The organism is Oleiagrimonas sp. MCCC 1A03011 (assembly GCF_003267965.1).
GTDB lineage: Bacteria > Pseudomonadota > Gammaproteobacteria > Xanthomonadales > Rhodanobacteraceae > Oleiagrimonas > Oleiagrimonas citrea.
Genome location: NZ_MSPY01000001.1, coordinates 394208 through 450869, shown reverse-complemented (window position 1 = coordinate 450869; position 56662 = coordinate 394208). Strand labels below are relative to the sequence as shown.

At 63.9% G+C, this 56662-nt stretch carries 55 protein-coding genes and 1 tRNA gene (2 of these 56 cut by a window edge); 37 read left to right on the top strand and 19 right to left on the bottom strand.

Translation table 11 applies throughout. The features are described from left to right. The 11 genes from ybgC to BTJ49_RS02050 form a co-directional block, all read left to right on the top strand. Nucleotides 1-180: the end of a tol-pal system-associated acyl-CoA thioesterase gene (ybgC, locus tag BTJ49_RS02100; protein WP_113063689.1), read on the top strand. The gene continues 240 nt to the left of window position 1, outside the view; only the last 180 of its 420 coding nucleotides appear in the window; its start codon lies off the left edge, out of view; it ends in the stop codon at nt 178-180. A 3-nt stretch (nt 181-183) separates the two neighbouring features. Next, nucleotides 184-870: a protein TolQ gene (gene tolQ / locus BTJ49_RS02095; RefSeq protein ID WP_113063688.1), complete on the top strand. Its 687-nt coding sequence runs from the start codon at nt 184-186 to the stop codon at nt 868-870. Between the two features lie 4 nt (nt 871-874). Beyond that, nucleotides 875-1330 (top strand): protein TolR, encoded by a 456-nt coding sequence (tolR, locus tag BTJ49_RS02090; RefSeq protein WP_113063687.1) that lies wholly within the window; start codon nt 875-877, stop codon nt 1328-1330. Next, complete coding sequence (locus tag BTJ49_RS02085; RefSeq protein ID WP_113063686.1) at nt 1317-2258, top strand: cell envelope integrity protein TolA; 942 nt, start codon at nt 1317-1319, stop codon at nt 2256-2258. Before tolR ends, BTJ49_RS02085 begins: the two co-directional genes overlap by 14 nt. Then, on the top strand, nt 2258-3580 hold the full coding sequence (gene tolB / locus BTJ49_RS02080; protein ID WP_113064009.1) for a Tol-Pal system beta propeller repeat protein TolB: 1323 nt from the start codon (nt 2258-2260) through the stop codon (nt 3578-3580). Before BTJ49_RS02085 ends, tolB begins: the two co-directional genes overlap by 1 nt. Nucleotides 3581-3654: 74 nt before the next feature. After that, complete coding sequence (gene pal / locus BTJ49_RS02075) at nt 3655-4167, top strand: peptidoglycan-associated lipoprotein Pal (RefSeq protein WP_113063685.1); 513 nt, start codon at nt 3655-3657, stop codon at nt 4165-4167. Next, nucleotides 4167-5057, top strand: a complete 891-nt coding sequence (ybgF, locus tag BTJ49_RS02070) for a tol-pal system protein YbgF (RefSeq protein ID WP_193568473.1) — start codon at nt 4167-4169, stop codon at nt 5055-5057. The genes pal and ybgF overlap by 1 nt, the downstream gene beginning before the upstream one ends. 6 nt (nt 5058-5063) lie before the next feature. Further along, nucleotides 5064-5750 carry a 7-carboxy-7-deazaguanine synthase QueE gene (queE, locus tag BTJ49_RS02065; RefSeq protein WP_113063684.1) on the top strand — a complete coding sequence of 229 codons (687 nt, stop codon included), beginning with the start codon at nt 5064-5066 and terminating at the stop codon, nt 5748-5750. 87 nt (nt 5751-5837) lie between these two features. Beyond that, the gene (gene queC, locus BTJ49_RS02060) at nt 5838-6524 is read left to right on the top strand and encodes a 7-cyano-7-deazaguanine synthase QueC (RefSeq protein ID WP_113064007.1); all 687 of its coding nucleotides are present in this window, start codon (nt 5838-5840) and stop codon (nt 6522-6524) included. A gap of 74 nt (nt 6525-6598) precedes the next feature. After that, nucleotides 6599-6674, top strand: a tRNA-Lys gene (locus BTJ49_RS02055). A gap of 145 nt (nt 6675-6819) precedes the next feature. Then, nucleotides 6820-7092, top strand: coding sequence for a DUF2845 domain-containing protein (locus BTJ49_RS02050; RefSeq protein ID WP_240601691.1), 273 nt, complete (start codon nt 6820-6822; stop codon nt 7090-7092). A gap of 27 nt (nt 7093-7119) precedes the next feature. Here the strand turns inward: BTJ49_RS02050 and BTJ49_RS15385 are convergent, their stop codons facing one another. Continuing rightward, nucleotides 7120-7377, bottom strand: coding sequence for a hypothetical protein (locus BTJ49_RS15385; protein ID WP_146742236.1), 258 nt, complete (start codon nt 7375-7377; stop codon nt 7120-7122). 376 nt (nt 7378-7753) lie between these two features. On the opposite strand from BTJ49_RS15385, the gene BTJ49_RS02045 reads away from it, so the two are divergent. The 13 genes from BTJ49_RS02045 to BTJ49_RS01995 all read left to right on the top strand — a co-directional run bounded on the left by BTJ49_RS02045 (nt 7754) and on the right by BTJ49_RS01995 (nt 21578). Further along, complete coding sequence (locus BTJ49_RS02045) at nt 7754-9070, top strand: ABC transporter permease (RefSeq protein ID WP_113064005.1); 1317 nt, start codon at nt 7754-7756, stop codon at nt 9068-9070. 9 nt (nt 9071-9079) lie between these two features. Then, on the top strand, nt 9080-10339 hold the full coding sequence (locus BTJ49_RS02040) for an FtsX-like permease family protein (protein ID WP_113063683.1): 1260 nt from the start codon (nt 9080-9082) through the stop codon (nt 10337-10339). A 97-nt stretch (nt 10340-10436) separates the two neighbouring features. Then, nucleotides 10437-11969 (top strand): radical SAM protein, encoded by a 1533-nt coding sequence (locus tag BTJ49_RS02035; RefSeq protein WP_113063682.1) that lies wholly within the window; start codon nt 10437-10439, stop codon nt 11967-11969. After that, nucleotides 11966-13261, top strand: a complete 1296-nt coding sequence (locus BTJ49_RS02030) for a hypothetical protein (protein WP_146742235.1) — start codon at nt 11966-11968, stop codon at nt 13259-13261. The genes BTJ49_RS02035 and BTJ49_RS02030 overlap by 4 nt, the downstream gene beginning before the upstream one ends. Nucleotides 13262-13385: 124 nt before the next feature. After that, complete coding sequence (locus BTJ49_RS16030) at nt 13386-13517, top strand: hypothetical protein (protein ID WP_255420359.1); 132 nt, start codon at nt 13386-13388, stop codon at nt 13515-13517. A gap of 88 nt (nt 13518-13605) precedes the next feature. Then, nucleotides 13606-13755 (top strand): hypothetical protein, encoded by a 150-nt coding sequence (locus tag BTJ49_RS15690; RefSeq protein ID WP_168184633.1) that lies wholly within the window; start codon nt 13606-13608, stop codon nt 13753-13755. A gap of 59 nt (nt 13756-13814) precedes the next feature. Next, nucleotides 13815-15170, top strand: a complete 1356-nt coding sequence (locus BTJ49_RS02025; RefSeq protein ID WP_146742234.1) for a hypothetical protein — start codon at nt 13815-13817, stop codon at nt 15168-15170. Continuing rightward, on the top strand, nt 15171-16379 hold the full coding sequence (locus BTJ49_RS02020; protein ID WP_113063679.1) for an arginase family protein: 1209 nt from the start codon (nt 15171-15173) through the stop codon (nt 16377-16379). It begins immediately after the preceding gene. Continuing rightward, nucleotides 16376-17224 (top strand): arginase family protein, encoded by an 849-nt coding sequence (locus BTJ49_RS02015; protein ID WP_113063678.1) that lies wholly within the window; start codon nt 16376-16378, stop codon nt 17222-17224. Before BTJ49_RS02020 ends, BTJ49_RS02015 begins: the two co-directional genes overlap by 4 nt. 58 nt (nt 17225-17282) lie before the next feature. Beyond that, on the top strand, nt 17283-18356 hold the full coding sequence (locus BTJ49_RS02010; protein ID WP_168184632.1) for a cupin-like domain-containing protein: 1074 nt from the start codon (nt 17283-17285) through the stop codon (nt 18354-18356). Beyond that, nucleotides 18353-19606, top strand: coding sequence for an arginase family protein (locus BTJ49_RS02005; protein ID WP_113063676.1), 1254 nt, complete (start codon nt 18353-18355; stop codon nt 19604-19606). Before BTJ49_RS02010 ends, BTJ49_RS02005 begins: the two co-directional genes overlap by 4 nt. Then, entirely contained in the window at nt 19522-20517 is a 996-nt protein-coding gene (locus tag BTJ49_RS02000) for an arginase family protein (protein ID WP_168184631.1), read from the top strand. The genes BTJ49_RS02005 and BTJ49_RS02000 overlap by 85 nt, the downstream gene beginning before the upstream one ends. Beyond that, on the top strand, nt 20514-21578 hold the full coding sequence (locus tag BTJ49_RS01995) for a cupin-like domain-containing protein (protein WP_113063674.1): 1065 nt from the start codon (nt 20514-20516) through the stop codon (nt 21576-21578). The genes BTJ49_RS02000 and BTJ49_RS01995 overlap by 4 nt, the downstream gene beginning before the upstream one ends. A gap of 159 nt (nt 21579-21737) precedes the next feature. Here BTJ49_RS01995 and BTJ49_RS01990 read toward each other — a convergent pair whose 3' ends face one another. From BTJ49_RS01990 to BTJ49_RS01970, 5 genes are all read right to left on the bottom strand, one after another. Continuing rightward, nucleotides 21738-22400, bottom strand: coding sequence for a response regulator transcription factor (locus BTJ49_RS01990; RefSeq protein WP_113063673.1), 663 nt, complete (start codon nt 22398-22400; stop codon nt 21738-21740). 96 nt (nt 22401-22496) lie between these two features. Further along, nucleotides 22497-24392, bottom strand: a complete 1896-nt coding sequence (locus BTJ49_RS01985) for a hybrid sensor histidine kinase/response regulator (protein ID WP_240601690.1) — start codon at nt 24390-24392, stop codon at nt 22497-22499. A 117-nt stretch (nt 24393-24509) separates the two neighbouring features. Continuing rightward, on the bottom strand, nt 24510-25226 hold the full coding sequence (locus tag BTJ49_RS01980; RefSeq protein ID WP_113063671.1) for a VTT domain-containing protein: 717 nt from the start codon (nt 25224-25226) through the stop codon (nt 24510-24512). A 108-nt stretch (nt 25227-25334) separates the two neighbouring features. Then, a complete protein-coding gene (gene rlmM / locus BTJ49_RS01975) occupies nt 25335-26396 on the bottom strand; it encodes a 23S rRNA (cytidine(2498)-2'-O)-methyltransferase RlmM (RefSeq protein WP_113063670.1) in 1062 nt (353 codons plus the stop codon). After that, nucleotides 26393-28120, bottom strand: a complete 1728-nt coding sequence (locus BTJ49_RS01970) for a glutamine--tRNA ligase/YqeY domain fusion protein (RefSeq protein ID WP_113063669.1) — start codon at nt 28118-28120, stop codon at nt 26393-26395. The genes rlmM and BTJ49_RS01970 overlap by 4 nt, the downstream gene beginning before the upstream one ends. A gap of 124 nt (nt 28121-28244) precedes the next feature. Here BTJ49_RS01970 and BTJ49_RS01965 point away from each other — a divergent pair, with 124 nt between their 5' ends. Together BTJ49_RS01965 and BTJ49_RS01960 are read left to right on the top strand one after the other, a co-directional pair. Further along, nucleotides 28245-28523, top strand: coding sequence for a DUF2007 domain-containing protein (locus tag BTJ49_RS01965; RefSeq protein ID WP_113063668.1), 279 nt, complete (start codon nt 28245-28247; stop codon nt 28521-28523). A 52-nt stretch (nt 28524-28575) separates the two neighbouring features. Continuing rightward, a complete protein-coding gene (locus BTJ49_RS01960) occupies nt 28576-29097 on the top strand; it encodes an adenine phosphoribosyltransferase (RefSeq protein WP_113063667.1) in 522 nt (173 codons plus the stop codon). 23 nt (nt 29098-29120) lie between these two features. Here the strand turns inward: BTJ49_RS01960 and BTJ49_RS01955 are convergent, their stop codons facing one another. The 5 genes from BTJ49_RS01955 to oxyR all read right to left on the bottom strand — a co-directional run bounded on the left by BTJ49_RS01955 (nt 29121) and on the right by oxyR (nt 33216). Next, complete coding sequence (locus BTJ49_RS01955) at nt 29121-29702, bottom strand: DUF3501 family protein (RefSeq protein ID WP_113063666.1); 582 nt, start codon at nt 29700-29702, stop codon at nt 29121-29123. Between the two features lie 34 nt (nt 29703-29736). Next, nucleotides 29737-31062 (bottom strand): heterodisulfide reductase-related iron-sulfur binding cluster, encoded by a 1326-nt coding sequence (locus BTJ49_RS01950; protein ID WP_240601689.1) that lies wholly within the window; start codon nt 31060-31062, stop codon nt 29737-29739. 119 nt (nt 31063-31181) lie between these two features. Further along, the gene (locus BTJ49_RS01945; protein ID WP_043102137.1) at nt 31182-31601 is read right to left on the bottom strand and encodes a rubrerythrin family protein; all 420 of its coding nucleotides are present in this window, start codon (nt 31599-31601) and stop codon (nt 31182-31184) included. 134 nt (nt 31602-31735) lie between these two features. Beyond that, nucleotides 31736-32269 (bottom strand): hypothetical protein, encoded by a 534-nt coding sequence (locus tag BTJ49_RS01940; protein WP_113063664.1) that lies wholly within the window; start codon nt 32267-32269, stop codon nt 31736-31738. Continuing rightward, nucleotides 32266-33216 carry a DNA-binding transcriptional regulator OxyR gene (gene oxyR, locus BTJ49_RS01935; protein WP_113063663.1) on the bottom strand — a complete coding sequence of 317 codons (951 nt, stop codon included), beginning with the start codon at nt 33214-33216 and terminating at the stop codon, nt 32266-32268. Before oxyR ends, BTJ49_RS01940 begins: the two co-directional genes overlap by 4 nt. 155 nt (nt 33217-33371) lie before the next feature. Here oxyR and BTJ49_RS01930 point away from each other — a divergent pair, with 155 nt between their 5' ends. The 3 genes from BTJ49_RS01930 to BTJ49_RS01920 all read left to right on the top strand — a co-directional run bounded on the left by BTJ49_RS01930 (nt 33372) and on the right by BTJ49_RS01920 (nt 37434). Then, the gene (locus BTJ49_RS01930) at nt 33372-33911 is read left to right on the top strand and encodes a peroxiredoxin (RefSeq protein ID WP_113064004.1); all 540 of its coding nucleotides are present in this window, start codon (nt 33372-33374) and stop codon (nt 33909-33911) included. 130 nt (nt 33912-34041) lie between these two features. Further along, nucleotides 34042-34605: a carboxymuconolactone decarboxylase family protein gene (locus BTJ49_RS01925; protein ID WP_113063662.1), complete on the top strand. Its 564-nt coding sequence runs from the start codon at nt 34042-34044 to the stop codon at nt 34603-34605. Between the two features lie 150 nt (nt 34606-34755). Then, entirely contained in the window at nt 34756-37434 is a 2679-nt protein-coding gene (locus BTJ49_RS01920) for a M1 family metallopeptidase (protein WP_113063661.1), read from the top strand. A 99-nt stretch (nt 37435-37533) separates the two neighbouring features. On the opposite strand, the gene BTJ49_RS01915 is transcribed toward BTJ49_RS01920, so the two are convergent. Continuing rightward, nucleotides 37534-38466, bottom strand: coding sequence for an alpha/beta hydrolase (locus BTJ49_RS01915; protein ID WP_113063660.1), 933 nt, complete (start codon nt 38464-38466; stop codon nt 37534-37536). A 105-nt stretch (nt 38467-38571) separates the two neighbouring features. Here BTJ49_RS01915 and prmC point away from each other — a divergent pair, with 105 nt between their 5' ends. From prmC to BTJ49_RS16080, 5 genes are all read left to right on the top strand, one after another. Next, entirely contained in the window at nt 38572-39414 is an 843-nt protein-coding gene (prmC, locus tag BTJ49_RS01910; protein ID WP_113063659.1) for a peptide chain release factor N(5)-glutamine methyltransferase, read from the top strand. A 159-nt stretch (nt 39415-39573) separates the two neighbouring features. Further along, the gene (locus BTJ49_RS01905; protein WP_113063658.1) at nt 39574-40338 is read left to right on the top strand and encodes a hypothetical protein; all 765 of its coding nucleotides are present in this window, start codon (nt 39574-39576) and stop codon (nt 40336-40338) included. A 95-nt stretch (nt 40339-40433) separates the two neighbouring features. Continuing rightward, the gene (locus BTJ49_RS16085; RefSeq protein WP_113063657.1) at nt 40434-44099 is read left to right on the top strand and encodes an ESPR-type extended signal peptide-containing protein; all 3666 of its coding nucleotides are present in this window, start codon (nt 40434-40436) and stop codon (nt 44097-44099) included. 285 nt (nt 44100-44384) lie between these two features. After that, nucleotides 44385-45194 carry a sulfotransferase gene (locus tag BTJ49_RS01895; protein ID WP_113063656.1) on the top strand — a complete coding sequence of 270 codons (810 nt, stop codon included), beginning with the start codon at nt 44385-44387 and terminating at the stop codon, nt 45192-45194. An 84-nt stretch (nt 45195-45278) separates the two neighbouring features. Continuing rightward, nucleotides 45279-48026: an autotransporter domain-containing protein gene (locus BTJ49_RS16080; RefSeq protein ID WP_113063655.1), complete on the top strand. Its 2748-nt coding sequence runs from the start codon at nt 45279-45281 to the stop codon at nt 48024-48026. Nucleotides 48027-48099: 73 nt separating this feature from the next. On the opposite strand, the gene dxs is transcribed toward BTJ49_RS16080, so the two are convergent. Continuing rightward, nucleotides 48100-49986, bottom strand: a complete 1887-nt coding sequence (gene dxs, locus BTJ49_RS01885) for a 1-deoxy-D-xylulose-5-phosphate synthase (protein WP_113063654.1) — start codon at nt 49984-49986, stop codon at nt 48100-48102. A gap of 132 nt (nt 49987-50118) precedes the next feature. Beyond that, nucleotides 50119-50691: an HNH endonuclease gene (locus BTJ49_RS01880; RefSeq protein ID WP_240151735.1), complete on the bottom strand. Its 573-nt coding sequence runs from the start codon at nt 50689-50691 to the stop codon at nt 50119-50121. Between the two features lie 306 nt (nt 50692-50997). On the opposite strand from BTJ49_RS01880, the gene BTJ49_RS01875 reads away from it, so the two are divergent. After that, a complete protein-coding gene (locus BTJ49_RS01875; protein ID WP_113063652.1) occupies nt 50998-51813 on the top strand; it encodes a SapC family protein in 816 nt (271 codons plus the stop codon). Between the two features lie 82 nt (nt 51814-51895). On the opposite strand, the gene BTJ49_RS01870 is transcribed toward BTJ49_RS01875, so the two are convergent. The 3 genes from BTJ49_RS01870 to BTJ49_RS01860 all read right to left on the bottom strand — a co-directional run bounded on the left by BTJ49_RS01870 (nt 51896) and on the right by BTJ49_RS01860 (nt 54763). Further along, entirely contained in the window at nt 51896-52375 is a 480-nt protein-coding gene (locus tag BTJ49_RS01870) for a GNAT family N-acetyltransferase (protein WP_113063651.1), read from the bottom strand. A 114-nt stretch (nt 52376-52489) separates the two neighbouring features. Then, a complete protein-coding gene (locus BTJ49_RS01865) occupies nt 52490-54265 on the bottom strand; it encodes an acyl-CoA dehydrogenase C-terminal domain-containing protein (protein ID WP_113063650.1) in 1776 nt (591 codons plus the stop codon). 27 nt (nt 54266-54292) lie between these two features. Next, nucleotides 54293-54763 (bottom strand): hypothetical protein, encoded by a 471-nt coding sequence (locus BTJ49_RS01860; RefSeq protein WP_113063649.1) that lies wholly within the window; start codon nt 54761-54763, stop codon nt 54293-54295. A 133-nt stretch (nt 54764-54896) separates the two neighbouring features. Between BTJ49_RS01860 and BTJ49_RS01855 the strand changes: the two genes are divergently transcribed. Further along, entirely contained in the window at nt 54897-55364 is a 468-nt protein-coding gene (locus BTJ49_RS01855; RefSeq protein ID WP_113063648.1) for an SET domain-containing protein-lysine N-methyltransferase, read from the top strand. A gap of 45 nt (nt 55365-55409) precedes the next feature. Continuing rightward, nucleotides 55410-55907, top strand: coding sequence for a GreA/GreB family elongation factor (locus BTJ49_RS01850; protein ID WP_113063647.1), 498 nt, complete (start codon nt 55410-55412; stop codon nt 55905-55907). Nucleotides 55908-55982: 75 nt separating this feature from the next. Here BTJ49_RS01850 and BTJ49_RS01845 read toward each other — a convergent pair whose 3' ends face one another. Together BTJ49_RS01845 and fusA are read right to left on the bottom strand one after the other, a co-directional pair. Next, on the bottom strand, nt 55983-56396 hold the full coding sequence (locus tag BTJ49_RS01845; protein WP_113063646.1) for a hypothetical protein: 414 nt from the start codon (nt 56394-56396) through the stop codon (nt 55983-55985). Nucleotides 56397-56591: 195 nt separating this feature from the next. Further along, nucleotides 56592-56662, bottom strand: the final stretch of a protein-coding gene (gene fusA, locus BTJ49_RS01840; protein WP_113063645.1) for an elongation factor G. The gene runs 1981 nt beyond the window's last position; the window shows 71 of its 2052 coding nt (coding positions 1982-2052); the start codon falls outside the window, past its right edge; its stop codon occupies nt 56592-56594.

Below are 56662 nucleotides of genomic sequence, written 5' to 3'. Positions count from 1 at the left end.
GAACTAAGCGCGTCGGTGGAGATCGAACGTTTGCGCCCGGCCAGCATGGCCTTCGCGCAGGCGATTCACCGCCAGGACGGCAAACTGCTGGTGCGCGCCACGGTGCGCGCGGCCTGCGTGAACCTGGGCGACATGCGTCCGTGCCCCATTCCCGAAGACCTCTTGGCAAGGATTTCCTGACCGATGAACGGCGATCTCAACATCCTCGACCTGGTTCTGCACGCCAGCCTGCCGGTGAAGCTGGTGCTGGGCGTGCTGCTGGTGTTCTCGTTCCTGTCCTGGGTCATCATCGTGCGCAAGTACACGCTGATGAATCAGGCCGTCAGCAACGCGGATGCGTTCGAGGAGCGCTTCTGGTCCGGCGTCGATCTGGCCGCGCTGTACCGTGAGGTCGGTGCCGAGGACGAACCCGGTCGCGGCCTGGTCAACGTGTTCGGCGCGGGCTTCCGCGAATTCGCGCGCCAGCGGCAGCGCAAGGGGCGCGATCCGCGCACCACGCTGGAGGCGTCCGAGCGCGCCATGCGCGTGGCCGGTACGCGCGAGATCGAGCGGCTGGAGCAGAACCTGGAATTCCTCGCCAACGTCGGCTCCATCAGCCCGTACGTCGGCTTGTTCGGCACGGTATGGGGCATCATGGTCGCGTTCCAGGGCCTGGCCAACGTGAAGGAGGCGACCATCGCCATGGTCGCGCCGGGCATCTCCGAGGCGCTGGTCGCCACCGCCATGGGCCTGTTCGCGGCCATTCCGGCGGTGTGGGCCTACAACCGCTACGCCAACCGGGTCGAGCGTATCGCCACGCGCTACGAGACATTCCAGGAGGAATTCTCCTCGATCCTGCAGCGCCAGACCCTGTCCGACGAGAGCGTCTGATCCCATGCGCCCCTCGATGCGACGCCACAAGCGCCACAAGCTCAAGGCCGAAATCAACGTCGTGCCCTACATCGACGTGATGCTGGTGCTGCTGATCATCTTCATGGTCACCGCACCGCTGCTGCATCTGGGCGTGGACATCAAGCTGCCGCAGGCCGCCGCCAAGTCGCTGCAGGACGAGAAGCAGCCGGTGCTGGTCAGCCTGGACAAGGACGGCAACATGTACCTGACCCTGGGTGCGGAGAAGCGTGAGCCGGTCGACGCGCAGACGCTGGTGACCAAGGTCAGCGCCTTCGTGCGCAACAATCCGAACGTTTCGGTCATGTTCGGCGGCGACGAACGGGTCGACTACGGCAAGATCATGCAGGCCATGGTGTTGCTGCAGCAGGCCGGCGTGCCCAACATCGGCCTGATGACGCAGCCGCCCGCTGCGCCGGATGCCCCGCATGGACGTCGCTGATCGACAGGCCACGGTCTGGGGCGTCGTTTTCGCGGCCCTGCTGCATCTGGGCATCGTGGCGTTCCTGCTGCTGGCGACGATTTCCTGCAACACCTGGGAACAGGCGATCAATAGCCTGGGTCTGCCCAAGTCGTGGAATCCGGTGACCTGCAGCCGGCCGATCCAGCTGGCCGGCCCGGTGATCCAGGCCACGTTGCTGGGGCCGACCGGCGCGCCGCTGCCGGCGCCGTCCAAGGCCAAGGCGCCCAAGCCGAAGATCACGCCGCCGAAGGCGGAGAAGCCGAAGGTCGACACGGACAAACCCAAGCCGGCCCGGGTCAAGACGCTGCCGCCGCCGCCGAAGAATCCGGATACCCGCGATCAGCAGAAGGTTGTGGCCAAGTCGACGGAGAAGGCCGAGCACGCTCAGCGCGCGCAGCGCGAGCGCGAGAAGCAGCGCATGTCCGAACTGGAGGCGCAGCAGCAGGCCGAGATCGACAAGCTGTTCAAGCAGATGGACGCCGCCGGCAAGCAGAGCCAGCAGGCTGATCGCCAGGCGCAGCGCATGGCCCAGCGCGACGATCTGAAGAAGCAGAAAGATACGTCCGATGCGCCGGCCAATACCCCGCAGGCCGACCAAGCGCAGTCCGGCACGGCGGGCCAGGACAGCGGCTTGCTCGGTCAGTACCAGGCCGCCATTCAGAATGCCGTCACACAGGCGTGGCTGCGACCCGATAACATCCCTGCGGGTACGACCTGCAAGATCGATATCGTGCAAATCATCGGCGGGCAGGTGATCAGCGCCAACGTCGAGCCGAGCTGTCCGTTCGACGCCACGGCCCGACGCTCGGTCGAAAATGCAGTGATGCGGGCTTCGCCTCTGCCGTATCACGGGTTCGAGAAAGTGTTCGCACGCCGACTCACGCTTCACTTCATGGTCAACGAATGATGCTCAAATTCCGTGTCACGCTCGCTCTTGCGTTCGCCCTGCTCGGCGCGCTGGTGTTCTCGCCGGCGCAGGCCCAGAGTCAGGGACTGAACATCAACATCGTCAACGGCACCAAGTCGGCGATTCCGATCACCGTAGTGCCGTTCGGCAACGAGACGGTCGGACCGCCGCCGACCACCAAGGTCAGTGATGTGGTGCAGATGGATCTGGCTCGCTCGGGCAAGTTCCGCACCCTGGACAAGAGCGATGTGGTGGAATTTCCCACACGCGGCAATGAGATCAAATTTCCGACCTGGAGCCTGCTGAAGCAGGACTACATCGTCGTCGGCCACGTCAAGAATGCCGACAACGGTCAGTACCGGATCGGCTTCGAGCTGTGGAATGTCAACACCAAGAAACAGATGCTGCAGTCGACCTACACGGCGCCGGCCAGCAAGCTGCGCGACATCGCGCATCAGATCGCCGACCAGATCTACCAGAAGATCACCGGCGTGCGCGGCGCCTTCTACACCCGCATTGCCTATGTCACCGCGGTCGGCACCGGCAAGAACATCCGGTACTCGCTGATCGTCGCTGACTCGGACGGTTACAACCCGCAGGTCGTGGTGCGTTCGCGCGAATCGCTGCTGTCGCCGACCTGGTCGCCGGATGGCAACGAACTGGCCTACGTCTCGTTCGAGAGCGGCAATTCGGCCATCTACATCCAGAATCTGTCCACGGGCGCGCGGCGCCTGGTTTCGGCGCGCAAGGGCATCAACGGCGCGCCGGCCTTCTCGCCGGACGGGACCAAGCTGGCGGTCTCGCTGTCCTACGTCGGAAACCCCGAGATCTTCATCATCGATCTGGCCACCGGCAAAGCCAAGCGTCTGACCCACAACTACGGCATCGACACCGAGCCGGTCTGGGTGCCCAACAGCAACAACATCATCTTTACCTCCGATCGCTCGGGTAAACCGCAGCTATACGAGGTGAACGCGAACGGGGGAACCCCCACTCGCGTGACCTTCCAGGGCGATTACAATGCCGACGCTTCCGTGAGCTATGACGGCAAACAGATCGCCATGGTGCAGGGCAAAGGGAACGTGTATCGTATTGCGGTGATGGACCGCAGCCTCGGCGGACAGGAGCATTTCGTCTCTCCTGGGAATTTCGACGAGTCGCCGAGTTTCGCTCCCAACGGAAGTATGCTGCTGTATGCCGCGACCGAAGGACTACGCGGCGTGTTGTACTCGGTATCCGCTGACGGCAAGGTCAGGCAGCGGCTCGTGCTTTCCGATGGCGATGTGCGCGAGCCTTCCTGGGGGCCGTATCGGAAACCGTGAACACTCCAACAAGCCGGATCAACGGCGTGTAGTACAAAGACTGTCGGAAACCCAAGAGTAGAAAGGAAAAAGCCATGAACAAGAGCGTTCGCACTACCCTCGTCACGCTGTTGTGCGTTGTTGGCATGGCGGCGTGCAGCAAGAAGCAGGAGGTCAAGCCGACTCCGCCGCCGCCGCCGCCGCCGGAACAGCCGGCTCCGCCGCCGAAGCCGACCGGCTTCACCCCGGCCGATCTGGACACCAATGCCTGCCTGCGTCAGCGCGTGGTGTACTTCGATTTCGACAAGAGCGAAATTAAGCCGGAGTTCCAGGAGATCATGGCGTGCCACGCCAAGTATCTGCAGGATCGTCCGCAGGCGCACGTGCGTCTGGCCGGCAACACCGACGAGCGTGGTACCCGCGAGTACAACCTCGGCCTCGGCGAGCGTCGTGGCAACGCGGTGGCTGCCGCGCTGGAAGCCAACGGTGCTTCGGCGGATCAGATCACCGTGGTCAGCTACGGCGAAGAGCGTCCGACCTGCCGCGAGCACAACGAGGCGTGCTGGTCGAAGAACCGTCGTGTCGAGATCGAATACACGGCCAAGTGATGAAAGACCGATCGACACGTAACACACCTGTCGGTCACGGCAAGGCGGCTGCATCTGCAGCCGCCTTGCTGCTGCTGGCCGCCGGCATGCTTCCGGTACAGGCCCAGCGGCTGAGTCTGTCCGAGCGCGTCACGCGTCTGGAGCAGGCCCAGCAGAAACAGGACTCCGGGCAGGGGGGCGGCACCGTGCTGGTCAATCAGGTCCAGGCGCTGCAGTCCCAGGTCCAGCAACTGCAGGGACAGGTCGAAGAGCTTCAGCACGAGATCCAGCAGCTGAAGCAGTCCGGCAAGGACCAGTACGTCGACCTCGATTCCCGGCTGCGCAAGCTCGAGGGCGGCGCTCCCGCGCAAGGTGCTTCCGCGTCGTCTCCGGCTTCTACCGCGAGTACCGCCGCGAAGGCTGGTGGCGTCCCCGCGACATCGGCCTCGACCACGGCTGCAGCGCAGGCGCGCGGTCCGGCTCCGGCCGGCAGTGCCAGTGCTCCGGCGAGTGCCGATCCACAAGCGGCGCAGGATGCCTACAACCAGGCGTTCACCGCCTTGCGTAACGGTCAGTTCGTGCAGTCCTCGCGCCAGTTCCGCCAGTTCATCCAGCAGTATCCGAACAGCGCACTCGCGCCCAACGCCTTCTACTGGCTGGGTGAGTCCTACTACACCGTGCAGAACTACGACATCGCGCTGCAGACCTTCCAGACGCTGCTGAAGCAGTATCCGGACAGCGAAAAGGCGCCCGGCGCGCTGTTGAAGATCGGCTACTGCCAGGATGCGCTGAAGCAGGAAGATGCCGCGCAGAAGACCCTGCAGGCGGTGATCCAGAAATACCCCGGCAGCTCCGTGGCCAATCTGGCGCAGCAGCGCCTGCATGATATTCAGCTGCAGCAAGCGAACTGACGTCCCATGAACAAGCAGGCGACCGGCACGACCGGGGTTTCCGCCAGCGGCGCCGAACGGCTGCGCGTGTGCGAGATCTTCCATTCCATCCAGGGCGAGGCCGACGCGGTCGGTTGGCCTACGGTGTTCGTGCGCTTGACCGGCTGTCCGCTGCGCTGCGTGTGGTGCGACACCGAGTATTCGTTCCAGGGCGGTGAGTGGCGCGACATCGATGATCTGGTTGCCGACGTCGGCGCTTTTGACACGCGCCACGTGTGTGTGACCGGCGGTGAACCGCTAGCGCAGAAGCGCTGCCTGTTGCTGTTGCAGCGTTTGTGTGGAGCCGGCCATGAAGTGTCGCTGGAAACCTCTGGCGCGCTGGACGTGTCCGGTGTCGATCCCCGCGTGCGCAAGGTGATGGACCTGAAGGCGCCGGGCTCCGGCGAAGCGGCGCGCAATCTGTGGTCGAATCTCGATCACCTGCAGGCGCACGATCAGATCAAGATCGTGATCGCCGATCGCGAGGACTACGAGTGGGCACGCGCCGCCGTGCGCGAACATGCGCTGGAACAGCGCTGCATGGTGCTGTTCTCGCCGGTGCACGGGAAACTCGCGCCGCGTCAGCTGGCGGAGTGGATCCTGGAAGATCGTCTTCCGGTACGTCTGCAGATGCAGATGCACAAGCAGCTGTGGGGCGACGCGCCGGGCCATTGAGCCATCCTCTCGGGCACGCGTAGTGCGCGGATGCACGATCGTGCGCAAACCGCGATAATGCCCGGTTCGATCTTCGCGGACAGTTCGATGACAGAGCAGACTTCCCCCCAACGCAATGCCGTGGTCCTGGTCTCAGGCGGCATGGATTCGGCCGTGGTGGCCGCCATGGCGCGGGCGCAGGGATTCGCGGTGCATGCACTCAGCGTCGCCTACGGTCAGCGGCACGATTCCGAGCTGCAAGCCGCCGCGCGCGTTTGCGCGATGGTGGGCGCAAGCGCGCACAAGGTCGTGGACGTGGATCTGCGCAGCATCGGTGGCTCTGCACTGACCGACGACATCGACGTGCCCGAGGAGGGCGGCGACGGGATTCCCGTGACCTATGTTCCGGCCCGCAACACGATCATGCTCTCGGTGGCGCTGGGTTGGGCCGAAGTCCTGAACGCGAGTGACATCTTCTGCGGCGTCAACGCCGTGGACTACTCCGGCTACCCGGATTGCCGACCGGCCTTCATCGAGAGTTTCCAGAACCTCGCCCAGGTCGCCACTCGCGCCGGGGTGGAGGGCACGCCGATGCGCATCCACGCACCGCTGATGTCGATGAGCAAGGCCGACATCGTGCGCGCCGGCGTCGAGCTGGGCGTGGACTTCGCGCAGACGGTCAGCTGCTATCAGGCCGATGCCGGCGGACGCGCCTGCGGGCACTGCGATGCCTGTCGCCTGCGTGCGCAGGGCTTCGCCGAAGCCGGGGTCGAGGACCCGACGCACTACCGTTGATCTGCGCGAACAGGTAGAATCGCCGGTTCCCACGCGACGTCCGTTGCGTGCGGCGCGCAACGCGCAAGGCAAATGGGCCGTTAGCTCAGTTGGTAGAGCACCGGACTTTTAATCCGATGGTCGTGAGTTCGAGTCTCACACGGCCCACCATTTTGCTGCTGCTCGCTTAAGTTCATATCCCTGTTCGTGCCATGCATGTGCACTCCGATCTGCCTGCTAGCGTAGGCTTCGGGTGTAGCATGAAAGGTGTGTCTGTATGCATGCCGTCGCTGGACCGACAAGGAGGGCATCGGAAATGAGACGTCTGCTAGCGTTCGCTACGGCCTTGCTGTTCAGTACGGCGGTGATCGCCGGTTCCACGATCCGTTTTGGTTCTCGCCTGATTTCGGTCGGTGATAGCGAAGGCATGGTGCTGCGCATTGCAGGCAAGCCCAGCAGTCGCGAGCCGATCGAGAACCGCTTCGGCGCGCTGCGTGGCTATCGCCTGGAATACGACTTCGACAACAAGACTGTTTTTATCACCGTCATCCACGGGCGGGTCAGCGATATCCAGGAAATCTATCGCTGAAGTCTCCACCCGAAGGTGCCGAGAGGATCAGACGCATTCGCGTAGTGAGCGGTGCCCGGATCGTTGTGAGAGCGAGGCTGGCGCCCTGTTCGAACATGATTCGGTTGTGGGCGTGGTGAACGATGCGTCGCTCATGTCGTCTTCAACCAGGCGCTGATAGCGCCGAGCCAGCATGCGCGCATCGTGTTCCAGGTCGTGATCGCCGCAGCGGCGGCACTGCTCGGCGAGGCGTTGCCACATGTGGGCCTGCTGCCGGGCGCGGTTGCAAGAGTTGGGGCGGGTCATGAGGAGCATCCATGGCAAGATGCCTAAAGTTTCGGGAGTAGGCATTGCAGGAGCGTGGATTTCCGGTGACATCAGAATGAAGGCGTGCTTGGCACTCTGGAGAATGTTTTCTCTCGCGGTCTCTGTGCGGGGTGGGTGCTTGCAGTATCCATCCGCAGGGTGCCAGTCGATTTATGGTTCTGGTTCATGGTTGCCGCAGTCTCTGCCGGAAGAACATTGACATACCGAAGTGGCTGCCCTATACAAAGTTGGAAGGATTGGCGGTTGGGGCCGCCGATTGCTCTGTGGTGTAGGGGGCGCATGACGGCACGCGTCATGCATCGCGTTCACAGACAGCACGGATGAATAGGTTGCCTTAAGGAACGAGGTGCTCATCTTGTTTTCGTATTACGCCGATCTTGCGTTTCGCAGTTTGCGACGTAGCCCTGGGCTGACTGTGCTCATGGTGCTCGCGATTGGTTTCGGCGTTGCGGCCACGATGACGACCCTGGCGGTGTTCCGCGCGGTTTCGGGTGACCCGATTCCTTCGAAGTCCTCCCGGTTGTTCATTCCGCAAGTGGACGTATGGGGACCTTCCGCTCAAGGCGGGAAGGCCGTACTGCCGAATGCACTGGATTATGCGACCGCGCGGGCACTGATGCGCGATCACCGGGGTACGTACCAATCGGCGATCTATAAAATCTCGCCGACTTTGCAGCGGTCGGATGGCGGAGGTCATGCCATGACCGTCGACGGTCATGCCGTGGGCGGGGAATTCTTTCCGATGCTGAATGTTCCCTTCCGCTTCGGCGCAGGATGGAGCCGGCACGATGATGTAGTACGTGCGAATGTGGTGGTCATCAGCCAGCAGTTGAATCAACGTCTGTTCAGCGGTCGCAATAGTGTCGGTCGCACGCTGGACATCGACGGCAGGTCATACCGCGTTGTTGGCATCATGAAGCACTGGAATCCTCAGCCTCGCTTCTTCGATGTCGTCAATTCCGGCGGGTTTTCCTCGACGGGCGAGGACGTCCTGATTCCGTTCAATACGGCGATCAGCGCAGGAATCACGACCACGGGCAACACTCAGTGCAGGTCGAGTCCGGAGCAACCGGGGATTTCGGGTCTGGCGCAATCCCGTTGCGCCTGGGTTGCCTACATGGTTCAACTCGATGATCCGGCCGCCGTGGCGGATTACCGCCATTATCTCAATGGCTACGCAGAGTGGCTCCGCAACCGTGGCGTAACGCACTGGGCACCGAACAACCGCTTGCGGAGCCTTCCACAATGGCTCGACCACATGCAGGTGGTTCCCCCCGACACTGGTGTCTCTTTGCTCGTTGCACTTGGCTTGCTGCTGGTATGTCTGGCAAACACTTCGGGTCTCCTGTTGGCCAAATTTCTTCGTCGCAGCGGTGAAATCGGTGTGCGGCGCGCCGTCGGGGCACCTCGCAGTGCCATCTATGCGCAGTACCTCACGGAGGCCGGCATGGTGGGATTGGCGGGAGGATGTCTGGGCATCGCGCTGACGATGCTTGGCGTGATGTGTGTGCACCGACTTCTTCCGGGTGATATCGCTCCACTGGCGCACGTCGATGTAGCGCTTCTTATGTTCACGATTCTGGTGGCCCTGCTGTCTACCTTGGTGGCAGGGATCTACCCGACGTTCCGGGCTACGCTCGTGCAGCCCACGCTGCAGCTGAAGTCCGGTTGAGGTGGGGTGATGAGTATGCATCCCATGATTTCGGCGTTGCGAAGGCACAAAGCGGGCGTTGCCCTCATCGTGCTGCAGGTGGCTTTGACTTTGGCCATTGTCTGCAATGCGCTCTTCATCATCGGTGCGCGCATCGAGCGGATCCATCGATCCACCGGACTCGACGAGAAAGATCTTTTTCTGGTCACCCAGCAATGGGCCGGGATCGATTCGGCGGATCGTCCCAGCACGCTGGAGCGGCTGGATGCCATGCAGCGTGAGGATCTGGCTGCGCTGCGGCGCCTGCCAGAGGTGGACTCTGTCACGCCGATCAATTCCTTGCCATTGCTCGGTTCGGCAGCATTGAACGATGAACTCGGGCGATCGCCGGGTTCGGTGGGAATGCACATCGAGAGCAGTTTTTATTTCGCAGATCAGAATGTGCTGAAAACCCTGGGGCTCAGACTTGTATCTGGACGGTCGTTCGTAGCCGATGACGTCCAGCACCAGGCGTTCGGCGACGCCCATGCTCCGTCGGTCGTAATCGTGAGCGAACAGGTGGCGCAAGCGCTCTTTCCGAATGAGCGCGCGTTGGGCAAGAGCGTGTATCTTGGCCGTGGCAGCAAGCCGGCCAAGATCGTTGGCATCGTGGCGCGTTTGCAGACGCCGGGAACGAATGCATACAGCACTCGATTCGCCTATAACTCGGTGCTGGTTCCGTCCCGGCTGGATTCCACCTATTCCCGTTACGCCATCCGCGCGAAAGCCGGGCAACTCGACGCTGCGATGCGCGCCGTGCCCTCTGCGTTGTACCAACTGAATGTCCAGCGGGTGATTCTCGACAATGGAATCCGTAGCTACGCGCAGATCAAGTGGCAGGCATATCGCGCCGATATCGGCATGTCTGTGCTGATGGGGGGCATCTCACTGATTCTTCTTTGCGTGACAGCAGCCGGCGTATTCGGCTTGACCAGCTTCTGGGTCGACCAGCGCAAACGCCAGATCGGCATTCGTCGCGCACTGGGCGCTAGGCGTCGCGACATTCTCAGCTATTTCCAGGTCGAAAACTTTCTGATCGTGGGCACGGGTGCCTTTGTCGGCATGCTGCTGGCCGTCGGACTGAACCTGTGGCTCATCACTCAGTACGAAATGAGCCGTTTGCCGGTCGTCTATGTCCTGATGGGTATGGCGGTCGTGATACTCCTGAGCCAATTTTCCACGTTTATTCCGGCCCGTCGTGCGGCGCGAGTGGAACCTGGCCATGCTGTACGAGGTGCGAATACTCGGTAAGAAAGCACGCGCAGTGGACCAGGTCGAAAGATCTGTCGAGAGAAGGTTCGGCTCGTTGCGCGAGATTTCGCCATGACTCAAATCTGTGGAGGTCTGTATGAGCACGAACAAGGACGTTCTTTCGAAGTCGCCCCTGGATCGCATTCCGGTTGTCGTCGTCAATGAAAAGACGGCGGATGCGGAACTGGCGGGCAAGGAAGCAAGTCAGCGCTACAAACCGTCTCGGTTCAATGTTCAGGCGACCACCACGGAGGGATGGCTGCTGCTATGGAACACCTACAGCGGCTCCATGAACGCCTTCCGTCCTTCCCAGCATGACGCCATTCGTGCGTTGATCAGCCAGAAGACCAGTGCCGACGACGAGAAGGGCATCGCACGCTATCTCAATGAGCGAGGATTTCTGGTTCCGGCGGCCACCGACGAGTTGCGCCGTGTGCAGTACGCCTTCGGCAAGGAAAACCACCGAACGGATCGACTGGAACTGATTCTTCTGACGTCCGAGGACTGCAACTTCCGCTGCACGTACTGCTATGAGGATTTTCGCAAGGGGACCATGCTGCCTTCGGTCCGCGAGGGCATTAAGAACCTAGTGAGAAGTCGTCTGGGCACCCTGAAAGAGCTGAGCGTGTCCTGGTTCGGGGGCGAGCCGCTTTATGGAATGGAGGCCATCGACGATCTCGGTCCGTTCTTCACGGACGTCGCTGAACAGGCAGGTCTGCAGTACGACTCGCATACCACCACGAACGGATATCTGTTGACGAAGGAAGTCGCCGACCGGCTACTGAACTACCAAATCAACGATTTCCAGATCACCCTGGACGGCCTGGCTGAGGATCACAACCGCCACCGCGGGGCGCGTGACGGGAGCGGAACGTTCGAGGTCATCTACGCCAACCTATGCAATCTTGCCGCTCGCGATGATGATTTCACCGTTGTCATTCGCGTCAATTTCGATCAACAGAATGCGCCTGGTCTGGAGGCGTTCCTCGAATTACTCCAGGAACGCTTCGCGCATGACGACCGCTTCATTCTGGCGTTCCACGCCGTTGGGAAATGGGGTGGGGAAAACGATGCCAATCTCGCTGTGTGCGGGATGGATGAGTCGTATGCCGTGCGTACCCGACTTACGGCTGCGGCACGCGGGCTGGGACTCAGCGTGACCGGTGGTTGGCAGCCGGGGCTGGGAGCGGGCGAGGAGGTTTGCTATGCAGCCCGCCCGTACAACTTCATTGTTGGCGCACATGGCGATCTCATGAAGTGCACCATCGATCTCGACAAGAAGGACTACAACATTGTCGGCAAGATTCAGGAAGACGGATCGCTGAATCTGGATGTCGACAAGATGGCGTTGTGGACCGAGCCGGCATTCGAGCGTGATACGGGTTGTCAGAGCTGTCACATGCTTGCGGCCTGTCAGGGCGTGCATTGTCCAGCCGTACGTATCAGCACGGGCGACCGTTGCTGCCCGGGCATCCGTCGTACGGCGAAGCAGGAAATGGTCGCATATTTCAATGCTGCGCAGGCGGACGAGGAATCACCGAAGCATCATGTCGGGAGCCCTGTAACAGAGCGTGTCGATGAGGCGAAATCGGCCGCGGTCGAGGAAGCCGAGACGGGGTCGGTCGCGTGAACTCGTCATCCATCGTCGAGAGGGTGAAAGCTGAAGGTATGGACAACTCACCGGCGCGGCGTGCAGTCGATCACATGCTCTCCACAACCTCTGCAGTTTCCGAAGAAGTGCTCGAGCGATTGCATGCCTTGAGCGACGAAGATCTTTCGCATTACGGTCTTCGCGCCTATCGCATGAATCTGATGGCGCTTTTCGGGGGGCGCTGGAGTCCGAGGGAACTCGCGAAAAAGGCTCGAGAAGCGGCGATCAGCAAAATGTGGCTGGGGTGGGAATATCACTGTCGCTACTTGGTGCAATTGAGAACGGTGCCTGAGTCGTTTCAGTTGCGGGCATGCCCGGTCGATACGATCCGGGACCTTCTTTCCGCTGAGCGCGGCGTGGTGATTGCCTCATTCCATCTTGGTCACATGAGGCATATTCCCTCGGATCTTGCTCATGCCGGGATACGCGTGTCCATGCCGTTGGCCGAGGACTCCCATGCGAATTACGAGTCGTCCCGGCGAGGCAATCCGGAGGCCGCGCTGTGGAAAAATTTCGACTTCATCAATGTCGAGAAGCGTGGTGGGGCGATTGCACTCGCCCGCGTGCTTGCACGGGGTGGTTGCGTTTTTTCCACGATTGACGGCAACACGGGCATGGATGGATCCCGCGGCGACGATCGTCGTTCGATCGTGTCGATGCTCGATACCCGCGTTCGCGTGAAAAACGGTCTGATCGCGATGGCGGCCAGATTCGGTACGCCCGTGCTTCCGGTCATTGCGGTCACCGAGGGCGGCGAGCGTGTGTGTCGCACCCTTCCGGTCATCGATCCGGGCGGGGCACTTTCCGGCGAGGTGGCGGCGCGGTTCGTGGATTCGACGTTGCGTACGTTGTACGCCTGGTTCGCCGACATGCTTCTGGAATACAGCGAGGAATGGTGCGGTGGCGATCTATTTCATCAGTGGCGGGTTCCCGAAGAGGGGACGCAGACGCCCTGTGAAGAGGTCGAGCGCCAGTTGACCGTGGCGCTCGATCAGGGCGCGTCCGTGCAGCTGGATGCGCGGCGGATGCTGCTTCTTTCGGACGGTGACGCGCCGGTCTACGTCGATGCGCGAACGATGAAGTGCTATCGGTTTCCGGCGGAGGAGAGGTTACTGATCGATCTGCTGCGGGATCCATCCCGCGGCGTAGACATTGATTGGTTTGAGCATCTCGAAACCAATCGGCGTGCGCGGATATGGGACTTTCTCTGCCGAATGCTCGCTCGCGAGGTCATGACGGTCCGCCACGGCTCGGCCGAGTCGGTTGCGTGACGTGGCCAAGCATTGAATTGTCACCTTCTGATGTACGGGGTGGCGGTGTTAGGAGGGACGTACATCACTTGCGCGGCCGTATTCCACTGCCGCACCCATTGGATCATTTCAGGAGGAAATCACCATGGCTGACATCAAAGAGACCAAGAACGACAAGCTGCTGATCGACGAATTCGAGATCATCGAGCTGGAGGATCGTCTCGAACTGGCCGGTCGCTGCAATGGCCGTTGCGACGGACAGGTCCAGTCGCTGTAACGGACCTTGAAGTGTTTGGTTTGGGGTGTCGGTTCATCCGTCCCCCCGACTGATTTTCAACCTTATTCATCGACAAGGAAGACATGTGATGAACAGCAAATCGAGCAAGAACCAGAACCTCAGCGAACCGAAGCACGACGCGCTGCTGATCGACGAGTTCGAGATCATTGAGTTGGAGGATCGTCTTGAACTCGCCGGCCGCTGCAATGGTCGTTGCGATCAGACCAAGTCGTTCTGATCGAAGGGTTCATGGCATGGATCGGTCAATCTGCCCGATGCGGGTCGTTCGGTTGATTCATGCATGGCGACAAGGCCAGGCGGATTTCCGCCTGGCCGTACTCAGGCCATGACGTTATGACTCAAAAGGACTTACCAAGAATCAATCCGTTGCTGGAAATTTCGGATTTCGACTCCGATGCCGGTAAACCTATGAAACTCTGCGTTCTGCCTCGCGGTGACGGTGGTGGCGAGGTGCGCTTCGCCATGCCGGCCGAGTATGTCGAGATTGCCCGTGAATTCGACGGAACACGGGACATCGATGCCGTGATCGAGAGCTACATGGAGCGCAGAAATTCGGACAGGGAAGCGGCCTGGCTTAAGCGTCTCGTCATGCAGTCTCTGATGCCGAAAGGGGTCGTCATCCGCGCGGATCAGGTGCCGGAAGAGGTTGCGGTGAGCAGCCAGTCGAATAAGGCCTTTCTGCATATCAAGCTGCCCATCATCAAAGCATCCGTGGTCGAGCCGATCGCCAAGTGCCTCGGTTTCCTGTTCCGGCCCACGGCAATGGTGCTGGGGCTGATCCTGTTCATCGGCATCCATATCTATGCGTACGGTTTCCTGTTCAGGGGACACCATCTCGAGTTCGATCAGCTCGGCATCACCAGCGTGATCGTGCTGATGCTCTTTTCCACATTGGCGACGATCTGTCACGAGTTCGGCCACGCGACGGCAGCGTCGCATTACGGCTGCAAGAACATGACGATAGGTTGGGGGCTGTACCTCATCTACACCGTTCTCTGGACCAATGTGTCCGATGCATGGAGGCTTCCGAGGCGGCAGCGCGCCGTCATCGATATCGGAGGCGTCTATTTCGAATCCTTCTTCCTCGTGGCGATGCTGCTGGCTTACCAGAGCACCGGCAACACCATCTATCTGTTCGGTTTCATCTTCGTCGATCTTTCGATTGCGAATACATTCAACCCTTTCCTGCGCATGGATGGATATTGGTTGGTCAGCGACATCTTCGGGATCGTCAATCTGCGCAAACAGCAGGAAATATGGTGGCAGGATGTACTTTCCTGGCTATTTACGTGGGGCCGCTATCGACCGAAGAGCACGCTGAAGAAGTCGGCGAAATGGGTCCTTGCCATCTATACCGTTTTCGGCACGCTCTTCATTGCCTACGTCATGAAGACCATTTTCGAAGTGGTCGTGCTGAGTGTCGTCACCAATCTTCCGACGTTCATGGGTCAGACCTGGCACAAGCTGGCATCGGACATGACTTGGCTGACGGTGTTGAAAGCGCTCGCAGAGTTCGGCTGGCGAATCTTGGTGATCGTCGGTGCGGGGCTGACCTTCTGGAACGTAGGCAAGGCGATCCTCAGTCTCATCACACGGATGCGCCACACGGCCCTCCACGAGAGGAGCGTGTGAATGCATCCTTCCGTCGAGCACACGGACGTCAGTGCCTCCCTGGTAGAGCGTCGGTGGATGGTTACACCCGACCTGATGCTGGAATCGCATGATGACCGGCACGTCGTCATCATTCATACCGCTACGGGAACGCGTCTGAAGGTATCGACAGGGGTTTACAACCTGCTTGCCCGATTTGAAAAGCCGCAGACGGTCAAGGAGGCGTTGGGTACTCTGGAAGATCCTCGCCTTCGTTCCGGTCTGCATGTGTTGATGGAGCGCGGTCTGCTCGTGGACCCCGATCACGTGCCGACGGTGGTGAAGCCGACACGCAAGCCCTCGCCGTATCGCTTCTGCAGTGTGCCTGCATACGGGACGGCTTCTGTCGACGTGGAGTTCACGGTGATCGGTGTCCCCTACGATCTCGGCGGCCAGGTGCCATGTCGCGAGGGGCCTTTGCGGTTGCGCGAAAAGTCGCTCGATTACACATATTTGGTGGATTTCGATTCTCGTCATCCACGAGGCTGGTTCGATGCAGATAGCGGAGACCGGATTCTAGAGGGAGCGCGCATGGTCGATGCAGCAGATCTGCTCGTTGAGTACGGGGAGACGCAGACTGAATTGTTTCGGCGTTTGCGCACTGTGTTGGGCGAGATCGTTGGTACGCGAAGCGTGCCCCTGATCCTGGGGGGCGACCGGAGCATTGCGTTCCCGGTCGTACAGTACCTGGCTCAACGGAGATCGCTCTCACTGGTTCAGTTGGTGCCAGAGTCGACACGTCACGCATCGCGCGGAGATATGGTCACGACGCAGGATGTGGGGATCCGGACGGGAGCACTGCAAAACGTGGTCGGGACACTTTCGATGGGCTCGCGGGAACATGTCGATGTTTTCCCGTCTCAGCCAGGCCATGTGGAAATATCGCTCGATGACTTGCGTGCTGTCGGTTTGAATGCGGCACTCCAGTCCTGGACGAAGGAAGGTGATGTTTTCTTGTCAGTGGACATGAGTGTGCTCGACGTCTCCATCCCGTCGCGCGGGAAGGGCCTGTCCATGCAGGAAGTCCGGCAGATTCTGCTTTTGATCGGACGTCGTCATCGCATCGTGGGGGTGGGCATATTCGGGCTCGATTCCTCGGGGAGGGAGGGCGAACTCCGTGTGATCTGCGGCTGTCACATCGCTTTGCTGGCGATGGATGCGGCGATGCATTCCGGACGTGCATCGCCATGATCGGCGGCATGGGCACTCCCACTCTTTTCGACTGGCCGGATCCTGGCGATGCGGCATCGGAGTCGGGCAACTTGTGTGCGATCGGTGTCCCGGCAGACCACGGAAACGGCGTCTCGCGCGGCGCATCGCTGGCGCCCGATGCGATTCGTCGAGCGGCATGCTCCATCAAGAAGCCCCCGTTTCGAGGGGTCGATCTCGGTGATCAGGCTGACTGCGGCTCCTTGGATCTGGACACGATTCTCTCGGCGCTACGAACCACCACGAAACGAGTGTTGGACATGGGGGGGCGTCCCCTTGTCATCGGAGGCGATCACTCGATCACGTTTGCTCCGGTCTCTGTCTTGCAGGAACGGCAGGATATCGGTGTGGTCTGGTTCGATGCGCATACCGATTTCAGTCCCTGGTCGGAAGGCGAAGTGCATAGCCACAAGCAGGTGCTTCGGCGCATCGAAGCCCTTCCCGGGGTGAAGCGCGTGGTCCAGGTTGGCTATCGCGGTATCACGGTTGGCGACGAACGATGTCTGGGCCCCAAGGCAACGGTATTCACCACGGCGCAGGCCCGATGCATGCCGGCTTCGGAATTGTTGCAAACCATGGCCGAAGAATTGCCCTGGTACATTTCGGTGGACGTCGATGTGGTGGACCCTTTCCAGGCACCGGGAACAAGCGCCCCGGTGCCGCACGGCCTCGATGCGTCGGTCGTGCGTGATTTTCTATCCGCCATCGTCCGCAGTCGTTCCGTGGTGGGCGCGGATGTCGTTGAAGTGAATCCGCGGCTGGATGTGCAGGGCGTCACCTGTGCGATCGCCGCAGATTTTCTCAGGGCCATTGCGGGCGGAGCGTAGGGAGCTTTTTGCGTCAGTTGATATATCAGAGCCGGGCGATAGCGAGGAGCGGACACACATGGAAGCGAAGAACATCCCGACATACGAACTGGGTGCATTCATCGACTTGATCGAGAAGTCGCCGGATATCCTCGCGGAGCATCCCTGTCTTATAACCGGTTTCGTGGAACAGTGGCCAGCCTATACGCAATGGAATCGTCACGCTGCGCTGCAGCGCCTCTTCGGCCATTTGCCCGTGACGGCAGGGGCTCCGCAATTCGTTACCAATGCACATTCCCGCATGTGTCAGGTGCGAACCACGTTCGGCGATTATCTCGAATATGTGAACGATCCGGCCCGACTTTCATCGTTGTTTCACGGCTGCTGGATCAAGGGGGACGAGTCGCTCTTTCGTGAGCTCGATCTACCGCTGTACTGTGGAAATCTTCAACTGGTGAGGCATGCCGCTTCGCCAGTGCTTAAGGATCTCTCGCCCCTTCTGCCAGGATCGCTGGCCTGCTTCAACGATGAGATTCCCTATTACTACCAGTCTGGAAATCATGTCTGGCTGTACGTGAGCCTTGCGGGTGCGTTGACGCCCTTGCACCAAGACAATAATGCAGTGATCGCGTATCTTGCGCAGATTCGGGGCTGCAAGGAAGCGATTCTATACAGTCCCGAAGACAAGGCGCATTTCTACAATCCGGATGTGGGCTACCTCGATCCGCTGGCGCCGGACGAGACTTTCTTCCCGACCTGGCGCGAGGCGCGACCCTGGACAGGAAGCCTGGCCGCCGGTGACTTGCTGATCTGGGGGCCACAGTGGGCCCATCATGTGGTGACTCGAAGCGACTCGATCACGGTCAGTTTCGATATCGTCAATCAGCTGAACCTGCAGGCGTACGCGGACGCGATGGACTGGCGCGCGGAGCTGGGGTTGTTCGCGCGCAAGCAGGCTGATCTGGTCCGGAGCCGGGTCGATGATGAGGATGTGCTCGGGAAACTCGATCAAGGACCGGTCGAGGAGCTCGGGTGTGCATTGATGATCTGCGTGCTGCGCGCGGCGCTGAAAGGAGAAGCCACGGCACGCTCGCGTCATGTGAAGGAGCAGTTGCTCCAGTATCTCGCTGACTGCGAGGTGGTCCCGGTATGAGTCCGGTTCCCGTGCACGAGGTCCCCGATCCCGAGGTCGGCGTACAGACGGATGCAGAGCGTGCGTGGATCCTCTCTCCTTGGATGGCGGCCGAGAAGCTTGATGAGTCGGCGGCAACGATCTATCTCTCCACGGACGGCACACGGATCCGGATACCACGAGCCTTATATGCTCTGCTGCTCGAGTTCAGGTCCGCGATGTCCCTGGCCGATTTCAGGATGCGTGGACTCGCGAATGAAAAGGCGGCCCGAGCCATCCTTCAGCTTCGAAAGAAAGGGTTTCTTGTGCCGGAGGATGACATCCCCGAGTCGTCCCCGCGTTGGGTCACGGATCCTCCGGTCCGCTTGTTCGATGTCCCTGTGCAGAAGATGGAGGCTGCGGAGGCTCAGGTTGTCGTGTTGGGCATTCCCTGGGATTTCGGGGATCCGGACGCGGCGGGCGCACGCCGCGGTTCACTGGCGATCCGGGATGCTTCGTTGCAGATGCTTTATCGCTTGAGCCGAGAGACGGGGCGACCACTTGGATGGTTCGATACCGATCGGCATCGGTTCGTGCTCGAGGGGGTCTCGATCGCCGACGCTGGGGATGTGATCGTTCACCATGGAGAGTCCAGGTCGTCGGTATTCGGGCGTGCGCAAAACGCATGGGAGGTTTTGACCCGAGACGGTGCGTTGCCGGTCCTGCTTGGCGGCGACGCGTCTGTGGCCGAGCCGCTGATCGTGCACATGCAGCGAAACGAGCCGCTGGATGTCATCCATGTCGGGCGCACGCGTTCCGGACGGTCTCGCTCCCCAACCATCGGGGGCCGTGCATGGCTGCACGATGTATCGTTGCTTCCGAATGTGGAGCGTGTTGTCTGTGTTGGATCTGTCGTCCCATCCGATCCTTTCGACCCGGCCAAGGCCACCGGAGTATCGGAAGAGACGCTATCCGGGAAGGTGACCAGCCTTCCTGTCGACGCGATCTTAAAGGATGGGCGCTGGTCCGTCGAACCGGCCCAAGGTGCTGCGAGACGGGTTCATGTCGGGATCGACATGGCGGTCATGGCCAACGCTCTCGACGGCACGGATTCAGGGTTGCTGGACTATCGGGATGTGCGCGATCTGCTATGCATGATCGGGCGCACGCACACGATCGTTTCCTTGGATCTATGCGGTTTGAATCCATGGCACCCGTGCTGGAACACGTTGTCGATGACGGCGTTGCACTTGTTGATGACTGCGTTGAGCGCAGCGAAGGATCCGATGTGACGCAAGCTCATCTACACACGGCTGAAGAGTGCCTTTTCGGCTGGCCGAGCGCCTCGCCGTCAACGGCATCTAGGCACGGGACGTTCGAAGTTATTGGTGTTCCGAGCGACTTTGGAAACAGTTACGTGTCCGGCGCCAGAAAAGGTCCGGAGGCTATTCGTCGAAGCAGTCTTGAAGTTTCTGCGCCTGACGCGAACGGGTATGACCACGGCGACGTGTCCGTCTTTGATGGAAGCGATTGGATGGATATCGTCGAGAGGAGTCGTCGAGCCATCGCCGATATCGTGGCCGCGGGAGCGTTTCCACTGGTGCTCGGAGGCGATCATGCCGTGTCCTATGCCGCGGTGTCGGCCATGTACGGGCATGGGCCCGTCGATATCGTATGGTTCGATGCGCACACGGACTTCTGTCCGCTCACGGATGCTTCCTGGCACAACCACAAGCAGGTGCTGCGGCGCATTGCAGGCTTGGGCCACGTTCGCCGCATGCTCGTGATCGGTCATCGTGGCATCACGTACTTCGATGAGTCGCGACAGGATGCATCGCTGGATGTGTTGCCCAACTGCGCGGATCATGCCGACACCGTCATCCCCGATGCATGGCTGAAGGGGTCGCTCCCGCTCTATGTGTCCATCGACATCGATGTCCTGGATCCCTGCGTTGCTCCGGGAACCGGGCACCCGGTGCCCGGAGGGCTGGATGTTTCGACGCTCTGCGAACACATTCGACAGCTGGCGAGGCACAGAAAGTTGCTTGGCGCGGACATCATGGAGGTCAATCCGATCCTGGATATTCAGGGGAAGACGAGTCTGGCTGCCGCGCATATCCTGTCGACGCTCGTGCGAGCGGTCAGCGGTGCACGCGCTGTGGCACAGCCGTCGTTGGAGATTCACGGGGAGGCTGGCGCGTGAAGCAACGAGCCATTCCCGTTGTGACCGCCGAGGAGTTCGAACTCCGTTTCGCGGAAAATCCGCGTCTGCTGCACGACAGCCCATGGGTGGTCAATGGCTACAGTGAGCACTGGCCCGGTTATCGGAAATGGCGTGAGATCGACTATCTCCGGTCGCGGCTGGGAGCGTTGAAGGCGTTCGCCAAGGCGCCGAATTTCGTCACCCATGTGCGTGATGAATTAGTAAGTGTAGAGACTGATTTTGCCCGCTATCTCGACTATATCAGCGACCCTGATCGGGTGCGGGAATTGTACGAGGGGCACTGGCTGGAGGGGTCATACGAAGCATTCGCTGCACAGGACCTGCCGCTTTATTGCGGCACGCTGCGTTTCGTGCACAGTGCCCAGGATCCGATTTTCGACGAATTCAAGCCGCTGGTTCCGAGGCCGATCGAGACATGGAATCACGCACTTCCCTATTATTACTCGCTGTTCAATCACTTGTGGCTTCTGGTCAGTCTACCGGGAGCGCTCACACCGCTGCATGTGGATAACAATGGCACCATTGCATTGATCGCTCAGTTGCGTGGACGCAAGCGTGCGACCCTGTATTCGCCGGACGATCATCGACATGTCTACAATCCAGCGGTGGGGTATCTGGATCCTGAGCGCCCCGATGCGAAAGACTTTCCGACGTGGCAAGACGCGGAAAAGTGGACCGCGGATGTCGAGGAGGGACAGGTTCTGTTTGTCGGTACGGGCTGGGCGCATCACGTCTGTACCGTGGAGAAGTCCATTTCCATCAGCTTCGACTTCGTGGATGCCAGCAATCTTGCTGATTACGCCCGATCCGCGGACTGGGCGATGATGCTCGGCAAGCGGGTGCAAAAAAATCCGGATATCTTCCTGTCGAAGCTGGGGGGCACTCTGACTCACGCACAGGTGGAGACGCTTTCCGATATCGAGATCGGGAGACGAGTCATGGCGGAAATTCTCCGGGCTGCAACGGTTTCGGATTCATCGGCAAATACGCAGCCTATCCGTGAAGCGTATCTGCATCATTTGATGCAGTTGGCGACCTAGTGCACTACGGTCGGCGTTTCAGCGACAAGTGTCAGTGTGAGCCGCGCATGCACAAGCACTTGCAGCGAAACTCTCCGGACTCCGGTGTATGCGCCGCCTGAATTCTGCTGACGCCAGTGCGTGGGCCTGTCGAGAGAGCAAGCATCTTCCGAAGGGATGTCAGGCGTGTCCCAGTTGCTGCGAGGCGACGACGGCTTCGACGCGGTTGCGCACGTTGAGCGCGCGGAAGATCGCTGCCAGATGGATCTTGACGGTACCTTCGCTGATGCCGAGTTCGCGCGCGATGACCTTGTTCGGGCTTCCGCGTGACAGCAGACGGAGCACGTCCAGCTGGCGGTCGGTCAGCAGTTCGGCGAGCTGTTCTTCCTGGGATGCCTCCGAGGGGTCGCCGCTGTCGAAGCTGAAGCGTTCGCCGTCGTTGGAGGACTGGTTCAGCGCCATCGGCGGAATGTAGGTGCCGCCCGAGAGCACGAGGCGGATCGCCGACAGCATGACGTCGGGCGAATAGGCCTTCGGTATGAAACCGTGCGCACCGCTGTCGATGAGCTTGTTGATCAGGCCGCTGTCCTCGCAGCCGGACAGGATCAGCACGCGCATGCGCGGCTGTATCCGCAGCGCTTCGGTGATGTGCCGGCAATCGCGTGCGCCGGGCATGGACAGGTCGATGAGGGCGATGTCCGGTGGCGGCGATTCACGCAGAATCGCGTAGAGTTCGTCCACCGTCGTGGCGACGACAAACTCGTTGTCCGGACCGAGCTCGGACAGTTTGAGCCTGACGCCTTCGACCACGAGCCTGTGATCGTCTGCGATCAGTACGCGCATCACGGTTCTCCGTGTGACTGGCCTTGATTCTGCTCCACCGGGACGGGCACGGCAAGGTTCGTGGCCTATGTCATAGGAAATAGGCGGAGTGGTCGTTCAGTCGTCGGTCGAGACGGCGGCGGCCCGCGTGCGCGTGCGCAGCAGGGTGATGATGGCTTCGCGCAGCGGTTCGGACGCGACCGGCTTGAACAGGATCGGCACGCCGGACTTCAGCGCTGGCTGCAGGCGGCTGCGCTCGGTTTCACCGGTGACCAGCAAACGAGCGAACGGCGGGTTTCCGGGCTTGGCGCCGTAGTGCTCGGCCAGGGCATGCAGGGTCTCGACGCCGTTGCGGCCGGTGCCGAGATGCAGGTCGGAAATGACGATGTCGGGTACTTCGCTGCGACTGGCCTGTTCCAGCGCGCGGTCGCAGTCGGTCGCCATGCGCACCTTGCAGCCCCAGCTACGTAGCAGATCGTGTATGCCGGCGAGGATGGCCTGGTCGTCGTCGACGACCATGACGCGCACGTCCTTCAGTTCCAGGGAAGGATGCGTGCGTGGCAACGCGCGCGGCTTGTTGCGGATGGGGGAGGTCGTACGGCTCTTGCTACGCCCGCGACGCACCAGCAGCGTGAACAGCGTGCCGCGTCCGGGATGCGAGCGCAGTTCGACTTCGGTGCCCAGCAATTCCGCCAGGCGCTGTACCGTCGACAGACCCAGCCCGAGGCCGCGTTGACTGCCGGATTGGGCGGGTACGTCGCGGTGCTCCTCATGTCCCGAATCGACCCGGTAGAACTCCTCGAAGATATGCGCCTGATGCTCCTCGGGGATACCGATGCCGGTGTCGCGAACGTCGATGCGGATACGATCGCCGCGCAGGCGTGCGCCTACCAGCACGCCGCCTTCGCGGGTGTAGCGCAGCGCGTTGCTGACCAGATTGTTGAGAATGCGCGCGAGCATGGTGCGGTCGCTGTGCACCCACACCGGCGTGGGGCGCGTGATCAGTCGCAGTTCCTGCTTTTCGGCCTGGATGCGGAAATTCCGGCTGACCTCCTGGAACAGTTCGTCGAGCGGGAAGTCACGCAGTTCCGGTTGCATCGCGCCGGCCTCCAGGCGCGAGAGGTCGAGCAGTTCGCTGAACAGGCGATCCAGGGATTCGATGCACTGCTGTACGTGCGAAATGCGGTCCAGGCGTTCGGGTTGGGTCTCCTGTTCGGCCAGCGAGGAGGAGAACAGGGTCAGTGCGTACAGGGGTTGCCGAAGGTCATGGGTGGCGCTGGCCAGGAAACGGGCCTTGGCCTTGCTGGCCTGTTCCAGTGCATCGTTCTTGCGCGCCAGTTCCTGCGTGGCGTTCTCGATGCGTCGCTCCATGTCGCGGTGCAGGGTATGCAGACTGGCTGCGGCCTTGTTGAAACCGCGCTGCAGCTCGCCGATTTCGGAATCGTCCGTGACCTCGACGGAAAGCGCGTGGTCGAAGCGTCCGAGCCCGCCCATGGCCACGGACAGGCGTCGCAATGGCGCACTGATCCAGCGCGCCTGCTGCCAACTCAGGAGAATGGCCAGCAGGATCGCGATGCTTACCCACAGCAGGGTGTCGAGGATGTCGGTGTACTGCGTGAGCAGGGATGCCTCGGTGTCGATATGCACGACGAGCGTGCCGAGCGATTTGCCGCCGGCGTCGCGCTGGGCGATGTCCTGACGCAGCTGGATCAGCGAGGCATTTTCCGGAACGGGACTCTGCGCGGCGGCGATGATGCGACCGGTTCCATCGAGGATGCGGACCTGATTGACGTGCGGAAGGCGGCCGATGGAGCGCGCCAGGCGACGCAGTTCAGGCAGATTCCGGTTGCGCAGAAGAGGGGCTGCATCGACTGCGGCCTGGGTCATGTAGGCGCTGGCCGTGCTGCGCGTGAGATCCTGCAGTGTGCCGATCTGGTGGCGCGTCAGAAGGATGGCCAGGAACATGGTCGAGACGACCGAAGGCACCAGTGCCACCAGGACGAGCCGCTGCACTAGTGAAGCGCGCCGCCACCATTTACTGAGTCGTGAAGGTGCACGATCAGACATGTTTGCCGCCCCCGTTGCGGTGGCGTGGTCGATGGTGGGATTGTAGCGCTTCGGCCTTCGGCTTCAATCCTGACCGGATTTCCGCTCTCCGTTGCGTGCCTGCCGTCTGCGGATGACGACCGGGAGCACGGCGAGCAGCGCCAGGGCGCCGAGTGGAAGCAGCATGTGCGGATCGAGGAACAAGCGCCAGCCCATGGCTTCACCCGCCGCAAGGTTGCGACCAAGGTCCGCACCGATGGCGGTTTCGAAGATCAGCATGATCGAACCGCCGACGAAGCTGCTGAGCAGGAACAGCCACATCGGGCAGCGCAGCCAGGCCAATCCGACGGTCACGGCGCCGAACGGGAACACCGGCACGAAACGTAGAAAGAACGTGTAGTTGACCGGATGCTGCGCGTATCCGTGGCGCAGCCGTTCGACCACTCGGGGGGCGGGCTTGCGGCCGCATCCGAAGGCGTAGCGGCTGGCCAGGAACAGCAGCAGCGAGCCGAGCAGCAGTCCGATCGAGGACAGCAGCGTGCCCTGGATTTCGCCGAAGACCAGACCGCCAGCGATGATGACCAGCAGGCTCCCCGGTATGCCGGTGGACGTGACCAGAGTGAGCAGGCCGATGTAGGCCAGACGCGAAAGCCAGGGGTGCTGCTGTACGGCTTCCAGCAGTGCGGCATGCTCCTGCGCCAGGCGTCCCGGCGCCAGATAGCTGCCCATGCCTCCGGCCAGCAGCACGATGCCGGTAGTCAGCAGCAGCAGCAGAGGCAGCATGGCGCGCAGGCGTTTCACGGGGCGAGGGTCCGTTCGGTTCCGGGAGCGAAGTGTACGGACCCCCATCCTAACGAAACTCCAGCGCGACGCTCTGCCGCAGACACAGCGATTCGGACCGGCGATGCTTCACGCACGGCGCGCGAACACCGTGATTTCCTCGCGATCGTGGTACAGCTGCCGCGCGCGCAGGTCCAGCGTTCCGTCGACACGGTCGCGAAGGAGGTCCAGGCATAGCTGGACTTCTGCATAGCGTTTCTTCATCGGCAGCTTGAGATTGAAGATTGCCTGCCGGCACCAGCCCTGGCGCAGCCATTCGGCCATGCGCGCGGCGACGCGGCGCGGTTGCTCGACGATGTCGCAGACCAGCCAGTCGACGGGCTTCGGCGGCTGATAGCGGAAGCCGTCCGCGCGCAGGTGCTCGACCAGTCCCGACTCCATCAGGGCCGCGTCCATCGGGCCGTTGTCGATGGCCGTCACGTGGATCGAGCGACGCACGAGTTGCCAGGTCCAGCCGCCGGGCGCCGCGCCCAGGTCGACGCCGCGCATGCCCGGCTGCAGCCAGGCCTCGCGTTCGCGTTCGTCGAGCAGAACCAACAGGGCTTCTTCCAGCTTCAGGGTCGAGCGACTGGGTGCGCCGCGCGGAAAACGCAGTCGCGGGATGCCGCCCGGCCAGGGGGCGCTGGCGCGGATGTCGGTGGCGCAGACGAGCGCCTGGCTCGGAGAAAGCAGGGCCACATGCAGACGCCAGTGCGCGTCGCGGTCGATCGCGTGTTTGCGCTTGAGGCCCGCGATCAGTGCGCCGTTCAGCGCCCGGCACAGCGCGCTGAGTTCGCGCCCGGCATCGCTGTCGGCCGACTCGACCCAGGCGTCGCACCAGCGTCGTTCGTCGCTGGCGATGAGTGGCAGCAGGACGGACAGGCGGTCCTTGCGCGGCAGCTCCTCGATCCGGCCGATGCCGTGCATCAGCTGGCGGGCGAAGATCGGCCGCTCGGCACCAGCAGCCTCGGCGATGTGTCCGGCGAGGTCGGAATCGAGCGCGACGAATTCGACGAAGCCTTCGCCGGGCTTGGCGCGCGCGTAGCCGCCACCGCCGAAGCGGGTGTCCAGCGCGCTCAGCTCCTGCGCGCATTCGGCCTCGAAGCCGGGACGGCACCAGGCCAGCAGGCGATGGCGCGCGTCGACGCTCACCGGCCCTTGCGGGCCCAGGTGTCGCGCAGGCTCACGCTGCGGTTGAAGACCGGGCGCTCCGGACGATGGTCGTGGCGGTCGGCGACGAAGTAGCCGGTGCGCTCGAACTGCCAGTGCGCTTCCGGCTCGGCCGCGGCCGCGGCGGGTTCGATGTAGCCCTGCACGACGCGCTTGGCTTCCGGATTGAGGTAATCCTTGAAGGTCTTGCCGTCGCGCTCGTCGCCCGGGTTCTCGGCATCGAACAGGCGGTCGTAGAGGCGAACCTCGGCTGCGACCGCGTGTGCGGCGCTGACCCAGTGGATGGTGCCCTTGACCTTGCGGTTCGTGTCGTTGCCGCCGGGCCGGGTTTCCGGGTCCAGCGTGCAGCGCAGTTCGGTCACTTCCCCTGCATTGTTCTTGACCACCTCGTTGCAGCGAATGATGCCGATGCCGCGCAGACGCACCTCGCCCTCGGGCAGCAGGCGCTTGAAGCCCTTGGGCGGCACCTCGGCGAAGTCGCCGCGTTCGATCCAGACCTCACGCGAGAACGGCAGCGCGCGCGTGCCGAAGCTTTCGTCCTTCGGATGGTTGGGGAACTCGATGGTTTCCTCGTGGCCTTCCGGCAGGTTGGTCAGCACCAGCTTCAGCGGATCGAGCACGGCCATGCGGCGCGGCGCGCGAGCGTCGAGCTCCTCGCGCACGCAGCCTTCGAGCACGCCGAAGTCGATGTTGCTGTTCTGCTTGCTGACGCCCATGCGTTCCCAGAAGGCGCGCATGGCGGCGGCGGGAAAGCCGCGGCGGCGCGCGCCGGACAGGGTCGGCATGCGCGGATCGTCCCAGCCGTCGACCAGACCTTCCTGCACCAGTTGAGTGAGCTTGCGCTTGCTCATGATGGTGTAGGTGAGATTGCCGCGGGCGAACTCGATCTGGCGCGGCTTGCTCGGTGCGGTCGGGATGCCGGCCTCGACCAGCGGCTGCCACAGGTCCGGGTGTCCGGCCAGGTCGACGTGGTCGACGAACCAGTCGTACAGCGGGCGGTGGTCCTCGAACTCCAGCGTGCAGAACGAGTGCGTGATGCCTTCCAGCGCGTCCGACAGGCAGTGCGCGAAGTCGTACATCGGGTAGATCGGCCAGGCGTCGCCGGTGTTCTGGTGGGTCTGCTTGCGGATGCGGTAGATGGCCGGGTCGCGCATGTTCATGTTGCCGGCGGTCATGTCGATCTTCGCGCGCAGGGTCTTCTCGCCGTCGCCGAACTCACCCGCGCGCATGCGCCGGAACAGGTCCAGGTTCTCCTCGACGGAACGATCCCGGAACGGCGAATTGCGGCCCGGCTCGGTCAGCGTGCCGCGGTATTCGCGTACCTGCTCGGCGTTGAGGTCGTCGACATAGGCCTTGCCGTCCTGGATCAGCTTCTCGGCGGCGCGATAGAACACTTCGAAGTAGTCCGAGGCGTGGCGCAGTTCGGCCCACTCGAAGCCCAGCCAGTGCACGTCGTCCTGGATGCCCTGCACGTACTCGGGCAGCTCCTTGCCGGGATTGGTGTCATCCAGGCGCAGGTTGCAGCGGCCGCCGAACTCGGCGGCGATGCCGAAGTCCAGGCAGATCGCCTTGGCGTGGCCGATGTGCAGATGCCCGTTCGGTTCCGGCGGGAAACGCGTGCGGATCGACGGCTGGCGACCGGACTCGATGTCCTCGCGCACGATCTGTCGGATGAAATGCTGTACGGGGGCGGTCTCGCTCGCCATCGGCGTTCACTCGTCGCAATGCTGCAAAGCTGCACAGTTTAGCGCAGGTCCGGTGCGCGCAGGCCAGTCATCGCGCGGTTCGCGCACAGTTGCAGTGCCTGCGCGGCGCGAGTAGCTTGGAGCCATGCGCACCATCTACCACGCCGAATCCATGATCGACGCGCATCTGGTCAAGGACGCGCTCGAGCATGAAGAGATTCCCGCCTTCATCGCCGGCGAGCACTTGATCGGCGGTGTCGGCCAGCTGCCCGCGCGCGATTTCATCACCGTGGCCGTGCCCGATTCCTGCATCGAGCGGGCCGCACCGATCGTCAAGCGCATCGAGGCGCAGCTCAGCGAAGCGCGTCGCAGCGCCGCCGAGGACCCGGACTGGGGCGACTCGACGCTGCCGGCCGGCACCTGATGCGCCGCCGCTCTGGCATCATGCGGGTCCGTTCCGCCGGACCCGATCGACGATGCACGCACTGAACGCGCTGATCCGCGACATTCCCGATTTTCCCAAGCCGGGTATCGTCTTCAAGGACATCACGCCCCTGCTGGCCGATGCCGCCGGCATGACGCAGTGCATTGAGGCGCTGGCCGAGCCCTGGCGCGGTAAGCGCGTGCAGGCCGTGTGCGGCATCGAGGCGCGCGGCTTCATCTTCGGCGCGGCGCTGGCACAGGTGCTGGGTGCGGGCTTCGTGCCGGTGCGCAAGCCGGGCAAGCTGCCGGCCGACACCGTGGGCGTCGACTACGCGCTGGAATACGGCAGCGACCGGCTCGAAGTGCATCGCGACGCCGTGCGTCCGGGCGAACGCGTGCTGCTGGTCGACGATGTGCTGGCCACCGGCGGCACGCTGGAAGCGAGTGCCGAGCTGATGCGCTCGCTGGGCGCGGAGCTGTGCGGCGCGTCGGTCGTGATCGAGCTGGCGATGTTGCAGGGGCGGGAGCGCTGGGCGTCCGACGCCCCGCTGCACAGCCTGCTGCGCTACGACTGAACGCAGCGAGACACTTCGCCCGTTCAGTCGAGGTCGGCGCCGAGCGCCGCGTGCTGGTTGGCGTCGAGTTGCACGCGAACCGGATAGTGGTCATGCGTGCAGCTCAGGAACACGGGCGCACCGTCCTTCCATGCCGCGCGCATGGCGTCGTCGAGTTCGAAGCGCATGAAATGCACGGCCGAGGTCTTGTCTTCGTTGCTGCGCTCCAGGTCCTCGTCGGCGATGGCCTTGACCGGCGGCAGCTCGCCGACCTGCAGCGCGATGTCGTGCTCGACGTTGCGCAGCTTCGCCAGTTCGCGCTTGCGCACTTCGGGGTCGGAATACTCGATCAGCATCGTCGCTTTCAGATTGCCGCCATCGGGGATCAGCGGGTTGTAGGCGCCGAGTTCGTCCTCGATGCCGGCGGCCTCGAAGATGCGCTCGACGCGCAGCATCTCCTGGATCTGGTACTGGATCGTCAGGCGATCCTCGAAGATCAGGGTCAGGTGCTCGCCCAGATGCACCTTGCGCGGCTTCTTGTGCGCGATCACGCGGGCGCGGAAATCGCTGCGCTCGGCGGCGTAGGCTTCCAGGGAAAGCAGGTCGTTTCGGGTCAGTGGTTTCATGATCGGAAAGGCGGTGTGATTCGGATGGGGGCGATCAGAGGCCGTAGGCCTTGCGCAGCAGGCTGATCGGATGTTCGTTGCCGGGCTTGTCGTCGAGCCCGTGGGCGATGTGCTCGCCGGCCATCGGGCAGTCGCTGGTGAAGTGCGCGGCCTCGGCCTGCTGCACGCGCTTCTCGACCGGGCGCGCGATCTTGCGCGAGATCGCATAGGTCTCGCGTTTCACGCCATAGGTGCCGTCGTGGCCGGAGCAGCGCTCGATGGTGACGACTTCGGTGTCCGGCACCAGTTGCAGGATGTCGCGGGTCTTGGGGCCGATCTTCTGCACGCGCTGATGGCAGGCGACCTGCCAGGCGACCTTCCCCAGCGGCTGCTTGAAGTCGGTGGCGAGCTTGTTGTCCTTGTGGCGCTCGGCCAGGTATTCGAACGGGTCGAAGAAATGGTCGCGCACCCGCGCCACGTCCTCGTCATCGGGGAACATCAGCGGCAGTTCCTGCTTGAACATCAGCACGCAGGAAGGCACCGCGGCGGTCAGGTCCCAGCCCTCGCGGATCATCTTCGCCAGCACCGGGATGTTCTCTTCCTTGTACTTGCGCACGGTGTCGAGATCGCCGAGCTCGAACTTCGGCATGCCGCAGCAGCTCTCGCGCTCGACCATGCGCACCGGCACGCGGTTGTGCTCGAGCACCTTGACCAGGTCCTCGAGGGCCTCGGGCATGGAGTGATCGCAGTAGCAGGTCGCGAACACGGCGACCTTGCCACGGGTGCGACCGGCGGGCAGCGCCTCGCCATGGCCGTCCAGATGCTTCAGGCGCTGGCGCGCAGTGGGCGCGTGGTAGGTCGGCACGCGCGCGTCCCGGTGCACGCCAAGCGTCTTCTCCAGCAGCTTGCGCATCGGCTTGGAGCGGTTGGCGGCGTTGACGGTCTGCACCACGACCGGAATCGAGGCCAGCTTGCCGACGGTACGGGTGTTGGACAACACCTTGGCCTTCATCGGCGCGCCGTCGCGGCGGAACTGCACGGCCTTGGCGCGCAGCATCAGGTGCGGGAAATCCACGTTCCATTCGTGCGGCGGCACGTACGGACACTTGGTCAGGTAGCACAGGTCACACAGGTAGCACTGCTCGGTGACCTTGGCGTAGTCGGCCTTGTCCACGCCGTCGACTTCCATGGTCTCGGATTCGTCGATGAGGTCGAACAGGGTCGGAAAGGCGTGGCACAGACTGACGCAGCGGCGGCAGCCATGGCAGATGTCGAAGACGCGTTCGAGTTCGGCGTCGAGCGCCTGCTGATCCCAGAATTCGTCGTTGAGCCAGTCCAGCGGGTGCCGGGTGGGTGCTTCCAGACTGCCTTCTCGGGACATGCGAATCTCCTCGGCCATGCAAGGGTGTGACGGTGCAACGGAATGCCGACGGGCGTCGGCGGACACGTCGACATCGCGCGCGCCGCGGAATGGGCGCGCGCGATGTCGATGACGCGGTATTACTGCAGCTCGTCCAGCGCCTTCTGGAAGCGGTTGGCGTGCGAGCGCTCGGCCTTGGCCAGGGTCTCAAACCAGTCCGCGATCTCGTCGTGACCTTCCTCGCGGGCGTCCTTGGCCATGCCCGGGTACATGTCGGTGTACTCGTGGGTCTCGCCGGCGATGGCCGACTTCAGGTTGGCCTCGGTGCCGCCGAACGGCAGGCCGGTGGCCGGATCGCCCACTTCTTCCAGGTACTCCAGATGACCGTGCGCGTGGCCCGTCTCGCCTTCCGCGGTGGAGCGGAACACGGCGGACACGTCGTTGTAGCCCTCGACGTCGGCCTTGGATGCGAAATACAGGTAGCGGCGGTTGGCCATGGATTCGCCGGCGAACGCGTCCTTCAGATTCTGCTCGGTCTTGGAGCCTTTCAGATTGCTCATGATGTACCTCGTGGCTTCGGGCTGGGAGGTGGAAACATGGCGACATGCTTGGCATGCCGCCCCTGCGGTCCAGCCTAGCGCGCGGCTGGGTCTTGATTGAAATTGATTGTTTCGATGAAGTTGATAGTTCTACGCTATCGTTTGTACTTGCGCTGATTACGCCGAACGAGCCAGATCACCAGCACGACGACCGCGGCCAGTACGACCAGCAGACCCGAGAAGAACCAGGTCGCGATGCGCATCAGACCGTGCATGTCGCTACCGGTGCCGATGTGCAGGGTGTCGATGCGGCGATGTCCCTTGGCGCCATGGATGTGCAGGGTCACGACGTGTACCTGCTTGCCGCGACCGAATTGGTAGGTCAGCGTGGTCTGCCACGGATCGCTGTTCTGCTTGGTGACGTTCGCGCCGACGAGCTGGGGTTTCGGCGTTTCCGCGAGCAGGGCGGTGAGTGTGGCGAGCGTCTTGTCGGAGGGCGCGTTCTTGGCGTCGAAGTGCGCGCGCGCGGCGTCGGTGTGACCGGCGTGCAGGTCCTTGAACAGCGCATGCACCAGAGCGAGATCACCGTCGGGCGTGATGCGTTCGGCGAGTTTCTGCATCGAGCAGGCGCTGCATGCACCCAGGCACAGCGCGAGCAGAGCGAGTCGTGCGATGCGCGAAAGCTTCACGCCGATGCCTCCTTGGATGCGGGGCGTGACTGCAGCGCGGTGGCGTGCGCGTCCAGCAGTTCGGGCGGCAGCTTGCGGAAGACTTCGGCCAGGCGGCGCAGGAAACCGTCCATGGCCGAACTCTTGCGCCAGACCATGGCTACGCGGCGGTGCGGCGGATGACCGCCGAATTCGATCAGCCGCATGCTGTCTACACGCGCCACCGGCGGGTTGACCGCCAGTGTCGGCAGCAGGGTGACGCCGACATTGGCGGCAACCATCTGCCGCAGCGTTTCCAGGCTGGTGGCGCGAAACCCCGTGCGCTCGCCGGCACCGGCAAGCTGACAGACCTCCAGCGCCTGATCGCGCAGGCAGTGGCCGTCCTCGAGCAACAGCAGGCTTTCGTCGGCGAGATCGTCCAGGCGCAGGCGCTTGCGGTCGGCCAGCGGGTGACCTTCGGGCACGGCGAGCAGGAATGGTTCCTCGAACAGGAACTCGACGTGCAGGCTTTCCTCGTGGATGGGCAGCGCAAGGATGCCGGCGTCCAGCTTGCCCTCGCGCAGACGTTCGAGCACAACCTCGGTCTTTTCCTCGACCAGCAGCAATTCGAGCCGCGGGAAGGCCTCGCGCAGCATCGGCACGACATGCGGTAGCAGATACGGACCGAGTGTGGGGAAGATGCCCAGCCGCACCGTGCCGGATTCCGGGTCGCGCGTGCGCCGCGCGATGGCGCGGATCTGCTCGGCCTCGTTGAGCACGTCGCGGGCGCGGGCGGCGATTTCGCGACCGACGTCGGTGAGCAGCACCTTGCGCGGTGTGCGCTCGACCAGGGTCACACCCAGTTCGTCCTCGAGCTTCCGGATCTGGGTGGACAGGGTCGGCTGACTGACGAAGCAGGCCTCGGCGGCGCGGCCGAAATGGCAGTGCTCGGCCAGGGCGACCAGGTAATGCAGGTCTCGCAGGTTCATCGGGTGCCCCGCTGCATTTCAATAGCCTATTGCTATGAATCTGATGTTAACAATCAATTTGAAGAATGCAAGTGCGCACCCTATTCTTGTCCGTGACGACGCTTGCATCGAGCGTCTTTTCCCCTGAAACCCATTACCCATTCATGGAGTTGTACATGCTTACCGTTGGCGACAAGTTCCCGCAGTTCAATCTCAAGGCCACCGTTTCGATCGAGAGCCTGGACAAGGCCTTTGCGGAGATCGACAACACCACCTACGAAGGCAAGTGGACCTGCGTATTCTTCTACCCGAAGGATTTCACGTTCGTCTGCCCGACCGAGATCAAGGGCTTCGGCGATCTCAACGAGCAGTTCGCTGATCGCGACTGCCAGGTGATGGCCGCCAGCACCGACAGCGAGTTCGTGCATCTGGCCTGGCGCAAGGATCATGCTGATCTCAAGGATCTGCCGTTCCCGATGCTGGCCGACATCAACAAGGATCTGAGCCGCGCGCTGGGCATCCTGGACGACGAGGGCGTCGCCCGTCGTGCCGCGTTCCTGGTGGATCCGGAAGGCGTGATCCGTTTCGTCTACGTCACCGAAGGCAGTGTCGGCCGCAACCCGGCCGAGGTCCTGCGCGTGCTCGACGCGCTGCAGACCGACGAGCTGTGCCCGTGCAACTGGCAGTCGGGCGAAGACACGCTCAAGGCCGCCTGACCAAGATTCCCGCGCGCTCCCTGCGGGCGCGCGGGTTTTTTTCTTTCTTTTCTATCCCCCTGTCCGGACATTCCGTGCGCGCGCCAGCGTTCGCGTCGCCGTGTGCCGTCCTCGAACGGAGATTTCCCCCATGTCTCTTGCTGAACTGAAATCGCAACTGCCCGAGTACGCCAAGGACCTGCGCCTGAACCTGGAATCGGTGCTGGGCGAGAACGGCGCGCCGGGGCTGACCCAGTCGCAGATCGCGGTGGTCGCGCTGGCTTCGGCCATCGCTTCGCGCAATGCCGCATTCACCGCTTCCATGGCGGCGTGGGCGAGCGAACACGCCGATGAAGACGCCCTGCGCGGTGCGCGCGCCGCAGCGGCCATCATGGGCATGAACAATGTCTATTACCGTTTCCTGCACTTGGTCGAGAACGACGAGTACGCCACGTTGCGCGCGGGATTGCGCATGAACGTGATGGCCAAGCCAGGCGGCAGCAAGATCGATTTCGAACTGGCTTCGCTGGCCGTATCGGCGATCAACGGTTGTGGCTCCTGCGTGGCCTCGCACGAGAAGACCCTGCGCAAGCACGAAGTCGGCGCGCAGGCCGTGCAGAGCGCGGCGCGCATTGCCGCCGTGGTGCATGGTGTGGCGGTGGCGCTGGAGCAGGCCGAAGTCGCGGGTTCGAGCGCTTCCAGGGCGGCAGCCTGAGCGACCGCATTGTTCCCCGCGAGTGAAAAAGCCGGCGCACGCCGGCTTTTTCGTGTCCGTATTCGGGCAGCGTGCCTTTCGGCACGTGTCCCGGAGGTACTGCGCCGCGTAGCTTCGGATGCTGCATTCCCCGATCCGGAGATCACGATCATGCGACGACTCACCCATACGCTTGCGTTTACTGCACTGGCGGCCTGTTTTTCTTCCGCCTTTGCCGGTGGCGCTGACATGAAGCCGCCGCTGGAGCGACTGCCGGGCTGGGCCGTGCCGGAGGCATACACGCTCGATCTGCGCGTCGATCCGGCGCAGACCCGCTTCGCCGGCGTCACCACCATCCGTGTCGAACTGAAAAAGGCGGCCGACCACGTATGGATGCATGGCAAGGACCTGAAGGTATCCAGCGTGCGCGTGATCGATGCAAAGGGCGTCTCGCACGCTGCCCAGTACGTGAATGCCGCACCCAAGCAGGGCGTGGTGCGCATCGACTTCGGCAAGACGCTGCAGCCACAGGAACTGAAGCTGGTGTTCGATTACTCGGCGCCCTTCAACCATCAGTTGCAGGGCCTGTACAAGGTGACGCGCGACGGTCGTCCATACGCGATGACGCAGATGGAACCGATCAGCGCGCGCTACGCGTTCCCAAGCTTCGACGAACCCGGCTTCAAGACGCCGTACAAGATCGTGCTGACCGTGCCCAACGACGAAGTCGCCGTCGCCAACACCGCCATCGCCAAGTCCAGCAAGGACGGCAAGGGCTGGAAGACGCTGGACTTCAAGACCACGCAGCCGCTGCCAACCTACCTGGTCGCCTTCGCGGTCGGTCCCTGGGACGTGGTGTCGGGCGGTGAGATCAAACCCAACGCGTGGCGCAAGGAACCGATCCGCCTGCGCGGCATCGCTCCGCACGGCGAGGGTTCGCGCATCCACATCGCACTGAGCGAGACGCCGGTCATCATCCAGACGCTGGAGCAGTACTACGGTTTCGGCTATCCGTTCGGCAAGCTCGATCTGCTTGCTGCCCCTGATTTTTCCGCGGGCGCCATGGAGAACGCCGGACTAGTCACCTTCCGTGACTGGCTGATGTTGATGGACAAGAACTCGCCATCGGACGCCGTGCGCAATTCGTTCAACGTGCAGGCACACGAGTTGGCGCATCAGTGGACCGGCGACACGGTCACACTGGACTGGTGGAACGACATCTGGCTGAACGAGGCGTTCGCCACCTGGATGCAGCAGAAGGTCACCGCCAAGGTGCATCCTGAATACCGCGCCGACCTGGACCGCGTCAGCCGCGCCGAGGGCGCGATGGGCAATGACAGCCTGGTCAGCGCGCGCAAGATTCGCCAGCCGATCACCGGCAACGGCGACATCCAGACCGCGTTCGACGGCATCACCTACCAGAAGGGCGCGGCGGTGATCGGCATGTTCGAGCACTACGTCGGCGTCGACACCTTCCGCAAGGGCATGCGTGCCTACATTCAGGCGCACAAGTTCGGCAACGCCAAGGCCAGCGACCTGGTCGGCGCGATCGACAAGGCGGCGGGCAAGGGCGAGGCCTTCAAGCATGCCTTCAACAGCTTCCTCGACCAGTCCGGTGTGCCGATGGTCTCTACGCGCCTGGACTGCAGCGGCACGCATCCGGTGCTGCATCTGACGCAGGACCGCTATCTTCCGCTGGGTTCGAGCGGCGACCCGAATCGCCTGTGGGGCATCCCGGTCTGCGTACGCACGGGGGCGGGCAAAGCCGGCGTGCAGTGCCAGATGCTGGACAGCAAGACCGCGACCATGCAGCTGTCCGGCGGTCAGTGCCCGGCCTGGTATATGCCCAACGCCGATGCGCGCGGTTACTACCGCTTCAGCATGGACAAGACGGATCTGGCCAAGCTCAATGGTCATTTGGGCGCGCTGAACGATGCCGAGAAGTTGGCCTATGCCGATGCCGTCAAGGCGGCGTTCCATCGTGGAGACATCGATGCGTCTGCGGCGATGGAAGCGGTGCGCCGGTTGGCTCCGTCCAAGACGCGGCAGGTGGCGTTGGCGCCGCTGGATACCTTTGCCTGGATCTGGAAGCACGAAGCGCAGACGGATGCGCAACGGGCGGCCCTGCGCAAGCTGGCCAGCGAGGCCTACCTGCCTCGTCTGCAGAAGCTGGGGTACGTGAAGCGCAAGGGCGAGTCGTCGGATGACGCCTTGACGCGCAGTGCGCTGGCCGGTTTTCTCGGTGTTGGCGTGAAGCTTCCCGCCGTGCGCGCCGCGTTGCTGCAGCAGGCCGATCGCGCGTTGGAGAAGAACGCGAAAGGACGTCTGAACCTGGCCGCAGCCAATCCGGACCTGCTTTCCGAGGATCTGACGGTTGCCGTGGAGGAGAAAGGCAAGCCGGTGGTCGATGCGCTGATTGCCGAGTTGAACAAGACCACGGACGCAGACCGCCGCAACGCCATGCTCGCAGCGCTCTCGCATGCGCCGGGTGCGCAGGCGGAGCGGGTGTGGAACTTCGCGCTCAGTCCGCAGGTGAAGGTGGGCGAGATGTTCCGTCTGCTGACCGGACATCGCGATACGCAGCAGGGGCGTGATGCACTGTGGACCTGGTTCAAGGGGCACTACGATCAGGTCGTCAAGCGCACCGGTACCTTCGCCAGCGGCTACGTGCCGAACCTGGCCGGCGGTGGCGGTTGCTCGATGGCGGACGCCGAGCGTCTGCAGGCGTTCTTCACCCCCCGCCTGGACGACCTGCCCGGAGCCGACCGCGGTCTGGCTCAGACCACCGAGTCGATCAAGCTGTGCGCGGCGCTGAAGAAGGCGCAGGATCCATCCGCGATCACGCGCTGATTCGCGATACGCGCGGCATGGTGTTTCGGGCGGCTTCGGCCGCCCGATTTTTCATGACCTCTGCGGAGGAAGAGGCGGTCCCCGTTTAGCGGTGCGCGATCAGGGTGAGGCACGGGCTTCGCTGCGCGCGTGTGCGTTCGGGGTGGCGCGTGCATCCAGGCTGTGGGCATCGATGAAGCCCAGCGTGTCGCGCAAGGCCGTGGCCTTGTAGCGGAACGGCTGTGACAGCGACAGCAGCAGGCCGGCATGGCTGACGCCGCTATAGACGTGGTCCTGCACGCGTTCGCCATGCTCGCGCATCGCGGCGGCCAGGGACAGTGCGTTGTCGGGTGCCACCAGCTTGTCGTCGCCGCCCTGCAGCAGGAGCATCGGCGGTTCGTTGCCGTCCACATAGTTCACCGGCTGTGAGCGCAGCTGCTGCGCATGCGTATGACCGAACATGTCGACATACACCTGCTCACGCAGCGGCAGGAAATCGTACGGACCGGCAAGCCCGATGAAACCGCGAAGCTGCCGTGGTTCCATGCCGACCTGCTGCAGCCAGGAAGCGTGGGTGGCGAGTAATGCGCCGATGTGTGCGCCGGCCGAATGTCCCATCAGGAACAAGTCATTCGGGTCCCCTCCGTAGGCATTTGCATGCTCTCGAGTCCACGCCACGGCGCGGGCGGCGTCGTGCATGAATCCGTCCAGTTTCACCTGCGGGAATTTCCGGTAGTCGGGCACCACGACGACCAGTCCGTGGTGCGCCAGCGTCTCCCCGGCCCAGCGATACCACTGGCGTTTGCCGTCCTGCCAGGCGCCGCCGTAGAAGAACACGACCACCGGTGCGTGGTGTGCATGAGCGGGGCGGTAGATGTCCAGTGCAAGGTCATGCTGCGGTTCGAAGACGATGCCGCGCTTTGCCTGCACCGCGTTCGCGGGCGTGACCGTGTTCAGCGCGGAGAAGAAGGTCGCCTCGCAGGCGCTCAGACAGAGCGGAAGCAGGCCTGCCAGGAGCAGGCGCGACAGCGAGCGCGGGTGAAGTGCGGACATGGAGCGTTTCCTGACGTTCGGGCCGGTACACTTCCCAGATACGGTGGCGGTTCCGGTGCAGATGCACGGCACGCGCCCGGATTCATCTTCGAGCCGAGTTCACGCATGGTCCGCACACCGCAGGTACGCGATCTTCTTATGTCCGCCGCCGAGCGCGTGGCCGAGCGGGGCGATGCCGAGTGGCTGCTCATGCATGTGTTGGGCGTGGATCGCGCCTGGTTGTTCGCGCATGCGACGGACCCGGTCGATGCGGCGTCGGCCCAGGCCTTCGAGGCTCTGCTGCAGCGGCGCGAGCAGGGTGAGCCGGTGGCCTACATCCTGGGGCGGCGCGGTTTCTGGCATCTCGATCTCGAGGTCACACCCGATACGTTGATCCCGCGTCCGGAGACTGAATTGCTGGTCGAGTTGGCGCTGCAACGCATGCCGCAGGATGTTCCGCTGCAGGTGGTCGACCTGGGGACAGGAAGCGGCGCCATCGCGCTGGCCCTGGCGTCCGAACGGCCGCAGGCGCAGGTCACCGCCGTCGACGTTTCCGCATCGGCGCTGCAGGTGGCGCGGCGTAACGCGCTGGCGAACGGATTGGAGCGCGTCGAGTTCCTGCAGGGCGACTGGTATGGCCCGCTTGCCGATCGGCAGTTCGACCTGATCGTGTCCAACCCGCCCTATATCGAGCACGACGACGCCCACGTCGGGCAGGGCGATCTGCGTTTCGAACCTCGCGGTGCTCTGGTGTCCGGCGCGGACGGTCTGGATGCGATTCGTGTGCTGGTCGCCGGCGCACGTCGCCATCTCCGGGCGCGCGGCTGGCTGCTGATGGAGCACGGCTGGAAGCAGGGGCCGGCGGTGCGTGCCCTGCTCACCGACGATGGCGGTTTCACGCACGTGTTCACGGCCTGCGATCTGGAAGGGCGCGAGCGCGTCAGCGGTGCACGGTTTCGCTCGCCATAGCCGATATAAATTGTGAACTGCATCACAGTTTGCCTATACTCTGATTTCAGGCGGGGGAGGCAAGGGCACGTGTCCATGCGCAGGAAGCGTGCCCCTCGCAGTAGGCGTTGAAGGCGACGATTCGTTCGTCGCCTTCTGCTGCATAGGGCGAGGGGAGTCATGCAGCGTATTCATGTCATTTCCGGTCTGCCGCGCTCCGGCGCGACGCTGCAGTCGGCGCTGCTGCACGAGAACCCGCGTTTCGAGGCGGGGGCGAGCGGTCCGGTGGCCGGGCTGCTGGGCGCGATACCCGGCTGCACGGAATTCCCCACATTCATCAATGATGCGCAACGCTGCCGTATGCCCAGCGGCGTGTTCGAAAACGATGATGCCGGCTGCGACGAGGACGTGATCTCCGGCACCCGTTGCGACCGAGGCGCGCTCATGAACGTGGTTGCCGAGCTGTTTCCCGATCCCCGGTGCATCGCCTGCGTGGATCCCATGCAGAGGGCCATCGGCAGCGTCGAGCGTCAGCTCCAGAAGAACCCCTTTCATCCGTCTCCGATCGTCCATTTCAGCGCGAATGGCGCCGTGTACACGCGTGCCGACGGTGTGGCGAAAGGCGACGGCACGGTCAGCCATGCCCTGCAACGCGTGGAAGCAAGCGTTCTGCGGCGCGCATGCGGACAGGCTGGTGCGGGCGCAGTACGAGACCTTGTCGACGAGTACGTGCGACGACCGCGATCCACAACTTCATCGGCGAGCGGTCTGGCGCGCAGGATTTCGAGTACCTCGAATTCGATGCCGAAGCCTTCGATCTCAAGCTCGGTGCACAGGGCCTGTGCGCGGCGTGTCCGAACGTCGGTACGGAAGCAGGCAAGACGGTGTTTTCGCCGATGTGTTCAACCGATTCAAAGCCATGCTTTGGGCGCAACCCGGGCATGAACCTGCACTGGCTGTGCAGCGTCTAGCCGTTACGACATAACCGATCCGTGCTTCACGGATCCACAACAAGCAACACTTCAGGAACAGGGAACAACATGAACAAGATCTACCGTCTGGTCTGGAATCGCACGCTGGGCGTCGTGCAGGTCGCGACAGAGTTCGCAAAGGCCTCGCGCGGCGGCGTGGGAGCGTCGCGATCGGTGGGCGTGACGCCGCCGCACAGCCGTCTGGCGCAGGCCTGCGCCGCCGCGCTGCTTCTGGGCGTGGGAGCGACCGCGCTGCCGGCGATGGCGGCCAGCACCTATACCGTGACCCAGGCCAGCGACAACGGCAACACGGCGACCGTGGGCACGCTCAGTTGGGCGATTGCCCAGGCCAATAGCGATCCGGGCAGCACCATCCAGTTCGACTTCACGGGTGCGACCACGATCACCGAATCGGGCGCCTTGCCTTCGCTCGACGTAGCCACCGTGTTCTCGATGCAAGCCGATGTGACGATCCAGGCTCCGTTGAGCGGCGCCGGATCGTTGAGCGCGTCGGGTACCGGTTCGCTGGCGCTCGCCGGCGATGGCACGACACTGACCGGCGGTGCGGTGGTACATGCCGGCTCGTTGACGCTGGGCGACGGCACGGGCTCCGTGAACGTGACCAACTCGGGCACGGGAGCCACCGGTATCGCGGTGGCTGATACGGCGGCCCTGCAGGTGATGGGTTCGAGCACGGGTTCAGGCGGCAGCGGCGCGGCGGGCAGCGATGCCGACTACTACACGAAGGGAGCTTATGGTGGCGCGGGTGGCGTCGGCGGTATCGGTGTGATGGCCGGTCAGTCGTCGGTGGACAACGCGGGTACCGTCTCCGGCGGTACGGGTGGTGTGGGTGGCACGGCCTACGCAGCGGGCGCCGGTGGCGCCGGCGGCGCGGGCATCCAGGGTGCCGGCTCGACGGTGGACAACCGTGGAAGCATCGCCGGCGGTGTGGGTGGCAATGGTGGTAAATCGTATACGGCCAACCATAACGGCGACGGTGCTGGCGGCGCGGGTGGTGACGGTGTCGGCGGTAGCGGTCTGACGTTCACGAACCACGGCAGCGTGGCCGGTGGCGCCGGTGGTTACGGTGGTACCGCCGGCTATACCGTCGGCAACTACGGCGGTCATGGTGGTACGGGTGGTGCGGGTGCGCAGTTGGATCAGTCCTCCATTGCCAACGACGGAGGTATCGTCGGCGGTGTTGGCGGTACCGGTGGTTTCACGGGGCATGGCGGCGATGCCGGCAATGGCGGCGATGGCCTGGCCGGCGCAGGATTCACGCTGGACAACACGGGCCGTGTCGAGGGTGGCGCGGGCGGCTACTCCTCGTCGCGGAGCTATTACGCGGGAGACGCCGGCAGCGGCGGTGCCGGCGTCAGTGGGAGTGGATTCAGCGTCGGCAACACCGGCACGATTACCGGCGGGATTGGCGGTGCGGGCGTTCATGCCTTTGCCACCCCGGGGGCGTCAGGTTCGGGCGGCGCTGGTGTGATCGGTTCGGACTTCACGCTGGACAATGCAGGTGTGATTGCGGGAGGCGCGGGGGGCGGTTACTGCACCGGAGACTGCTACGCAGCAGGGTCCGGAGGTGGTGAGGTGCCGGGGATAGGGCCCAGTTTCAGCGAGGCGAGCGGTGTCGCAGGCAGCTCGGGCGGATCCGGCGTATCTGGAAGCGGATTCCAGATGACCAACGCCGGTACCGTACAGGGTGGTAACGGCGGAAACGGCGGTAATGCCGGTTATACCCGCTACTACGGGTCCGGGTCCGGGTCGGCGGGTGACGGCGCCAACGGTGGTGCGGGCGGTGCCGGTATCGTCGGTACGGGCATGACCCTGACCAACACGGGCACCGTCCAGGGCGGCAACGGTGGCAACGGCGGTGATGGGTATACCGGTTATACCGCCGGGACTGGCGGCGCCGGTGGTGCGGGCGTGGTGTCGACGGGCAACTCGACGATCATCAACGCAGGCCTCATCGCCGGCGGCGTGGTGGGTGCGGACGGTACGCTCGCCGAGCCGACTGCGCCGAGCGGGCCGCCGGTCGGTCCGTCCAGCGCAGGCGTCGTGACTGCCGCGGCCGTTGTCAGCACACAGGCCGACGCGGTGGATTTCTCTGGCGGCGGCAACACGTTGGAGCTGCGCGCCGGCTATCGTTTCGTCGGCAACGTGCTGAGCACGAGCGGCACGACCAACGGTGGTGACACGCTGGCGCTGGGCGGCGATACGGACGGTAGTTTCGATCTGTCGCAGATCGTGATGGCCATCCCGACCACGTACAACGGCAGCCCGCGCTATCACGGCTTTGCGACGTACACCAAGAGCGGCTCCGGCATGTGGACGCTCACCGGCCGCAGCACCGCGACCACCGACTGGACGGTGAGCGCAGGCAAGCTGGAAGTGGGCGACGCCGCCCATCCGGACACGGTGCTGACTGGCGACGTGACGGTGACCGGCGGCACGCTGGGTGGTCACGGCACGATCACGGGCACGGTGAGCAACATGAGCGGCACGGTAATGCCGGGCGGTAGCGTGGGCATTCTGGCGCTGGCCGGCGACTATGTGCAGGGTCCGAACGGCACGTTGAGTCTGGAGATCACGCCCGATCCGACGCCGGGCACGGGGTCGAGCCAGCTGCAGGTGGGCGGCGCGGCGAGCCTGGACGGCACGCTGGCGATCATGGTCGATCCGGGCTCGTATCTGGCCAACACCAGCTATGACCTGGTGCACGCAGCCGGTGGCGTGAGTGGGACGTTTGCCACGACGACCTTCAATCCGGGCTTTGCGGTGTACCTGACGCCGCAGGTGAGCTACGGCGCCAACGACGTGACGCTGAAGCTGTCGCCGAACGCAGCCGCGTACGCGGGCGGGTATCCGAACTACGCCAGCACGGTGAGCCTGGGCATGGAGCAGACCTTCGACGCGGTGCTGGGCAGGATGGGTCCGACGGCGCAGGGGCGTCAGGGCGCGTGGGGCCAGATGATGGCCGGCCTGGGCGGACTGGGCCAGGGCTCGCGCTACCAGCTGAACGGCGCTGCGGCGGGCTACGGCCACGCCATCACGGACCGCTTCGTGCTGGGCGTGGCGCTGTCGGGCGGCACGACGACGACGACGGTGGACGCCATGCAGGTTCGCGCCAAGCCGTTCGGCGGCTTCGTGTACGGCATCTGGCGCAGCGGTGGCTGGCGGGTCTCGGGCAGCCTGGGCACAGGCAAGCTCAAGCAGCACAGCAAGCGCTACCTCGCCTCGCTGGGCGGTATGCAGACGGCGACTGGCGGCGGTCATTATGCCGGTGCGGCGTTGCGCGTGGACTACACGGTGCGGAAGGGTATCTGGTCGTTCACGCCGTACGCGGGCATGGACAACGTGAACGCCCGCTACGATGCGACGCAGGAGCAGGGCATCACCTTGCTGGCGCTGCATTACGGCAAGGTGAGCCAGCATCTGTCGCACTACCAGGCGGGCCTGCGTATCGGCGCCGAGTGGGGTCACTGGCAGCCGTGGGTGCAGGCAGGCACGGAAGGCTGGCGCGGCGATCGTGCGATCACGGTGACGGAGCGCCTGGGCGACTACCGCAAGGACGTGACCAGCAGTGCACTGCCGGGCAGCGCACTGAGCGGTGGAGCGGGCGTGACGTGGAAGGCCGGCCGCTGGGACGCGACGCTGTCGTGGCACGGTGCGGTGGGCAGCCACTACCACGGCAACCGCGGCATGCTGCAGGCGCGCTACAGCTGGTAAGTGGGTGAGGCACGAAGGCCCGGCACTTCGCTGTGTCGGGCCTTTGTCTCTGGAAGGATGCATCGATGCACGGATCGGGCGATGCAAGCAACGATCAAGGAGGGCACGAACATCGTTGGTGTCCGGTGGGACGTTTCAGGAACCCCAGGAGGCTTCGTTTTGTGAGGCTGCAGCCCTGCTTCATACTCCTGTGAAACCAAAACCGGTATTCGAATCGTCAGTGCGCGCGGTACCCATGAAGGGGCCCGTATCGCTGATGGGCGGTTCCATCAAGCAAGGATCATCATGCATCGCATTCACTTCATTTCCGGTCTGCCACGCTCTGGTTCGACCTTGCTGTCGGCGTTGCTGCGTCAGAACCCGCGGTTCACTGCCGGCATGAGTGGTCCGGTCGCGGGATTGCTTGGCGCGATGCTCGGCGAGATGAGCGGCCGAAACGAATTTTCCGTCTTCATCGACGATGACCAGCGCCGTCGCGTGCTGGAGGGCGTGGTGGAGAACTACTACGCCGATCGCGACGAGGACGTGATCTTCGACACCAGCCGCGCCTGGTGCGCGCGCATGAACGTGATTGCCGAGCTGTTTCCCGAGTCCAGGGTGATCGCCTGCGTGCGACACATGCCCTGGGTCATCGACAGCATCGAGCGACTGGTCCAGAAGAACACCTTCCAGCCGTCGTCGATCTTCAGTTACACGGTCGGCGGCACGGTGTACACGCGCGCCGATGGGGTGGCCAAGGGCGACGGCATGGTCGGTTACGCCTACAACGCGCTGAAGGAAGCATTCTTCGGTGCGCATGCCGGCCAACTGATGCTGGTGCAGTACGAGACGCTGGTGAGCGATCCGGGCAAGGCCATGGCGGCGATCTACGACTTCATCGGCGAGCCGGCCTTCCAGCATGATTTCGAGCACATCGAATTCGACGCCGAAGCCTTCGACATCAAGGCGGGCACGCCGGGCCTGCACACGGTGCGGCCGAAGGTGGGCGCAGTCGAGCGCCGGACAGTGTTGCCGCCGGATGTGTTCAACCGATTCGAGAACGATGCTTTCTGGCGTAATCCGGAACTGAACCTTCACGGGGTCCGGGTCGTGTAACGGACGGAATCTGAAGCCGTTCGCGCCCGCTCATGCCGGCCGGCAGGTGCAGCAAAGAATCCAACTATTCGCAGGGGAATACGCATGAACAAGATGTACCGTCAGGTATGGAACAAGGCGCTGGGCGTCGTACAGGTCGCCTCGGAGCAGACTTGCAGTTCGCATGGCGGTAGCCTCGGAGCATCGGGTTCCGCGTATCGCCTGAAGATGGCGACCCTGACGGCGGCGATCGGCCTGATTCTGGCTTCGGCGCCAGTGGTCAGTCTGGCGCAGAGTTGCAGCAAGACATCCGGCACGATCGACGCTTCGTGCACGGGCACGACGAGCAGCAACGGTGCCACGGGGCTGGACAATGACGGCGGCAGCCCCTCCGCTCAGGGCAGCGGTTCGGGCGGCACCACTCGAGCCGGTGGCTTGGGCGGCGCCGGTTCGGGCGATGGCGGAGCGGGCGGCATCTATCCGAGTTCGAACAGCTTTTTCGGCGGCAGCGGCGGCGGCGGCGGTGTATACGGCGGCGGCGGCAGCACGGGCAGTGGAACAAATAACCGTATCTCGGGCACGGGTGCGGGCGGCGGCGGTGGCAATCCGGGCGTGCTCGCGACCGGCAATCTGTCGATTGGTGCAGGCGTGACCGTGACCGGAGGAAGTGGCGGTGCCGGTGGGTTCGGCTATGCCTATGGAGGTGGCGGTGGTGGCGGTGCCGTGGGCGCGGCTCTCGGTGTCGCGGGTTCGACGTTTTCCAATAGTGGAACCGTCGCGGGTGGCGCGGGTGGCGCCGGCGGTGACGGTTACCTCAGCGGCGGTGGCGGCGGTGGCGGTGCGGGACTCTACGTTGGCACCGGCGATCATGACGCGAGCAACGCCGGCCATGTCATGGGCGGCGCTGGTGGCCATGCAGGCGGCTACGACGACGTGAGATTCAGCTCCCTGAAAGGTAGCACCGGTGCCGGCGGCAACGGCGGCGCCGGACTGGTCATCGGCGCGAGCAACAACACCTTCACCAACACCGGCAGCATCACCGGCGGTGACGGTGGTGCGGGCACGCTGGTCAGCGGTAACGGCAGTTCGAGCATGGGCGGCATCGGTGGTGCCGGCGTGGTCTCCACGGGCGGTACGACGCTGATCAACAGCGGCGCGATCGCCGGCGGCAAGTCGGGCATGAACGGCGACGGCACCGGCGGCGATGTGCAGGCCGACGCGGTCGAATTCTCGGGCGGTGGCAACACGCTGGAGCTGCGCGGCGGCTATCGCATGGTCGGCAACGTGATCAGCATGAGCGGCACGACCAATGGCGGCGACGCGCTGGTGCTGGGCGGCGATGCCGACAGCAGCTTCGATCTGTCCCGGATCGCCACGGCCGCGCCGACGACCTACGACGGCACGTCGCAGTACTACGGCTTCACGAGCTATACCAAGACGGGTTCGGGGCAGTGGACGCTCACGGGTCACAGCAACGCGACCACCGATTGGACGGTGAGCGCGGGCAAGCTGGAAGTGGGTGATGCCGCGCATCCGGACACGGTACTGACCGGCGACGTGACGGTGACCGGCGGCACGCTGGGCGGCCACGGCACGATCACGGGTGCGGTGAGCAATCTGGGCGGCACGGTGATGCCGGGCGGCAGCGTGGGCATCCTGACGCTGTCGGGCGACTACGTGCAGGGGCCGAACGGCACGCTGAGCCTGGAGGTCACGCCGGACCCGGCGCCGGGCACGGGTTCGAGCCAGCTGCGGGTGAGCGGCAAGGCCAGCCTGGATGGCACGCTGGCGATCGTGGTCGATCCGGGCGCGTACCTGGCCGACACCAGCTACGACCTGGTGCATGCGTCCGGCGGCGTCCGCGGCACGTTCGCCAAGACGACCTTCGATCCGGCCTTCGCGGCCTACCTGACACCGCAGGTGAGCTACAGCGGCAACGACGTGACACTCACGCTGGCGCCGAACGCGGCGGCGTTCGCAGACGGATACCCCAACTACGCCAGCACGGTGAGCCTGGGCATGGAGCAGACCTTCGACGCCGTTCTGGGCCGGATGGGTCCGACGGCCCAGGGTCGCCAGGGCGTCTGGGGCCAGACGATGGCCGGTCTGGGCGGATTGGGCCAGGGCTCGCGCTACCAGCTGAACGGCGCGGCGGCAGGTTACGGCCACGCCATCACGGACCGCTTCGTGCTGGGCGTGGCGGTGTCGGGCGGAACGACGACGACGACGGTGGACGCCATGCAGGTGCGCGCCAAACCGTTCGGCGGCTTCGTGTACGGCATCTGGCGCAACGGCGGATGGCGGGTCTCGGGCAGCTTCGGTGTGGGCAAGCTCAAGCAGGACAGCAAGCGCTATCTGAGCGTGGTGAGCGGAATCCAGACCGCGCACGGTGAAGGTCGCTACAACGGCGCTGCGCTACGTGTGGACTACACCGCCCGCGCGGGGCGCTGGTCGTTCACGCCGTACGCGGGGATGGATACCGTCAACGCACGGTACGATGCGGCGCAGGAGCAGGGCATCACCTTGCTGGCGCTGCATTACGGCAAGGTGAGCCAGCATCTGTCGCACTACCAGGCGGGCCTGCGCATCGGCGCCGAGTGGGGTCACTGGCAGCCGTGGGTGCAGGCGGGCACGGAAGGCTGGGGTGGCGACCGCGCAATCATGGTGACGGAGAGCCTGGGCGACTATCACCGCGCCGTGACCAGCAGCGCATTGCCCAGCAACGCACTGAGCGGCGGTGCGGGTGTGACGTGGACGTCGGCTCGCTGGCAGGCGTCGCTGTCCTGGCACGGCGCAGCGGGCCACCATTATCACGGCAACCGCGGCATGCTGCAGGCGCGCTACAGCTGGTAAGGCGGCGCATCCTGCTGAAAACGAAAAAGGCCCGCATGGTTGCGGGCCTTTTTTGTATCGAGATCGGAATGCTTCAGCCATTGGCCGTGGTGCGCTGCGCCAGCTGGGGGAAGCGCGCCAGGATGGCACGTCGCATGGAAGGCAGATCGAGACCGGCCATGCTCAGTACTTCCTCGCGGCTGCCGTGTTCGAGGAACTTGTCCGGCAGACCCAAATGAAGAATCGGCATGGCGATGTCGTGCGCAGCCAGGCATTCGGCCACCCCGGAACCGGCGCCGCCGGCCACGGCGTTGTCCTCGAACGTCACGAAGGCATCGTGTGTGCGAGCCATCTCCAGGATCATGTCCTCATCGAGCGGCTTCACGAAGCGCATGTTGACCAGCGTGGCGTCCAGCTCGGCGGCCAGTTCGGCGGCGGGCGCCAGCATGGCGCCGAACGAGAGCAGTGCCAGTCCGTGGCCGCGCCGTCGCAGTTCGGCCTTGCCGAGGGGCAGGGTTTCCAGGTCCTCGTGGATCGCCACGCCCGGACCGGTGCCACGCGGATAGCGCACCGCGGCGGGGCCTTCGTGCTTGAAGCCGGTACTGAGCATGGCGCGGCATTCGTTCTCGTCGGCCGGCGCCATGACCACCATGTTCGGCAGGCAGCGCAGGTAGCTGAGATCGAAGCTGCCCGAATGCGTGTCGCCGTCGGGGCCGACCACGCCGCCGCGATCGACGGCGAACAGCACGTCGAGATTCTGCAGCGCCACATCGTGGATAGCCTGATCGTAGGCGCGCTGCAGGAAGGTGGAGTAGATCGCCACCACCGGCTTGGCGTCCTCGCAGGCCATGCCGGCGGCGAGCGTCACGGCATGTTGCTCGGCAATGGCAACGTCGAAATAGCGCTGCGGATATTCACGCGAGAAACGCACCAGGCCGGAGCCCTCGCGCATGGCGGGGGTGATGCCGTACAGGCGCTCGTCTGCGGCTGCCATGTCGCACAGCCAGTCGCCGAAGACCTGGGTGTAGGTGATCTTGCCGGGTGCCTTCTTGATGACGCCCGCCTGCGGGTCGAACGGACCGACCGCGTGGTAGTCGATCTGCGCGTTCTCGGCCGGCGCGTAGCCCTTGCCCTTGGTGGTGATGACGTGCAGCAGCTGCGGGCCGGGCAGGTCCTTGACCGTCTTCATGGCCGCGACCAGCGCGTCCATGTCGTGGCCGTCGATGGGGCCGGTGTAGTGGAAGCCCAGTTCCTCGAACAGCGTCGAGGGCATGAACATGCCCTTGGCGTGCTCTTCCCAGCGTTTGAAGAAGCGCCCCATGAACGACTGCCGCGGGATCGCGCGCTTGGCGCGTTCGCGCCAGCTGTTGAGCGTGCGGTTGGCGAGCAGGCGGGCCAGGGTCTTGGTCAGCGCGCCGACGTTCTCGCTGATCGACATGCCGTTGTCGTTGAGCACGACCAGCATTTCGGGTTCGACGTCGCCGCCGTGGTTCATGGCTTCGAAGGCCATGCCGGCCGTCATCGCACCGTCGCCGATCACGGCCACGACCTTGCGCATGTCGCCGCGGCGCTGGTTGGCGATGGCCATGCCCAGCGCGGCCGAGATCGAGGTCGAGGAATGGCCGACGCCGAAGGTGTCGTACTCGCTCTCCTCGCGGCGCGGGAAAGGCGCCAGGCCGTCCTTCTTCTTGATCGTGGTGATGCGGTCGCGGCGGCCGGTGAGGATCTTGTGCGGATAGCACTGGTGGCCGACATCCCAGACCAGCCGGTCGTGCGGCGTCTCGAACAGCCAGTGTAGCGCCACGGTCAGTTCGACCACGCCCAGGCCCGCGCCGAAATGGCCGCCGGAGCTGGCGACCGATTCGATCAGGTAGGCACGCAGTTCGTCGGCGACATCCTGAAGCTGCGTCTGCGAAAGCTGGCGCAGGTCGGACGGATGTTCGATGCGTGCCAGTAGGGGGTAGCGTGTGGCGTCGATCATTGCCGTATTTTCGCACCATCGGTGCGTTCTGTCCTGTACTGCGCGCAATCGCCGCGCTCGACAGCATCATGGCCCCGGTTCCGGGCCCGGATGGGGCGCTGCGCGGGCCTTTTCCGGGCGCGAGCGAGCGCTTCAGCTCGGTCGGCGCTTGCGCGGCAGGTGGTTGACCAGGAACTGCATCTGGTCGGCCAGGATGTTGCGGTTGGACAGGATCAGGTGCTCGACCCAACTGGGCCGGTAGGGCACGGCCAGCAGCGGCATGTGCGCCTGCTGCGGCGTCCGGTTGCCCTTGCGCAGATTGCAGTGGGTGCAGGAGCTGACCACGTTCTCCCAGATGTCCTGGCCGCCGCGCGAAACCGGCATGACGTGGTCCCGGGTCAGGGCGCTGCGGGCGAAATGCTCGCCGCAGTACAGGCACAGGTACTTGTCGCGGGCGAACAGCGCGTTGTTGGTCAGTGCCGGCGAGGGGGCGATGCCACTGGCTCTGCAATGGCCGGTGCTGGCGACGATCGGGTGCAGCAGCAGGGTGGTCTGGGCACCGGTCAGTCGATTGGTGCCGCCGTGCACGGTCAGGCAGGGATCGCCGAGCGTCCAGGCCACGGCCTCTCGAACGTAGAGGCAAACCGCGTCCTGCCAGCTGATCCAGTCGAGGATTCGACCGCCGGCGTCAAGGGCCAGCACTCGCGTGGAGTGCAGGTCGTGCATGTTCGAATCTTCCGTCAGCATCTGCGTATCGATCCCTCGTGGTGGGGCGAGATAAGCGTTCCTGCCGGTGGGGCGGGCCTTTCGCGCGACCCCGATTCCTGCTTTGTTCCGAGCATAGCGGAAAAAATAGGGTTTTTAACCCTCTGGGCAGGCTGCGCACGATTTCAGCCTAGCCGGCGAATGTGGCGATGGTCTTACTGCCCGGCCAGTGCGCTGGTATGATCAGAGATTGACCAAAAGCCGTCGTCGCGTTCTCGAGGACCCCGGAGGGGCGGTCCGGCACGACGGGCAACGAGGAATGACCAAGTGAGCGAAGTTCTTTTCTACGAGCGCCCGGTGCCGCTCAACCGCGATTCCCACAAGAATCTGCGAATCAAGCCCATTCCCAGCGCTGCCTTCGCGGCCAAGGCGCACTCGGTGCCCTTGTCCTGCGTCGAGTTCCCGCATGCGGCGCATCACTATCCGATCCTGTTTGCCGGCGACAGCCTGGACGATCTGAATCCGATCGTCCTGCTCGGCCTGCGTCAGGAAGAGAACCTGATGGTTGATGAGAACGGGTTCTGGGCATCCGACACCTACGTGCCCGCGTTCGTCCGCCGCTATCCGTTCGTGCTGGCCGAGAAGCCGCCGGAAGAAGGCAAGGACGGCGACGACTTTGCCGTGTTCCTGGACGAGGCCTATCCCGGATTCGGTACCGAGGAAGGGCAGCGCCTGTTCAACGAGGACGGCACGGACACCGATACCCTGAAGCAGGCGGTCGCGTTCCTGGGTGAGTTCCAGCAGCACATTCGCCGCACGCGCGAGCTGATGAAGCGTCTGCACGATCTGGAGCTGTTCACCAGCCGTACGATCGAGATCAAGATGCCGGGCAAGAACGTCGTTCTGAACGGTCTCTACGTGGTGGACGAGCAGAAGCTGCAGGGCCTCGACGCCGAGACGCTGCACGGCCTGATGCAGGACGGCTCGCTGACCTGGATCTTCGCGCACCTGTTCTCGCTCTCGAACCTGGATCGACTGGTGCAGCGCATGCACGCGCGCTTCACGCCGGAAGAGCGGGCCGAGTTCGAAGCCAAGATGAGGGAAGAGGCGGAGAACCAGGCCAAGGCCGGCAACGACGCCTGATCCCCGCTGCGCGGATCGACGAAAAACGCCCACCCGGCTGGATGGGCGTTTTTTTTTGCTTCATCGAAGCGCGTGAGCGTCTCTATCGAAGCGGCTGCGCCATGCGCACCAGGTCGACGTCGAAGCCCGCGGCCTCGTACATGCGTCGTGCGCGCTCGTTGCCCGGGAACACGGCCAGCGTGATCATGTGGCAGTGGTGCTCCTCGGCCCACTCGCGGCTGTGATCGAGCAGGGCCTTGCCGATGCCGCGTCCTTCCTGTTTCGGCGACACGGCCAGATCGGAAATGTGGCAGTTGGTGCGGCCATTGAAGAAGTCCTGCGTCTTCTGCAGATGCACGAAGCCCAGCCGCATGCCGCTGTCGCGATCCTCGGCGACGAACATGAAACTGTTGGCCGGCGAATCTTCCAGGTGCTCGGACAGGTCCTTGCGGATGCCTTCGATGCATTCGTTGCGTCGTCGCCAGGCGGGCAGCGGAAAATCGACGAAACGCGGCACCAGTCCGATGATGAAGTCATCGTCGTCGGGGCTGGCCAGACGGATCAGGAAGGGCGAATCGCTCATGACAGCTCGCTGACTACGGCGCCCGAGGCGCGGGTGTGCAGTTCTACACCTTCGCGGCGATGCCGGAAAGTGCGAATCGTGCATCGCGCGACGTTCTGCCCGGTTCGTCGTGCCTCAGCGCACGGCGGGCATGCCGTCGATGCCGGACTGGATCGCGGCCCGATGCGCATGCGTGCGCGGCAGAATGCGGCTGAAGTAGAAGCGCGCGGTGTCGCGTTTGCCGGCCTGCGCTTCGGCATCCAGACTGGACTCGGGCAGGGCGGCCACGGTTCGCGCCCACATCCAGGCCAGCACGATGTAGCCGGAGTAGAACAGGTAGTCCACGGCCGCCGCGCCGATTTCGTCGGGATTGCCCTGGGCACGCTGGCCGATTTCCTGGGTCAGTTCGCCCCAGGTCTTGGCATGCACGGCCAGCGGTCCGACGAACTCGCCCAGCGTCTCGTCCTCGGCGTGCTGCTGGCAGAACGCCGCGATGTCGCCGAGCACATGCTTGAGTCCCGCGCCCTGCAGCTGCATGACCTTGCGGCCGAGCAGGTCCAGCGCCTGGATGCCGGTGGTGCCTTCGTACAGCGTGGTGATGCGTGCGTCGCGGGCAAACTGCTCGATGCCGTGCTCGGCGATGTAGCCATGGCCGCCGTAGGTCTGCAGCGCATGGTAGGTGCATTCGACGGCTGCCTCGGTCAGCAGCGCTTTGCAGATGGGGATGAGGAAGCCGAGTACCTCGCCGGCGCGGGCGCGTTCGGCGGCGTCCTCACTGCGTTCCTCGATGTCGCTCTGCAGCGCCGCGTACAGTGCCAGCGCGCGCCCGCCTTCGGCGAAGGCGCGCTGGGTCAGCAGCATGCGGCGCACATCGGGATGCACGATGATCGGATCGGCGGCCTTGTCCGGTTCCGCCGCGCCCGACAGCGCGCGCATCTGCAGGCGTTCGCGGCAATAGGCGAAGCTGTTCTGCATCGCGCGCTCGATCAGCGAAAGTCCCTGGATGCCCACGGCCAGGCGGGCGGCGTTCATCATGGTGAACATGGCCATCAGGCCCTTGTGCGGCTGGCCGATCAGGTAGCCCTCGGCGCCGTCGAAGTTCATCACGCAGGTGGCCGATCCCTTCAGGCCCATCTTGTGCTCGATGGCGCCGCAGGCGACGGCGTTGCGCTCGCCCATGGCGCCGTCGCGGGCGACCTTGAACTTGGGCACGATGAACATGGAGATGCCGCGGCTGCCGGCTGGTGCGTCGGGCAGGCGTGCCAGCACCAGGTGGACGATGTTCTCAGTGAAATCATGCTCGCCCGCGGTGATGAAGATCTTGGTGCCGGTGAGGCGGTAGGCACCGTTCTCGCCCGGTTCCGCACGCGTCTTGAGCAGGCCGAGATCGGAGCCGGCCTGCGGTTCTGTCAGGCACATGGTGCCGGTCCAGCGACCTTCGACGATCGGTTTCAGGAAGACCTCGCGCTGCCAGTCCTCGCCATGCGCCAGCAGCGCGTCGGTGGCGCCCTGCGACAGCAGTGGGTACGTACCCCAGGCCAGGTTGGCCGAGTCGATCATCTCCTTGACCAGTGCGCCGATGCTGTGCGGCAAGCCCTGGCCACCGAAAGCCTCTGGCGCGGTCAATCCGGCCCAGCCGCCGTCGACGTACTGCGCGTAGGCCTCGCGGAAGCCCTCCGGCGTGCGCACCGAGGCGGTGTCGCGGTCGAAGTGGCAGCCCTCGGCATCGCCTTTCTGGTTCAGTGGTGCGAGAACCTGTTCGTTGAAGCGCGCGGCTTCGTTCAGGACGGCGTCGATGAGCTCGCGACCCAGCGCTTCGCCGCCGGGCAGACGCGCCAGCGTGGCGTCGCCGCCGAGCAGGTCGTAGAAGGCGAAACGCATGTCATCGAGCGGGGCGGCGTATAGCGTCATGTCGGATCCTGTGGGTGCGGTGTGGGCTCAGCGCCAGGTGTCGGCGATGCCGGGAACGGGCGATAACCAGGTGTCCTGGCTCTGCACCTTGAAGGTGCGGGCCTTCTTGCTCTGCTCGGGTTGGCCGGTCGCGCTGCCGCTGAGCTGATAGCGAACCGAGTTTCCGGATGCGGCGAGGAGCTTGGCGGCGGCGGAGGAGGGCATGATGCGGACTTCGGCGACATCGACCGAGAGCGCGGGGATGTCCAGATCGATGGGTTGGTCGATGCGGCCTGCAGCGACGCCGTGGAGTTTCATGTCCAGGTGCACAGCGCTGAATTTCACGCCGTCGTAGCTGTTGTTCTGGATGCGCAGTTGCATCTGCCATTGGCCGTCGGCCGTCACGTGCAACTGCTGGATGCTGACCAGCGGCGGGAACACGCTCTTGCGCGTCGGGCCGCAGGCGCTCAGCGCGACCAACGATGCGATCAGGAGTACCACGCTCAGAACGCGTTTCATGCCTGCCTCCAAACGAATGTTCGAATTTCGATTCTAACGCCCGGAAGCGTAGATGCCACCCGTTGCGACACGATGTCCTTGCAATCGTTGGTGCGCGCGGCATGATGCTTCTTTTCCTCGCGAAGAACCGCTCATGCCACGACGCATTGCCGCCCGCCGTTCGCCGATCCACGGCAACGGCGTGTTCGCCCTCGCTCCGATCGCCAAGGGCGAAACCGTGATCCGCTACAAAGGGCGTCTCATCACGCACGCGCAGGCCGATCGCCTGTACGGCGACGGCGCCGATACCGGGCACACCTTTCTGTTCACGCTCAACGACAAGTACATCGTCGATGCCAACGTGGACGGCAACAACGCGCGCTGGATCAACCACAGCTGCGATCCCAACTGCGAGGCGCTGATCGAGGAGGCCGACGACGGCAACCCGAAGCACGACAAGGTGCTGATCGAGGCCAAGCGCGACATTGAGCCGGGCGAAGAGCTGACCTACAACTACGGCATCGTGCTCGAGGTGCCGCACACGGCGAAGATGAAGAAGCTGTGGGCGTGCCGCTGCGGTTCGCCGAACTGTACCGGGACACTGCTGCAGCCCAAGCGCTGACGTGCTTTCCTTGAATCGGAGGTCTCGCGCACCCATTTCGGGGGTATGAGCCGAGCCTTCGTCAAAGAATCCGATTCGCCGGCTGGCAGCGAATTGCCGGAGCGGCCGATCAGTTCTCATCCCAATTACGTCACGCCTTCCGGGCTGGCGAAATTGCGCGCGCTTCTGGAAGACGCCCAGGCGCGCAAGCATGTGTTGAGTGCGGCGGAGGACGATATCGAGGCCAGGGCCGAACTGCAGGCCGTGAAGCGCGACCTGCGCTGGCTGGAGGCGCGGGTCGGCAGTGCGCGCGTGGTGGATCCTGCCGGGCAGCCGCGTGACCGCGTGGCCTTCGGCGCCACCGTGGAGGTGGCTGACGACGAAGGCGAGCATACCTATCGCATCGTCGGCGAGGACGAGGCGGATGCCGAGGAGGGACTGGTCAGCTATGTGTCCCCGTTGGCCAAGGCGCTGCTGGGTGCGAAGGTGGGTGACGAGGTGGTCTGGAAGCGGCCGGCCGGGGATCGGGTCATCGAAGTGCTCGGTATCGATTACACATCTTGACCGGCGCGTCCGGCGGGCATCGCCGAACGTAGAGAAAGCACGGGCGAATGCGACGCATCCGCCCGTTTTTCGTGTTCAGTCGCTCTGCGTGGCGCTGAGATTCTGCAGGTTGCGCGTGATGTCCTGCTCCAGGTAGTTGATCCAGCCGTTGTAGTTGCGGTGGATGTAGCGCGTGCTTCCGCGCTGGCTGTACTCGAGATTGGTGCTGCGCAGGTAGGTGATGTTCACCGCCTGGGTGTTGTAGGTGATGCGGATCGTCGCCGTGTGGTCGCGCAGGTGCAGCGTGGACAGGATGGTGCCGTCCTCGATCTTGTCGAGGGTCCACTTGCGGCCTTCCAGCGCCGACACGATCGACTTCTTGACCTGCGCCTGGCTGATGCCGGCCGGCACGCTGATGGCCGGGGCCGGCTTCAGCACGGCCTTGGTGCAGGCGGACACGGCGAGCAGGGCGACGCATGCCAGCGTCGCCAGAGCGAAACGTTTCATCATGAAATCCCCTTCCGTTCTAGTTGGTGTCTGAGCACGCGCTACGTGCGCGCATGCGGATCATATCGGGACTGATCGCACGATGCGATGCGCGGGGGCGGGGCGGGGGCAGGGAGCGACGAAAGCCGCCACGGCGCGCGCGGCATTCGCTGCCTGCGCACGCCGTGGCGTTGTGTTGGTGTTGCGCCAAACGCGGTGTCAGACGGCTTCCGCGTGCGGCCGCCAGGCATCGCACAGATGTTTCTGCACGCCGCCGGGTACGGCCTCGT

Bases quoted from the DNA above. Each gene is read 5' to 3' on its own strand.
- tolQ (WP_113063688.1), top strand. From the start codon at position 184: ATGAACGGCGATCTCAACATCCTCGACCTGGTTCTGCACGCCAGCCTG.
- tolR (WP_113063687.1), top strand. From the start codon at position 875: ATGCGCCCCTCGATGCGACGCCACAAGCGCCACAAGCTCAAGGCCGAA.
- BTJ49_RS02085 (WP_113063686.1), top strand. From the start codon at position 1,317: ATGGACGTCGCTGATCGACAGGCCACGGTCTGGGGCGTCGTTTTCGCG.
- tolB (WP_113064009.1), top strand. From the start codon at position 2,258: ATGCTCAAATTCCGTGTCACGCTCGCTCTTGCGTTCGCCCTGCTCGGC.
- pal (WP_113063685.1), top strand. From the start codon at position 3,655: ATGAACAAGAGCGTTCGCACTACCCTCGTCACGCTGTTGTGCGTTGTT.
- ybgF (WP_193568473.1), top strand. From the start codon at position 4,167: ATGAAAGACCGATCGACACGTAACACACCTGTCGGTCACGGCAAGGCG.
- queE (WP_113063684.1), top strand. From the start codon at position 5,064: ATGAACAAGCAGGCGACCGGCACGACCGGGGTTTCCGCCAGCGGCGCC.
- queC (WP_113064007.1), top strand. From the start codon at position 5,838: ATGACAGAGCAGACTTCCCCCCAACGCAATGCCGTGGTCCTGGTCTCA.
- BTJ49_RS02050 (WP_240601691.1), top strand. From the start codon at position 6,820: ATGAGACGTCTGCTAGCGTTCGCTACGGCCTTGCTGTTCAGTACGGCG.
- BTJ49_RS15385 (WP_146742236.1), bottom strand. From the start codon at position 7,377: ATGACCCGCCCCAACTCTTGCAACCGCGCCCGGCAGCAGGCCCACATG.
- BTJ49_RS02040 (WP_113063683.1), top strand. From the start codon at position 9,080: ATGAGTATGCATCCCATGATTTCGGCGTTGCGAAGGCACAAAGCGGGC.
- BTJ49_RS02035 (WP_113063682.1), top strand. From the start codon at position 10,437: ATGAGCACGAACAAGGACGTTCTTTCGAAGTCGCCCCTGGATCGCATT.
- BTJ49_RS16030 (WP_255420359.1), top strand. From the start codon at position 13,386: ATGGCTGACATCAAAGAGACCAAGAACGACAAGCTGCTGATCGACGAA.
- BTJ49_RS15690 (WP_168184633.1), top strand. From the start codon at position 13,606: ATGAACAGCAAATCGAGCAAGAACCAGAACCTCAGCGAACCGAAGCAC.
- BTJ49_RS02025 (WP_146742234.1), top strand. From the start codon at position 13,815: ATGCATGGCGACAAGGCCAGGCGGATTTCCGCCTGGCCGTACTCAGGC.
- BTJ49_RS02020 (WP_113063679.1), top strand. From the start codon at position 15,171: ATGCATCCTTCCGTCGAGCACACGGACGTCAGTGCCTCCCTGGTAGAG.
- BTJ49_RS02015 (WP_113063678.1), top strand. From the start codon at position 16,376: ATGATCGGCGGCATGGGCACTCCCACTCTTTTCGACTGGCCGGATCCT.
- BTJ49_RS02010 (WP_168184632.1), top strand. From the start codon at position 17,283: ATGGAAGCGAAGAACATCCCGACATACGAACTGGGTGCATTCATCGAC.
- BTJ49_RS02005 (WP_113063676.1), top strand. From the start codon at position 18,353: ATGAGTCCGGTTCCCGTGCACGAGGTCCCCGATCCCGAGGTCGGCGTA.
- BTJ49_RS02000 (WP_168184631.1), top strand. From the start codon at position 19,522: ATGGCACCCGTGCTGGAACACGTTGTCGATGACGGCGTTGCACTTGTT.
- BTJ49_RS01990 (WP_113063673.1), bottom strand. From the start codon at position 22,400: ATGCGCGTACTGATCGCAGACGATCACAGGCTCGTGGTCGAAGGCGTC.
- BTJ49_RS01970 (WP_113063669.1), bottom strand. From the start codon at position 28,120: ATGGCGAGCGAGACCGCCCCCGTACAGCATTTCATCCGACAGATCGTG.
- BTJ49_RS01965 (WP_113063668.1), top strand. From the start codon at position 28,245: ATGCGCACCATCTACCACGCCGAATCCATGATCGACGCGCATCTGGTC.
- BTJ49_RS01960 (WP_113063667.1), top strand. From the start codon at position 28,576: ATGCACGCACTGAACGCGCTGATCCGCGACATTCCCGATTTTCCCAAG.
- BTJ49_RS01955 (WP_113063666.1), bottom strand. From the start codon at position 29,702: ATGAAACCACTGACCCGAAACGACCTGCTTTCCCTGGAAGCCTACGCC.
- BTJ49_RS01950 (WP_240601689.1), bottom strand. From the start codon at position 31,062: ATGTCCCGAGAAGGCAGTCTGGAAGCACCCACCCGGCACCCGCTGGAC.
- BTJ49_RS01945 (WP_043102137.1), bottom strand. From the start codon at position 31,601: ATGAGCAATCTGAAAGGCTCCAAGACCGAGCAGAATCTGAAGGACGCG.
- oxyR (WP_113063663.1), bottom strand. From the start codon at position 33,216: ATGAACCTGCGAGACCTGCATTACCTGGTCGCCCTGGCCGAGCACTGC.
- BTJ49_RS01930 (WP_113064004.1), top strand. From the start codon at position 33,372: ATGCTTACCGTTGGCGACAAGTTCCCGCAGTTCAATCTCAAGGCCACC.
- BTJ49_RS01925 (WP_113063662.1), top strand. From the start codon at position 34,042: ATGTCTCTTGCTGAACTGAAATCGCAACTGCCCGAGTACGCCAAGGAC.
- BTJ49_RS01920 (WP_113063661.1), top strand. From the start codon at position 34,756: ATGCGACGACTCACCCATACGCTTGCGTTTACTGCACTGGCGGCCTGT.
- BTJ49_RS01915 (WP_113063660.1), bottom strand. From the start codon at position 38,466: ATGTCCGCACTTCACCCGCGCTCGCTGTCGCGCCTGCTCCTGGCAGGC.
- prmC (WP_113063659.1), top strand. From the start codon at position 38,572: ATGGTCCGCACACCGCAGGTACGCGATCTTCTTATGTCCGCCGCCGAG.
- BTJ49_RS01905 (WP_113063658.1), top strand. From the start codon at position 39,574: ATGCAGCGTATTCATGTCATTTCCGGTCTGCCGCGCTCCGGCGCGACG.
- BTJ49_RS16085 (WP_113063657.1), top strand. From the start codon at position 40,434: ATGAACAAGATCTACCGTCTGGTCTGGAATCGCACGCTGGGCGTCGTG.
- BTJ49_RS01895 (WP_113063656.1), top strand. From the start codon at position 44,385: ATGCATCGCATTCACTTCATTTCCGGTCTGCCACGCTCTGGTTCGACC.
- BTJ49_RS16080 (WP_113063655.1), top strand. From the start codon at position 45,279: ATGAACAAGATGTACCGTCAGGTATGGAACAAGGCGCTGGGCGTCGTA.
- dxs (WP_113063654.1), bottom strand. From the start codon at position 49,986: ATGATCGACGCCACACGCTACCCCCTACTGGCACGCATCGAACATCCG.
- BTJ49_RS01880 (WP_240151735.1), bottom strand. From the start codon at position 50,691: ATGCACGACCTGCACTCCACGCGAGTGCTGGCCCTTGACGCCGGCGGT.
- BTJ49_RS01870 (WP_113063651.1), bottom strand. From the start codon at position 52,375: ATGAGCGATTCGCCCTTCCTGATCCGTCTGGCCAGCCCCGACGACGAT.
- BTJ49_RS01865 (WP_113063650.1), bottom strand. From the start codon at position 54,265: ATGACGCTATACGCCGCCCCGCTCGATGACATGCGTTTCGCCTTCTAC.
- BTJ49_RS01860 (WP_113063649.1), bottom strand. From the start codon at position 54,763: ATGAAACGCGTTCTGAGCGTGGTACTCCTGATCGCATCGTTGGTCGCG.
- BTJ49_RS01855 (WP_113063648.1), top strand. From the start codon at position 54,897: ATGCCACGACGCATTGCCGCCCGCCGTTCGCCGATCCACGGCAACGGC.
- BTJ49_RS01850 (WP_113063647.1), top strand. From the start codon at position 55,410: ATGAGCCGAGCCTTCGTCAAAGAATCCGATTCGCCGGCTGGCAGCGAA.
- BTJ49_RS01845 (WP_113063646.1), bottom strand. From the start codon at position 56,396: ATGATGAAACGTTTCGCTCTGGCGACGCTGGCATGCGTCGCCCTGCTC.